Source organism: Streptomyces tibetensis, from assembly GCF_007655005.1.
Taxonomy (GTDB): domain Bacteria; phylum Actinomycetota; class Actinomycetes; order Streptomycetales; family Streptomycetaceae; genus Streptomyces; species Streptomyces tibetensis.
Genome location: NZ_SZVW01000013.1, coordinates 112,183 through 167,938, shown reverse-complemented (window position 1 = coordinate 167,938; position 55,756 = coordinate 112,183). Strand labels below are relative to the sequence as shown.

Below are 55,756 nucleotides of genomic sequence, written 5' to 3'. Positions count from 1 at the left end.
CCCCGCTGTGGCTCGTGCTCGTCCTGCTGCTGCCGCTCAGCGTCGGCGGGGCGCTCGCGGTGCCCGCCGTGACCGCGCTGCTGATGGACGTCGTCCCGCAGGAGCGGACGGGGACCGCCTCCGGGCTCCTCAACTCCCTTCGCCAGACCGGAGGTGCGCTCGCCGTCGCCCTCTTCGGAGGTCTGCTCTCCGGATCCGGCGGCGTCTTCTCCCTTCCGGGCATGCGCGTCGGCCTCCTCATGGTCGCCGCCCTCCTCCTCGCAACCGCCACTCTCGCCCGACTCCTCCTGCCCCGGGGGTGACGTGACGCCCCCACAGACGTCCAAAAGCGACTGCCCGCCATGGTCAGCCCCTGAAGCCACGGTGGAGCGCCGCGAGGGGGTCAGTGGCTGGCCGGTGCGCGGCCGGGCCACGCCGCCGGATGGACCAAGCCGCTGGTTCGGAGCGTAAGGGACATAACCTGCGCGATATGAAGAAATGTCATATCGCACCTCTGGCGTGCCTGGCGGCGCTGGTCGGGACGGGGCTCGGTGCCGCTCCGCCCACCGCCGCCCACACGGTCCATGTCGTACAACCGGGAGAATCGATCCAGAAGGCGGTGGACGCCGCTCGGCCGGGCGACACCGTGCTGCTCGCACGCGGCACCCACTACGGAAGCGTCAACGTGACCACGCCCGGGCTCACCCTGCACGGCATGGGCCGCGGCACGGTGCTCCGGCCGGCGGAGGGCACGAGCACCGCCCCGAGCACCGCATCGCCCCTCGCGAAGGCCGCCGACAGCTGTGCCGCGGCCGGCAACGGCATCTGTGTGGTGGGCACGAAGGACCACGGCGCCGACGACGTCACCATCTCCTCCCTGACGGTGACCGGCTTCGACAAGACCGGCGTCTACGCCCGTGAGGCCGACGGGCTGACCGTGCGGGACGTCACCGCCGTCAGCAACGGGGTGTGGGGCATCGCCAGCGAGTATTCGCTCCGTGGCGTGTTCCGCGGCAACACGGCCCGGAACAACGGCGACGCCGGTCTGCTCCTCGCCAACACGGTGAAGGAGGAGCAGGGGGCCGTGGACACCGAGGGCACCGTGGTGGAGCACAACCGGCTGGAGGGCAACCGGATCGGCGTCACCGTCCGCCGGCTGCGCAACCTGACCGTCGAGGGCAACCACCTCACCGGCAACTGCGCGGCGGTCTTCGTCGTCGGAGACGAGAACAAGCCCAAGGCCGGCTTCGTGACCGTGCGCGCCAACCGCATCGAGCGCAACAACAAGTTCTGCCCGAAGACCGCCCGGCTGGACGCCCTGCAGGGATCCGGCGTCGTGGTGACGGGCGCGGACGACAACCTGATCACTCACAACGTGATCAAGGACAACGTCGGCAACTCCTCCCTGTCGGGAGGCATCGTCCTGTTCAAGAGCTTGGTGGGCATGCCCAGCGAGCGGAACCGGATCAGCGACAACCTGCTGCAGGGCAACTCCCCCGCGGACCTGGTCAACACGGACACCGGTCAGGGCAACACGTTCCAGGACAACTCCTGCGGCTCGTCCCGGCCCACCGGCCTGTGCTGACCGCCGGCCCCGCTTCTCGTGAACCCGGGGCTCGCACGAACGCCCCGTGATCCTCGTGCTTCACATGACCCAAGAAGGAAGGAAGGCGGCACATGACGACCACTCAGCCTGCCCCTGCGCCGTCCATGCGACTGCGGGAACTCGCATTCGGGGCGGCATGTGCCGCCGCCCTGCGCGCGGCCGCCCGGCTGGGGGTCGCCGACGCGCTCGGTGACACCCCCATGGCCGTGGAGGACATCGCGACCGCGGTGAAGGCCGAACCCCGCCCGCTGCGACGGCTCCTGCGGGCCCTGTCCTGCTACGGCGTCTTCGCCGAGCAGCCGGACGGGACCTTCGCGCACACCGACGTCTCCCGGTTGCTGCGCGAGGACGACCCCGACAGCCTGCGCGCCATCTCGCTGTGGTGCACCGAGCCGTGGACCTGGGACGTCTGGCCGAAGCTGGACGAGGCGGTGCGCACCGGCCGCAATGTGGTGGAGGGCCTGTACGGCAAGGAGTTCTTCCCCTACCTCAACGAGGACGCCCCGGAGTCGGCCGACGTCTTCAACCGGGCCATGACGACCTCCAGCGTGCAGTCGGCGCGCGATGTCGCCGAGTTCCTCGACCTGTCGGAGAGCGCGTCCGTCGCCGACATCGGCGGGGGCCAGGGGCACGTGGTCGCGAGCCTGCTGGACAAGTACCCCACGATGCACGGGACGCTGCTCGACCTTCCCCGGGTGGTGGAGAACGCCCTGCCGAGACTGCGTGCGGGCGGTGACCTCGCGGACCGTGCGCGCGTGGTGCCCGGCGACGTCCGGACCGCCGTCCCCGTGCAGGCCGACGTCTACGTCATCAAGAACATCCTTGAGTGGGACGACGAGAGCACGGCCCGCACGCTGCGCAACGTCCGTGAGGCCGGTGGTCCCGGGACGCGGGTCGTGGTCATCGAGAACCTCGTCGACGACACGCCGTCCATGCGGTTCAGCACCGCGATGGACCTGCTGCTGCTCCTCAACGTGGGCGGGGCGAAGCACACCACCCGGAGCATGGTGGACCGGCTGACCGAGGCGGGCCTGGTCATCGACGACATCAACCCGGTCAACCCCTACCTGCACGCGTTCGACTGCCACGTTCCCGGCTGATCCGACGGCGTAGCGCGGTCCTCGTGCCGGTTCCCGGCCGATGCGACCGCGTCCCGCGGTCCTCGTACGCCGGGAATCGTCCGGCAGACCACCGGTCGCCGGGTCCGCGACGCTGCGGACCCGGCGACCGGTGGTCACGGGCGGTGGTCAGCCGGCCGTCTCGCGCTCCCAGAGGTAGAAGCGCTGGGCCATGGCGTCCTTGGGGGAACGCCATGTCTCGGGGTCGTACGCGCTGACGTACGCGGCCAGCCGCTCGCTGACGTCCCGGAATTCGGGATGCCCGGCGACCTTGGCGATGGCGGGGCCGGGATCGCGCTCGGCCTCGATGAGGTGCATGTACACATCGCCGAACTGGAAGAGGCTGCGCCGGGTCACCCCGACGAGCCGCGGCAGCTCGCCCCGGTCGGACTCCTCGAACACCTTGGCGATGTCGGGTGCCGATCCGGGGGCCATCCGGGCGACGATCAGAGCTTGGTGCATGGGGTGGGTCTCCGTCCGGCTCAGTCGTTCAGACGGTGCGCCGCACCGCGCTCCGCTGCGATCTTCTCGATGCGGTCGCGGATCAGGGCCATCTGCACCTTGGAGTTCCGGTTGATGTTGTCGGTCATCCACGCGTCGTCGACCGGCGCGTCCGGCTTCATCGCGAAGTCCTGTGTCCAGACCATGCGCGTGCCGGCCGGTACCTCCTCGTACCGCCAGTGGATGTCCATGTGGTCGAAGGGGCCCGTCTCGACCCGGCGGGCCTTGACCGTGAGCGTCTCGCGGTCCGGCTCGCGCTCCGAGACCCAGCTCCACACGGTGCCGTTCTCGTCCGGGTGCATGGTCAGCCGGAAGGTCGTCCGGTGGCCCTGGCGGGACAGGATCTCGACGGAGGCGTACTCGCTGAACAACTGCGGCCAGTTCTCCAGGTCGTTGGTCACCTCCCAGACCAGGTCCAGGGGCGCCGCGATGGTGATCTCGTTCTGTGTGTGTCCGGTCATCTCATGCTCCAGTCAGCAGTGCACTGTTGACGAGGTCGAGGAACTGCCGGGGCGACTTCGAGCGTTCGGCGTCGGTCGGCATCGGCGTGCCGTACCGGTTCTCCAGCTCGCCCACGATGCCCAGCAGCCCCAGCGAGTCGACGCCGAGCCCTGCGAAGGCCGTGTCGTCGCGGCGGAGCTCCTCCGGTGTGACGGTGACACCGGTGCATTTCTTCATGAGTTCGGCCAGCTCTTCCACCGTGATGCGGTCGGTCATGCCATTCCCTTCCTCTCCTGCTCCACGGCGCCTCAGTGCGAGACGTCGGTGGCGCCGTGCCGCAGCACGAGCGCCGAGTTCGACCCCATGAGTCCCCGGCTCAGAAGCAGTGCCGTGCGTACCTCGGCGGTACGGGCCCGGCCGGTCACGAGGTCGAGGTCGTGGCAGACGTCGAAGACATGGGGGGTGGGCGGGATCAGGCCGTGCTCCATCGAGAGCACCGCCGTCGCGGCGTCCATCAGCGGCGCCGCGCAGTAGGCCCGGCCGATCCCTGTCTTCGGCGCGGTGACGGGCACGCGGGTGCCGTGCGCCCCGAGAGCATCGGCGATGGCCAGGGCCTCGGCGCGGTCCGCCTCGGGTACGCCGAGGGCGTCGGCGAAGACGACGTCGATGTCCTCGGGAGCGCAGCCGGCCTCCGCCAGGGCTCCTCGGATGGCCTGGGCGAGGCCTTCCCGGGACTCCTCCCAGCGGGAGGCTCCGGTGAAGGTCGCCGCGTGTCCGGCCAGGTGGGCCCGCACGCGCGCGCCTCGTGCCCGGGCCGTGCCCTCGGCCTCCACCACGACCATGGCGCCGCCCTCCGCGGGCACGAACCCGCAGGCCGCTGATGTGAACGGACGGTAGGCACGGGTCGGGTCGTCGACGGTGCTCAGCTCTGGGTAGCCGAGCTGGCAGACCACCGAGTAGGGCGCGATCGGCGCCTCGGTCGCACCGGCCACGATCACCTCGGTGCCGCGCCGCACGGCCCGCGCCGCGTGGGCGAGGGCGTCCAGGCCGCCGGCCTCGTCGGCGGCGACGACCGAGCAGGGGCCCTTGAAGCCCCGGCGGATCGAGATCTGGCCGGTGCTGGCCGCGTAGAACCAGGCGATGGACTGGTAGGGGCCGACGAAGCGACTGCCCTTGCTCCACAACTGCTGCAGTTCGCGCTGTCCGAACTCACCGCCGCCCGAACCGGCGGCGGTGACCACGCCCACGGAGAACGGCGCCTCGTCGGTCTCGGGCCGGTGCAGCTGGGCGTCGTCCAGCGCGAGGTCGGCCGCGGCCATCGCGAAGTGGGTGAACCGGTCGGTCTGGACCAGGAAGCGTTCCTCGATCGCCGCCGACGGGTCGAAGTCGCGCACGAGGCCCGCCACCCGCAGCGGCAGGTGCTCACAGCCCTCCCGGGTGATCCGCTCCAGGGCGCTGATGCCCTCCGTGGTGGACTTCCAGAAGGTCTCGGTACTGGCTCCGTTGGGCGCGACCACACCGATTCCCGTGACCGCCGCGCGCCGTATGCGGGGTTCGCTCATCGTGTCTTCTCCCTCGGCCGGTTCATGACCACCGCGGACTGGAAGCCACCGAATCCGCTGCCCACCGAGAGCACACTGGCGAGCTTGCGCTCGCGGGCGACGCGCGGGACGTAGTCCAGGTCGCACTCGGGGTCGGGCGTCTCGTAGTTCGCGGTCGGCGGTACCACCTGGTGGGCCAGGGCCAGCACACAGGCGACGAGTTCGATCGCTCCGATGGCGCCCAGGGAGTGGCCCACCATCGACTTGATGGAACTCATGGGGGTGTCGTAGGCGTGCGGTCCCAGGACCCGTTTCACCGCGGCGGTCTCGTGGCGGTCGTTCTGCTTGGTGCCCGAGCCGTGCGCGTTGACGTAGTCGATCGCGGTGGGGTCGAGCCGTGCGCAGTCCAGGGCGTCCTCGATGGCCCGGGCCATCTCCAGGCCCTCGCTGGTCAGGCCGGTCATGTGATAGGCGTTGCCGAAGGTGGCGTACCCGCCGAGCTCGCAGTACACGTGGGCGCCGCGGGCCCTGGCGTGCTCGAGCTCCTCCAGGACGAGTACGGCACCGCCCTCACCCATGACGAACCCGTCGCGGTCGGCGTCGAAGGGGCGCGAGGCGTGGGCCGGGTCGTCGTTGTTCGGGGAGGTGGCCTTGATCGCGTCGAAGCACGCCATGGTGATCGGGGAGATCGGCGAGTCCGAGGCACCGGCTATGCACACGTCGGCCCGGCCCTCCTGCACGGTGTGGAAGGCGTACCCGACCGCGTCGAGCCCGGAGGTGCAGCCCGTGGAGACGGTCTGCACCGGGCCGCGCGCCCCGAAGCGCTCCGCCACCGTCGAGGCGAGCGTGCTGGGCGAGAACGCGCGGTGCAGTTCCGGGCCCGCCTTGCGGTGGTCCACGTCCCAGTGCTGTCCGCTGCTGCTGACCAGGACGTAGTCGTTCTCCAGCCGGGTGGTGCCGCCGACGGCGGTGCCCAGCGAGACACCGACGCGCCACGGGTCCTCGGCGCTCACGTCGAGGCCGGCGTCCCGTACCGCTTCGTCGCCCGCGACCATGGCGAACTGGATGTAGCGGTCGCAGCGTTCCACGTCCCGCACGTCCAGACCGTGGGCAGCCGGGTCGAAGTCGCACTCGGCGGCGATCCGGGAACGCAGACCGGACGGGTCGAAGAACGTGATGGCCCGCGTCGCCGTGCGCCCGGTCTCCAGGAGGTTCCAGAAGGCCGGTACGCCTATGCCGCCGGGGGCGACGATGCCTATGCCGGTGACCACCACTCGTCGCGTCATGACCGGACCTGACGTCGTGCGGCTGCCTCCGCCCCCACCACCGCGGACTCGGCGTCGGTTTCCTCGGTGTCGACGTGGCCCAGCGGCGGGCTCGGGGCCAGCGGGCCCAGGTGGAAGACCATCCGCGCCTGCACGTCGCCGACGTTGCGGAAGCGGTGGCGCACGTTGAGGGGGATCAGCAGCCCCTGCTCGGGCTGCAGCGGGTGCGGCTCGCCGTCGAGGTCCACCTCCAGCTGCCCGCACACCACGTACACGAACTCCTCGGAGTACGGGTGGTAGTGCTCGGCGATGCGGTCACCGGGCTCGATGAGGGCCACGCCCATGAAACCGCTGGTGGCGCCGACGGCGGCCGGAGTGAGCATGGCACGCAGGTCACCGCCTCGCCGGCGGTTGGGCTCCACGTCGCTCATGCTCACGATTCTGGGACGAGATGTGATCACGCGTTCCTCCGTTGATGTGCTGCACGACCGTGGGAGAGGCGGGCACCGCCTCTCCCACGGTGCGGTGAATCAGGCGTCGGGCGACCGGCGGTCGGTGACGAGGTCCATGCGCGCGATGTCGAGGAGACGCGCCATGCCGCCGTCCTTCGACGCGGTGGCGTCCGTGCCCGCGTCGTCCAGGAGCGTCGTCAGCTCGGCCACCTGCTCCGAGTCGGTGAGACCCAGGATCTGGACGGGGTCGGCGGCTTCAACTCCGTCGCGCACGTCGATGAGCCGTACGACGACGTCGTCGCGCTGGAAGATGGTGCTGCGCAGGATCGGGCTGCGCGGGTCGTCCGCCGCCGCCTCGTCCCTGCGGGAGAGGAGTTCGGCCAGCTTCATGCCGAGGTCCGGCCGGGCCGGGTAGTACAGGGCGTACCGCTCGGCCTGGGGGTCCTGCCGTCCCGCCATCACGTGGTGGACGGCCGGCAGCGCGGCCCTGGTGAAGAAGACCCGGGCGGACTCGGGGTCGTCGAGGTCCCGGTCCTGCTCCAGATGGGGGTTGATGGCCTCCTCGACGGCCCGGACCTCGGGCTGCCGGGCGACGTGGCGCAGCGCGGCCAGCAGGTCGCCCCGCACCTCGATGGCCCGCACCACGCGGTTGCCGTGCATGAACAGGGAGGTGCGGCACAGCCGGGTGGTGTCGTCGACCTGCGGCTCGGGCGAGGCGTAGTCGGAGAGGATCTTGGCGACGATCTCCTCGCTGCCCGGCTTGACGGTGAAGGTGAGCGCGTGCCGGATGACGCCGTCGCCGATCCTGGGCGCCGTCTGGAGCCTGCGCTCCGCCGGGTCGGCGCCCGCCGCCGGGCCGCCTGTCTCGCGGACTACGTGGAAGCGCAGTGACCGGGTGTCGCGCACGCAGCTGTGCAGCGGCTCGACCATTCGCACGTGCTCTTCGCTGTTGACCCAGGCGAGGAACGGCGGGGCGCTCTCCCACTCGCTGGTGATGAGCCATTGCGAGGGGTTCTCGATCGACTGGCACAGCTGGTCGCTGACGTGCCCGGGGACGGACGCGACCTGGTTGCACAGTTGTTCGTAGGCGTCGAGGAACTCCTGGTGGGCGCCGTCGTGGACGTCGACCAGGAGGACGACTCGGAGCCGGGAACCGTCGAACACGGACTGCGAGACATGGTGCGACGCCTGTTGCGCCCGCGAACCTGCAACCCGTTCGGATGTGGTGGTCATCCTGCGCACATCTCCTTCGCGGAGGGGAAAGTGAACGTTGGCCGCAGTGATGCGACGTCAGCGTTCCTCGATCCTGTGCCCGTCCCCGCACATCGCGCGACTCGGGTGAAGTACGTGAGTGACGGGGCGGATGACGCCCGGACCCGATGAGCTCAGGAGACCCCGGCCGTCGGCCGCTCCTCGGCCCGCCGGTCGCGGTCCCCCGGTCAGGTGATGTGCGCATCCGCGCCCCGGTGTCCTCCTGTCGTGTCACCGTCTTCGCCACCGGCGTCAAAGGCGCCGGTGGCGAAGACGGCCGATGCCGCCGCCGGGGGCAGGACTCGCGCAGAACGCCTCACGCGAGCGGAGCGCGTGACGCTCAGGCGACTGCCAGTCCGGTCCGCAGGACCTCGCGCAGCACCGCCTCGGCCTCCGCCTCCGGCCCCGGAGACCGCCACAGGACGAAGCCGTCGGGCCGGACGAGCACGGCGCCCCCCGGTCCCGTGCCGTGGCGCTCCGCCCAGTCGGTGGCGTCCTCGGGCGCCAGATCGGCCTGGGCTCCGGTGCCCACCCGGTACGACGTGAGCGGGAGGGACAGTTCGCCGGCGAGGCGCACAGCGGCCGCGTGCCACTCGTTCGGGTCCGCGGCGTCACTGAGCAGGACGAGGGACCGCTCGTACAGGTCGAGCGTCGAGATCCGTTCGTCCCCGCGGCGCACCCACAGGTGCGGCGCCCTGCTGCCGGGTCCGCCGGTCAGGTCGAGGCTCTCCGGCACCACCGGGGAGGCGGGGTCGGCGCCGACGACGGCGCCCTGCGGGTAGCGGTAGCCGAGGGCCACGTTGAGGATGCCCTGCCGTGGGCCACCACCGCCCGCTCCGGGCGGGGCGGCGAATCCCGGGTGGCTGTGTTCGGCCGACCGGGCCGCGGCCCGCGCGCTGGTTGCCTCGGCCACGGGACGGCGCTCGGCGTCGTAGGTGTCCAGCAGGTCCTCCCCGGCCCAGCCGTCGAGTACGGCGGCCAGCTTCCAGGCGAGGTTGTGGGCGTCCTGAATACCGGTGTTGGACCCGAAGGCCCCGGTGGGGGACATCTCATGAGCCGAGTCACCGGCGAGGAACACCCGCCCGGACCGATAGCTGCGGGCGACCCTCTGGGCGGCGTGCCAGGGCGCCTTGCCGGTGATCTCCACATCGAGGTCGGGGACGCCGACCGCCCGGCGGATGTGCTCGGCGCACCACTCGTCGGTGAAGTCCTCCAGGGGCTGCCCGTGCTCGGGGTGCCAGGGGGCGTGGAAGACCCAGTTCTCGCGGTTGTCCACCGGCAGCAGGGCGCCGTCGGCCTCCGGGTTCGTCAGGTAGCAGACGATGAAGCGGCGGTCGCCCACGACGTCGGCGAGCCGGCTGGAGCGGAAGGTGAGGCTGACGTTGTGGAACAGGTCGCCGGGTCCGCTCTGAGCGATGCCGAGCTGCTCGCGCACGGGACTGCGGGGGCCGTCCGCGGCGACGAGATAGTCCGCGCGGATGGTGGTGTGCTCACCTGTCTCTCGGCTCTTGACCACGGCGGTCACACCGGTGGGGTCGCTGTCGAACGACATCAGTTCGGTGGAGAAGCGCAGGTCGCCGCCGTGCCTGCGGGCGTGGTCGAGCAAGACCGGCTCGAGGTCGTTCTGGCTGCACAGGCACCAGGCGCTGGGGCTGAAGCGGGCCAGTCCGCCACCCGGGTCGATGTCCTTGAACAGCCACTCGCCCGCGTCGCCGACCAGGGTGGGCGCCTGCAGGATGCCGTGATTGACGGACAGGGTGGCGGCCGCCTCCTGGATCGCCTTCTCCACACCCGCCACCCGGAACAGTTCCATGGTGCGGACGTTGTTGCCCCGGCCTCGCGGGTGGATGGAGGTGCCCGCGTGGCGCTCCACCAGCAGGTGCGGTACGCCCAGCCGTCCCAGGAACAACGAGGTTGCCAGGCCGACCAGGGAGCCGCCCACGATGAGGACCGGGACGTCGATGGTGTGGGGGCCCGCCTGCCCGACTCGTTCTTTCATCACTCTCGCCTCCTGTGCGTCGGTGCCGCCGGCCCTGCCGGTTGCGGCGGCGAACCTCATGCATGCCCCGGGGAGGTGACGGCGGCTCAGGCTTCACCCGCGTGCTTCGCGGCACGGCCCTTCGGGAGAGCGGGGAGGATCGCACCGCGGCGGGACGTTCAGTCGCCGACCCGTCCGGCATCGACCCGCCGCCCGCGGGACTCGTCCACGACGATGGGCACGCCATCGGGAATCTGTCCCCTGAGCCGGTCGAGCAGCGGCTGCACGGGGGGAAGGTCACCGGGAAGGCGGACGTGGATGTGCATCGTCCGCGAGGCGGCGTCGACGCTGGTGACGGAGGCGCCCGGCTGGTTCGCGAGCCACTGCTGCGCCGCTGTCTTCGCGCGCCCTGTCCAGATCTCGAGCAGAAGCGTGAGCGCGGTGTTCGCGGCCAGGGGGATGAACACGGCGGCGAAAAGCAGTGCCATCGCCGCGTACGCCCGGCGCGCGGGGCCGCCGGCTGCCTTCCCGGCCGCTCCGTCGTAGCCGAGGCTCGCGAAGATCACCATTCCGCCGAACACCAGGGCGAAGAAGTTGGACACGAACAGCACCAGCGCGCCCAGCGCCAGCCAACCGTCCAGTCGTCCCAGGCACACGCCCGACACCACCAGGGGCGGGACGAGCGAGATGGCGATCGCGACCCCGGGCAGCACGGCGGCGACGTCCCGCCGGGCGAGTGCGACCGCGCCGGCGAGGCCCGTGGCCAGGGCGGCGACCAGGTCCAAAAGCCCTGGTGACGTCCGCGAGGAGATCTGGCTGTTGGAGAGCAGATCGTAGTCACCGGGAAGCACCTGAGAGAACACCATGCCGACCGCGACGACCAGGACGCACGCGCACAGGACCACGCCGAGACCGCCGGTGCCTCGGCGTCGCACCGAGCCGAGGGCGATGCCCATGATCGGTGTCGACAGGGGCGCGATGATCATCGCTCCGATCACGGTCGCCGTCGAGTCCGTCAGGACCCCGCAGGCGGCGATGACCGACGACAGCGTCAGCATGGTCCAGAACGCCGAACGTTTGGACCGGGTGTCCCCGGACGACAGGTCCAGGTCCTCGCCCAGCTCCTCCAGCGAGCGACGTTGGGAAACCGGCAGAACGAGGGCACGAACACCGCTGGTCATGCCCCCCAAGAAACCACAGCCGTCACGCGCACCCCCACCAAGACACGGTCGCCCCAGTGCCTGTCGTCTGGACCAGGTCGCAGACGCGGGGCCTGGCACACCCGGCTGCTCCGCGGGCATCCTGCTGTCGGACAAGATCGAACAGCTGAGGCGGCTCGGTGAGCTCAGGGATCAGGGCGTACTCACCGAGGCCGAGTTCGAGGAGCACAAGCGCAGGCTGCTGCAGGCGTGATCAGGGCCGGCCGCCGGGTTGTGGGAGCGGCCTGACGACTGACGCCGCGGACCGCCGGTGGACAGGGTGAGGGGAAGGGCCGCTCCGACCTCCCCAGGTGTCGCGGCCCTTCCCGTCCAGCGGCAAACGCTTACCCCGAGATGCGGAGCTCACTCCTCACCCCGTCGGCGCTCGTCCGACGGCCCCTGCCACCCCCGCACCTCGCCCGTCTCACCGTTCAGCGCCGGGGTCGGCCGCCCGGCCCCTCCAGGGCTCCCCGCAGTTCCCTGAGCGCCGGCAATGCCTCCTCGATGGCCCGTCGGCTGTCCGGCGTCAGAGCGGTCAGGGCGCGCCTCAGCTCCTCCGTGCTCACTCGGTCGTACCGGTCGAGCAGATCGAGAGCGTGCGGGGAGGCCACGAGGGTGACCGTGCGCAGGTCGGTCGCCGACGGCCTGCGCTCGACCAGACCCGTCGCGGTCATGGTGCGGACGAGGTTGCTGACCGTCGAGGAGGCCACTCGCAGACGGGATGCGACGTCACGTGGCGCGAGGGGTCCGGCCTCGGCCAGCACTCTGAGGAGTTCGATCTGCGCTTCGGGAAGATCCGGCAGGTCTTCCGCACGGCGGGTGCGCAGCAGCACGGCTCGCCTGAGGGGCCCGATGAGGCGGCCGAGATCAGTCGCGGTATCCATGGGGGTCATGATGCCCTGGATATTGTTTTGCCACAAAACAGTTTTGTGGCAAAATAGATTGCGCACTGCACTGACCGACGAGGAGGTCCCCCATGGACAGCCATGAAGCGCACGAGACCACCACCCGCAACCCCGTCCCCCCGCAGCAGCTCTCCGGCATCGTCGGCCACCGCTTCATCTACACCTATGCCAACGGCTGGCAGTACGAGATGTACGTGAAGAACCCGACCACCATCGACTACCGGATCCACTCCGGCATGGTGGGCGGCCGGTGGGTCAAGGACCAGCAGGTCGACCTGGTCCGACTGGACGACGACCACTACAAGGTGTCCTGGAACGAGCCCACCGGCACGTCGGTCTGCGTGAACGTCATGCCCGGCAAGCGCCGCCTGCACGGCGTGATCTTCTTCCCACGCTGGGTCGAGGAGCACGGCGAGCGCACCGTCCTCTACCAGAACGACCACCTCGACGAGATGCGCAGGTTCCGCGACGCGGGCCCGACGTACCCGATCCATGTCGTCCCGGAGTTCGCCGAGATCACCCTCTTCGAATTCGTCGGCCCGGACGACGACTCCGTCATCTCCACGGCACCGGGCGACCTCCCGCCGGGCTGGTCCGACCGCACCGGCTGACCGCCCGGCCCGGCCGCACGGTTCTTCCAAGATCGATTGTCAGTGGTGGGTGAGAAGGTAGGTACACCAAGCCGGAACGAGGGGGAGCTGTGATGTCCGAAAGCCAGAACTACATCAACCACGTTGCTCTAGTGCTGGATGCCAGCTCGTCGATGTCACACCTGAGTCGCAAGGTCGTGGAAGTCGCCGACCAGCAGATCGCCTATCTCGCCCGCCGCTCAAGGGAACTGGACCAGGAAACCCGCGTCACGGTGTACGTCTTCGCCGACAAGGTGGAGTGCGTCATCTACGACAAGGACGTGCTGCGCATGCCGTCGCTGAAGCAGCTGTACCGGACCGGTGGGATGACGGCCCTCCTGGCAGCCGCGCTGAAGTCGCAGAGCGAGCTGGCTCAGACGGCCCAACTGTACGGAGACCACAGTTTCCTGACGTTCGTCCTGACCGACGGACAGGAGAACGCGAGCCACCGCTGTCCGGACGCCCAAGGCAGGGATCCCCGTCAACTGGTCAAGGCCGTGGCGGAGATGATCCGGACCCAGCAGGACAACTGGACGCTGGCCGTGCTGGTGCCCGACCAGATGGGCAAGCGCGAGGCCATGCAGTGCGGCTTCCCCAAGGACAACATCGCCATATGGGACGCCACCAGCACGCAGGGCCTCGAGGAGGCCGGGCAGGTCATCCGGCAGGCCACCGAGAACTTCATGATGGGCCGCACCCAGGGCATCCGGGGATCGCGTGCGGTGTTCTCCACGGGCGCGGAAGCGGTCAACGAAGACACCATCAAGGCAGCCGGTCTCACCCCGGCCGATCCGTCGAAGTACCAGCTGATCCCGGTTGCCCGCGACGCGGCGATCCGGGAGTGGGTCGTCGAGTGCGGGCACACCTACACCACCGGTGGCGCGTACTACGAGCTGAGCAAGTCGGAGAAGATCCAGGCACGAAAGCAGATCGCGGTGCTGGAAAAGAAGACGGACCGCGTGTACACGGGCCCCCAGGCCCGCGCCCTGCTCGGGCTGCCCAACACGGAAGTGCGCATCAAGCCCGACCACAACGACCACTTCACCATCTTCGTGCAGAGCACGAGCGTCAACCGGAAGCTCGTGGCCAACACACGGCTGCTGCTCATGCTCTGACATCCCGTGAAGCCGGCGGGGCGCCGGAGGTCGCGCGAGGGAGAAGGATGTCTCTCCGACCCCGACGCCCCGTCGAACGGCTCCTGACCGCCCTGACAGGGCCGTCCGAGGCCCGATCGAGCGGAGTTCGGCATGCCCGTTCCGTCAGTGAGGGAGTCCCGGCGACAGACCTAGTTCGCGTTCGCCGAGCGGGGTGAAGAAGCGCTCGACGTCGGCATCGGTGACCTCGGCCAGGGTCTTCGGCGACCAGCGCGGCCTGCGGTCCTTGTCGACGACCTGGGCACGGATCCCCTCGACCAGGTCGGGCGTCTCCAGGGCGGCGCAGGACACGCGGTACTCCTGGTTCAGGACCAGCTCCAGCGGCCCGAGCGCCCGGGCGCGGCGCAGAGAGGCGAGGGTGACCTTGAGGGCGGTCGGCGACTTGGCGAGCAGGGTCTCCGCGGCCTCCTTGGCGGCGGAGTCACCGTGCGCGAGCAGCCGGCGCACGATCTCCTCGACGGTGTCGGCACCGTAGCCGGCGTCGATCCAGCCGCGCTGGGCGGCCAGGCCGCCCTGAGGGGGTGTGCGCGCACAAGCGGCCAGGGCCTCCTCTGCGGGCAGTTCGGCCAAGGCGTCGAGGAAGTCCCGCAGCGCGGCCGTCGGCACGAAGTGGTCGGCGAGTCCGCACAGCATCGCGTCGGCGGCGCCGACCTGAGCCCCCGTCAGGGCCAGATGAGTGCCCAGCTCGCCGGGGGCGGCGGCGAGCAGGTGGGTGCCTCCCACGTCCGGCACGAAACCGATGCCCGTCTCCGGCATGGCGACCCGGGACCGCTCGGTGACGACACGGACGCTGCCGTGCGCCGAGACACCGACACCGCCGCCCATCACGATGCCGTCCATCACGGCGACGTACGGCTTGGGGTAGCGGGCGATGCGGGCGTTGAGGCGGTACTCGTCGCGCCAGAACGCGGCCGAGGCGCTGCCGTCGCCGTCGCGGGCGTCGTCGTGGATGGCGCGGATGTCACCGCCGGCACACAGGCCGCGCTCCCCCGCGCCGGTGATGACGACGGTCTGCACGGCGGGGTCCCGCTCCCACGCGACGAGCGCCTCGTCGATGCGGCGGACCATGGTGTGCGTGAGGGCGTTGAGGGCCCGAGGCCGGTTGAGCGTGATGTGGGCGGCGCGCCCGCTGGTGTGGAAGAGGACGGCTTCCCGTTCCGCGGTTCCGCTCATCGGAACGCCTCCCCCGGGCCGTGGGCCGCGTTGACGCGCATGTCCTGTCGGTTCCTTTCCCGTTCAGGTGGAGGGCACTTCATCCGCCGTGGCCGGTGACGAACCACCTGGCCACTGCGGACCCTACGGTGCCCGATGACCTACCCGGACGCGTCGGCGGGGTGGACGGGGAGGGGCCGTACCGATTCCCCGGCCGGACCCGAACGATGCTTCTCACGCCGGTGATCTCCCGGAGGACCGGGCGCCGTTCACCGGGCGGCACGTGTGCGCTACATTTTGCCTCTCTTTGACCGCGATCACTCATGATCTCTACGCTTCGGAGTTGGCACCCCCATGAGCGACATCGTCAACGGACTCGGCCGGGCCACTGCATACGGCGGTCTGGGACTGGTTCTGTTGCTCCTCGGCATCGTCCTGGTCGACGTGCTCACGCCGGGCAAGCTCGGCCGGCAGATCTGGGAAGAGCGCAATCGCAACGCCGCCACCGTCCTCAGCTCCGCGCTGCTCGGTATCGGCGGCATCGTGTTCACGTCGATCTGGACGACGTACGAGGACTTCGGCAAGGGACTGGTCTCGACCGCGGCGTTCGGGGTGCTGGGGCTGGTCATGATGGCGGTGGCGTTCCTGGTGGTGGACCTGGTCACTCCGGGACGCCTGGGCGCGACGCTGGTCGAGGCAGAGCCGCACCCCGCGGTGTGGGTGACGGCATCCTGCAATCTCGCAGTCTCCGCGCTCATTTCGGCGTCCATCGCCTGAACCACCCGCGGGGACAACCCCCTCGGCGGCTCGGTACGAAGTGACCCTCGCCGCACAATGAACGCACAGCCCCTGTCCTTCCCCTTGCAGGGCCGGGTCGGCGGTCCTGGCCGTGGGCGGGTCGATGTCACCACCGGCAGCGACACCAGAGGTGAGGACGGCTGGTCCGTCCAGCGTGGGGCCCTGTACCTGCCCAACATCGATGACCACCAAAAGTGGTGTCCTGTGACCGGGTGTCGTACATCGACGACTGGTACACCCACAGCCTCGGCATGGGTGAGGTGTACTGCGGCACCGACACCCCGCGCGACGCGACCTCCGCGTGGTGGCAGCGCCCGGTGGCGCACCGTAACGAGGAGCAGGGACGAGGGGACGGCGACCGGCAGCACATTCACCCGCGTCGGGTGAGGCAGCCCGTTGCCTGCCGTGGGCACGCTGTCGAGGACACCGGAACGGGTGGAGCGGCGGCCTGGAAGTCAGGGCGTTGCCTCGCTCCTTCCGCTCCCTGAGCATCGCAAACGAGGCGCACGATGACCGCGACAGACACTCAACCGTCACACAGGGCGAAGGACGAATGGGCCACCGGCCTGACCGCCTTCGCGGCTGTGATGCTCTTCCTGGTCGGCCTGCTCGACATCTTCCGGGGCATCATGGCCATCGCCGAGGACGACATCTTCGTGACGACCCGCAACTACGTGTTCGAGTTCGACCTGACCGGCTGGGGCTGGGTCCACCTCGCCCTGGGCGCACTCGCCGTGATCGTCAGTCTGGGGCTGCTCAAGACGGCGATGTGGGCCCGCGTCCTGGGCGTGGCCATCGCCGGACTCGTCATCATCGCCAACTTCCTCTCCCTGCCGCAGTACCCGGTGTGGTCGGTCGTGATGATCGCTCTCTCGGGCTTCATCATCTGGGCCCTGTGCGTCGTGCCGCGCGACAACCTCCTGGAGCCGTCGGAGGACGCTTCCTGGCGCGAGCGCGACGACTCGTACCGCCCCACGGCCGCTCCGCGCCCGCCCCGCTGACGAGTGAGACCCCGCTGATCTGCTACCGAAAGCGCAGGTCAGCGGGGCATCGGCGCGGCCTGCCGTGCGGCTGGAGGGGAACGCTGGGATGCTGAGGGTGAAGCGCTGCCCATGACGTGGCCCTGACCGACAGGGGTGATGAGCGCCGTGGCGGAAATCCATGAGAACGTCCCAGGATCGGCGGTTCACCTCGTTCCGGCACTGTCGCACACCGATCCCGTGGGGGATCCGTTTCTGCGCACCCGGTTCGCCCTCCCCGCCAGGCCCCACACGTTCCTGCGTCGCCAGCGGCTCGTCGACCACCTCGACCAGGCCCTGAGAACGCCACTGACTCTGCTCGACGGGCCCGCCGGAGCGGGCAAGACCCTGCTGGCCGCGGACTGGGCCTCGGGACTGGGCCCGGGCCCCCCGGCCGCCTGGCTCACCTGCGATGTGGGCGACTGCCGTCCCGGGGTGTTCTGGGCCTATGTACTGCAGGCCCTGCGGGCCTGCGGCGCACCGGCGTCCGAAGCGATCGGGGCGCCCGCGGACGCCGCCGGTGTGGACCACAGGCTTCTGTCGGCTCTGGCCGGCGAGTTGCACGACCGGGAGCGGCCGGTCGTCCTCGTGCTCGACGAGTACGACCGCGTGACCGACGCGACGGTCGCCGAGCAGTTGGAGTTCGTCCTGCACCACGCCGGCCCAGGACTGCACCTCGTGCTCGTCACCCGCACCGAACCCCTGCTGCCGCTGCACCGCTACCGGGCGGCCGGTGATCTGACGGAGATCCGCTCCGCCGAACTGGCCTTCACACCGGAGGAGGCCGCCGCGCTGCTGGAGCTGCACGGCCTGAGCCTCCCGGTCCAGGCGGCGCGCAACCTGGTCGACCGTACGCGGGGCTGGGCCGCCGGCCTGAGCCTGTCCGCGCTGGCCGCCCGGGAGAGTTCCGACCCCGAGCTCTATCTGAAGGAGTTCGAGGCGGACCGCAGCACGGTGGCGGACTTCCTGCTGGTCGAGGTCCTCAAGCGGCAGACGCGGGAGACACAGGACCTGCTGCTGCGCGTCAGCGTCCTGGAGCGCTTCTGTCCCGACCTGGCCAACGCGCTGACCGACCGCGTCGACGCCGAGCCCATCCTCGCCGGGCTGCACCAGGAGAACGCGTTCGTCGAGCGTCTCGGACACTCGTGGTACCAGCTCCACCCCTTGTTCGGGGAGATACTGCGCGCACATCTACGCGTCCGCCTGCCCGGGCAGGAGCCGGAACTGCACCGACGGGCCGCACGGTGGCTGCACCGTCACGGCTTCCTGCCGGAGACCCTCGCCCACAGCGCCGCCGCGGGCGACTGGGACCTCACCGCCGGTGCCCTCGTGGACGACCTCGCGATCGGGCTGCTCTTCACCGGTCCGAGCTCCGAGAACCTGGCTCGGTTGTTCTCCCACATGGGTCCCGAGGCGAGGAGCCCGGCCACCCATCTCGTGCGTGCCGCCCACGACCTGGCCCGGCACGACCTGGATCACGGCCTGGCCCGCCTGCGCCACGCCGAGGAGCAACTCGCCCACGAGGGGAACGACGCTCACGACGCGGCCGCCCGGCTGAGCTGCGCACTGCTGGAAGCCCTGGCCGCCCGCCTGACCGGATGTCCCCCAGAGGTCGAGAAGGCCGCCGAATCGGCTGCGGAGCTCAGGCAGGAGGTTCCGGTTCACCTGCTGGACAAGCATCCCGAACTGACCGCCCTCCTGATGACCCATGTCGGTTCCACGCTCCTGTGGGCCGGGCGCTACGAGGACGCGCGTGCCGTCCTGACCAGCGTGGCCGGCGCTCCCGGCGGGGCCTCCACCGCGCTGCCCCGGGAGGAGGCGATGGGGCACCTGGCCCTGCTCGACTACATGAACGGCTGGCCCGGCCGGGCCGAGCGCAAGGCACTGGCCGCGGTGTCCGAGGCGGACCGGCCGGGCGCGCCAAGTCCGTCCGGGTCCGGCATCGGAAGGCTGGTCCTGGCCGCCGTCGCGGTGGACCGCAATGAACTGGGACGGGCACAGGCCCTCATCGACGAGGCGGCCGAGCTTCCCTCCGGGACGCCTGATCCGGTGCTGGCGGCGGGGCGCGCCCTTGCCGCGGCGCGCCTGTTGATGGCCCGGGGGAAGGTACGCGACGCGGTCGAGGCGGCGGACCCGGCCGTCCCCGCCGCCGTGGACTCGCCGTGGGCGCGAAGCCATGAAGCGCTCGTCACCTCGGCCGCCCACCTGGCCGAGGGGCGGCCGGACGAGGCCGCCGAGGTGCTGCGGGCCGTCTCCGGTGACCAGCCCGTGTGCGCGGTGGAGGCCGCAGCGATCCAGCTCGCCGCCCGGCGTCCCGGAGCGGCCTTCGACCTGCTCGACAGCGTCCACGCCGAGGGACGCACCGGCCCGGCGGTGACGGTGAGGGCAGCGCTGGTGAGGGCCGGGGCCGCCGCCGCTGCCGGAGACGGAGCCGCGGCCCGCAAGCTCGTGGCACAGGCGCTGCTCGACGCCCGCCGTGAGCGGCTGCGACGTCCGTTCCTGGACGCCGGAGCGTGGATCCGGCCTCTCATCGCCACGGCTCCGCTGCACGAACTGGCGGCAGGCTGGCTGACACCTGCCGCACCTGCGCAGGGCGAGCGGACCGTGCCGCAGCCGCCGCCCGCACCGCTCGTGGCGGTGGAGCTGAGCGCGCGCGAGCACGACGTCCTGGACCGGGTGGCCCGGATGATGTCGACGGAGGAGATCGCCGCCGATCTCTGCCTGTCGGTGAACACGGTGAAGACCCACCTGAAAAGCGTCTACCGGAAACTGGCGGTGAACCGGCGGGGCGAAGCGGTACGCCGTGCACGCGACCTCCGGATTCTGTGAGCCCGCGCCGGATCACTCGCGCCGTGTCACCTCCACTGCAGGGCCCGTACTTCCCCCTTCGTGGGTGAGGCGCGCGGCGCGCACGTGGGGTGCGATGAGGAACAGCCGGCGACACGTACGCCGGCGCATGCCGGGCACTGCGCCGGCGTACCGGTCCGACTCGGCGAGGTGGACTTCGTGAAGCGGTGGCGGGCTCTGATCGTCCTGGGGGCGGCCCAGTTCCTGATGGTCCTGGACACCTCCGTGATGAACGTGTCCATCAGTCAGCTGGTCGAGGACTTCGACACGGAGGTCACCGCCATCCAGGCCGTCATCACTCTGTACGCGCTGGTCATGGCCGCTTTCATGCTCATCGGCGGCAGGCTCGGGGACATCGTGGGACGCCGGCGCATGTTCGTCCTCGGGATGGTCGTCTACGGCGTCGGGTCGGGCCTGACGGCGCTGGCACCCGCGCTGTGGGTCCTCATGCTGGGCTGGTCCGTCATCGAGGGGCTCGGCGCCGCCATGGTGCTGCCGGCCATGGCGGCCCTCGTCGCGGAGTCGTACCGCGGACGCGACCGGGCCATCGCCTACGCGGTCATCGGCGGGCTCGCCGGTGCGGGGATCGCGGTCGGCCCGCTGCTGGGCGGATGGGTGACGACGTATCTGACCTGGCGGCTGGTCTTCGCGGGTGAGGTCGTGGTCGTCGTGGCGGTGTTGCTGTGCCGCCGGATGATCGCGACGCCCACCGCGAGCGGGCCGCGCCCCCGTCTGGACGTGGTCGGCGCGGTCCTCTCCGCGGCCGGACTCGGACTGGGCGTCCTCGGCGTGCTGCAGAGCAGTACCTGGGGATGGGTACAGCCCCGGAACCCGCCCTTCACCGTGCTCGGCTTCGCCCCGACGCTGTTCGTCGTCGGCGCCGGGGCCGCCGTCCTGGCCGCCTTCCGCCGGTGGGAGCGGCGGCGGGAGCACGAGAGTGCCGATCCGCTCGTGCACCTGTCCCTGCTGAGCAGACCCGTGCTGCGGTCGGGCCTGATGACGCTGCTGAGCCAGAACCTCATCCTGCTGGGGCTGTTCTTCACCATTCCGCTGTATTTGCAGGTGGTCCAGGGGTTCGACGCCTTCGAGACAGGTCTGCGGCTGCTCCCGGTGTCCGCCACCATGCTGGTGACCTCTCTGTGCGCGTCCTCGCTGGGGCGCGCGGTGGGGCCGCGCCGGGTGGTCCGGCTGGCCCTGACGATCCTGGTGGCGGCCATCGTGTGGCTGCTGGCCACGATCGATCCGGTCATCGACGACGGGCAGTTCGCCGGCGCCATGGCTCTGCTGGGCGTGGGGGTCGGGCTGCTCGCCTCGCAGCTGGGCAACGTCGTGCAGTCCGGGGTGGGCGAGGAGGAACGCAGCGAGGCGGGAGGGCTGCAGTTCACGGCACAGAATCTGGGCTCCGCGCTGGGCACCGCGCTCATCGGGTCCCTTCTCATCGGCGCGCTGGCCCACGCCTTCACCACGCACGTGGAGGAGAACCCGAGGCTGTCCGAAGAGACCCGCGAGCAGGTCGGTGTCGCCCTCGAGGCCGGGATCGCGTTCATCCCCACGGATCAGGTGCGTTCGGCAGCCGAGCGTGCCGGGCTGCCGCCGTCCGAGGCCGACGCCGTCGCCGAGTCCTACGCCTCCGCGCAGTTGCAGGGTCTGAAGGCGGCGATCCTGGCCACCGGCGGCGTCGCCCTGGCCAGTTTCCTCGTCACACCGCACCTGCCGGCCGGCCGCGGGAGCCGTCCGCGCGAGCAGGACGCCGGCGCCACGGCCGGGGCGACGGGATCGACACACTGAGTCGGTGGGGAGCCGTTCATGTCCAGGACCACAACCACCCCGGCCGGCCGCCGCAAGCGCCGTGCCGAGCGCCGTGCCGGCGCGGACTACACCGGCGGCGTCTACGGTTCCATGCTGGCGTCCTCCGTGGTGATCGGCGCCGGATCCCTGGGCCAGTTCCCCCGGACCGAGCTGGTGTTGCTGCTGCTCCTGACCGGCGTGGTGTTCTGGATCGCGCATGTGCATGCCCAGCTGTTCGGGGCGCGCCTGGCGCAGCAGGCTCCGGACCGCCGTCTCGTCCTGCACGTGTGCCGTGACGAGTGGCCCATCGTCAAGGCCGCGGTCCCGCCGGCCGTCGCGGTGGCGGTCAGTCCCCTCCTGGGGCTGGACGTCCGAGGTGCCCTCTGGCTGGCTCTGTGCGTCGCCGTGGTCGGCCAGATCGGCTGGTCCGTGGCCGCGGCACGCCGCGCCGGTGCCTCGCCACGGCTCATGGCCGTCACCGCGTCGGTCAACCTGTTCCTCGGCCTGCTCATCATCGCTTTCAAGATCGTGCTGAAGCACTGATCCCGGCTCCGTCGCCCGGCGGGTCACCTGCTTCGGGTGAGGTCCGAGCCCGGACGCAGGCGCACGATGGCGGAAAGGGCGCCCCGTCCGCCTGTCCAGGGCATCCGTGGGAGGACAAGCTCGTGCGCTATGAGATCCGCGTCGAAGGGCACCTGTCGGAAACGCTGGCGAAGGCCTTTCCGGAGCTGGGTCATGTGGTGATGGCCGGCCAGACCGTCCTGTTCGGTCACGTCGTGGACGAAGCGCACCTCTACGGGCTGCTGGCGCGCTGCCAGTCACTGGGACTGCGTGTCGTCGAGATGCGGCCGGTGCCGGAATGACGTGACGGGCCCGCACACCCCCTCCCCCCTGGTGTACCGCGCGATGTCGACTCGGTTGCGGCACAAGCTGACTGACCTTTCGTCAGCTTGATGATGGGCGACTGGTTCGAGGAGCCGGCGCCGGTCACCGCGCTCATGGGTTCCGGACGGGCGTCCCGCCTGCCGCCGCAGCACCGGCAGATCACCCTTGGCGGGTGAACCCGGCACCCGGCGGCAGGCGGGATTCTGGAGCCGGCAGAGCGGCGCACCGGCCCTGCCACACCCCTCGGGCACCGCACCGGAGCGGTCCCGGGACGACCGATCGATCAGGCGAGGAGGAGCCATGATGTCGCATGGTCCGACACCGTTCCCCGGGCAGGAACACCGGCCCGGCGGGGCGATCCTCGCTCCGGCGTCCGGCCCCGCATACGGGCTGGAACGGCTGGGCCGTTCATGGACATGGTTGTTGGGCTCGGCCGTCGTGACCTTGGTGCCGGGCGTACTGGTCCTGGTCTGGCCGGAGGCGACCCTGCACGTCCTGGCCGTCCTCGTCGGACTGTACCTGCTGGTGAGCGGGGCGTTCCGGTTGGTGGCCGTCTTCGGCCGGGAGGAGCACGGCGAACGGCTGCCGGGACTGCTCCTTGCCGTGGTGTACGTCCTTGCCGGGGTGCTGTGCCTGCGCGATCCGCTGCAGACGATCACCGTGCTCTCGCTGGTCACCGGCGTCGTCTGGCTGGTGTCCGGGATCCTCACGCTCTACACGGCCGTCGTCGCCGAGGACCTGCCGCACCGCGGCGTCGTTCTGGCTGCCGCGATGCTGGGCATCGTCGCGGGGATCGTGGTACTCGCCCTGCCCACGGAGTCGGCCCGCGCGCTGACCCGGCTGCTCGGCCTGTGGCTCGTGCTGCTCGGCCTGGCCGAGACGGCGGTCGCTCTGGCGTGGCGGGCCGCACTCCACAAGACGCACAGGGCGGGGCCGCACGCCCCACCCGAGGCTGCCTGAGACAGCCCGCCAGGCCGACGGAAGCGCCACGGCCGGTGCGACGCCCCACCTCCGGCATCCCGAGCGGCAAAGACCACAGCGCCCGGGGCGGCGCACACGCGGAAAGGCATACCCATGAACTCGGCACCCCGGGATCCGCCGCACCCCGGCGAAGCCGGGAGCACGCAACACATCATGACCGCCGAGGAACGAGCGGAGTACGAGCGGCTGCGCCGGCACGCGGCGGTTCGTCACCGGCGGGCGCGGCGGGCCGGATCCTCGGCCCTTCTCCTGCTGGCCCTGCTCCTCGCGGGCCGCCACGATCCCGGACACGGACCGGACGATCACCCTCTTCGAGACCGAGCAACTGGGCAAGGCACAGGACGCGATGCGGCTGCTCGACGTCCTCGGCACCTGGCTGCCCGTCCTCACCGTCGTGGTGGCCGCGCTCGCCGTCCGGACCGCTCCCGCACACCGGGTCATGCTGATGATCACCGCCACGGGCGTCGGCGTGATGATGGTGGGGCTGCTCGTCGCGCTGGCCGTGGTCCGGCGCGTCTGTCTGGACTCGGTCCCGCCGGCGGTGCTGCCCGGCGACGCGGCCGCGACCGTCTACGACACGTTCGTCCGTTTCCTGCGCGACAGCACCCTCACCCTGCTGGTCGTGTCGGTGATCACCGCACTGGTCGCATACCTGTACGGTCCGGGGCGCCTGGCCCGTGGTGTACGGACGGCGGCCGACCGGGGTACGACGGCCACCGGCAGGGCCCTGGACAACGCGGGCGCGCGCACCGGTGCCGTGGGACGCCGGCTGGCCGGCCACCGGCAGTGGATCACCGGTGTGGTCATGGGGGCCGCGGCTCTGACGCTGGTGCTCTGGAACCACCCCACCGTCGGAGCAGTGGCGCTCGTCGTCGGTATCGCCCTGGCCGTCCTGCTCGTCCTGGCGATCCTTGCGGCCGCCGCCGGAGCGGCGGGGCAGACGGCGGAGCAGGCCGAGCAGCGGACGGTTCCGTGAGTCATGACCGTGAAACCCGGCCTCTCCGGCAGGCCCCGCGGGCGCACGGCAGCGGGGCTTGCGGCGAGCCTGCGGTCCGGAGCCACGGCCCGGCTGCTGTCCCGCCTGGCGGGGCTCAACATCGTGGAGGGCTCGGTACGGCTGGCCGCGCAGGCGTTCCTCACCGCGCTCCCGCTGCTGATGACCGTCGCGGCGTTCGCTCCGGACGCGATGCAGGACCTGCTGGCCGACTCCCTCCGGGCGGTTCTGGGCATGCGCGGTGACACACTCGACGAGCTGCGCCAGGCCTTCTCCGCGACGGGCACGACACGTAACACGGCCGGAGCGGTGAGCGCGGTGGTGACCCTCGTGTCGGCCACGGCGTTCTGCCGGGCTCTGCAGGCGGTGTGCGAGCGCTGCTGGCGCCTGCCGCGCGCACCGGTACGAGCGGCCTTCTGGCGCTGGCTGCTCTGGCTGCTGGTCTGGCTCGCCTATCTCCTGTTCCAGGCACCGCTGCGCAAGGGGTTCGGCGCGGGCAGGGTGACCGGGCTGGTTCTGTCCCTGCTGTCCGTGACGCTGCTCTGGTGGTCGCAGCATCTGCTGCTGGGCGGCCGGATCGGCTGGCGGAGCCTGCTGCCGGGGGCGGTGCTGGCCGGCGCCGGTACGGTCCTGCTGAGTCTGGCCGCGCGTGTGCTGGTCCCCACCGCGATGGAGCGCAGCCTGGACGAGTTCGGTCCTCTCGGTCCCGTGTTCACGTTCCTGTCCTGGCTCATCGCCGTCTTCCTGGTGGCCGTGTCGGGCCTGGCGCTGGGCGAGTACGTCGCCTCCACCGCGTGGTACCGGACTGCCGCACGCTCACCCACGCCGGGTGAGGCCGATCGTGCCTTTCCGGACCCAAGCTGAAGGCAGCACCGCCGGTGGCCCGGCGAGCGTCGGGACGGAGGAGAGAAATGAGCGCACAGATGTATCTGGCCTACGACTATCCCCTGTTGAGCGTCTTCTGGAGCATCCTCCTGTTCTTCCTGTGGATCATGTGGTTCATCCTGCTCTTCCGTGTGGTGGTCGACATCTTCCGTGACGACGACCTGAGCGGCTGGGCCAAGGCCGGCTGGCTGGTGTTCACCGTCCTGCTGCCGTTCCTCGGCGTGTTCGTCTACGTCATCGCCCGCGGCAAGAACATGGGGCGCCGTGAGATGGCGCAGGCGCGAGCACAGCAGGAGGCCTTCGACGCCCGCATCAGGCAGGCCGCGGGCAGTGAGGGCCGGTCCAGCAGCGTCGACGAGCTCGCCAGACTGTCCGAGATCCGCGACAGCGGGGCCATCACGGACGACGAGTACCGCAGGGCGAAGGAACTCGTCCTGACGGGACATGCCCCAGCCGGGCAGTCGGGATTCACCCCGCCCGCGTCCGGTCGTTGATGCCGGTGCTGCTCGGCCTTCCGGGGTGGTCGCGATGAACGCGCGCCGCGCGCACGGCACTGCGGCAGCACACCATGACGTCGTACGGTGGAACACCTTGACCGAGGAGGACTGCCGATGCGCCGCGTGACCTTTTCGATGAACGTCTCACTCGACGGCTACATCGTCGGGCCGGACGGCGGCTTCGACTGGTCGGTGCCCGACGAGGAGGTCCTCCGCTTCTGGAACGACGAGATCCGTGAGGTCGGCGTCCACCTGATGGGGCGACGGCTGTACGAGACGATGCTGTACTGGGAGACCGTCGACCAGGACGCCTCCCTCGACGAATCGCAGCTCGAGTGGGCCGCGTTGTGGAAGCCGCTGCCGAAAGTGGTGTTCTCCACGACGCTGTCGGCGGTGCAGGGCAACGCCCGCCTGCTGTCCGGGGGTGTGGCGGAGGAGATCGACCGGTTGCGGGCCGAGCCGGCGGAGGGTGACATCGCGATCGGCGGCGCGACTCTCGCCCACGAGGCGGCGGCGTCGGATCTGATCGACGAGTACCGCACCATGGTCTACCCGGTGCTGGTCGGCGGCGGCATCCCGTTCTTCCCGCAGCACGAACGCAGGGTAGATCTCGAACTCGTCGAGTCCCGCCCCATCGGTTCGAACGTCGTCTACCACCGGCACCGTGTGGTGCGCCAGGACTGACGATCGCCGGCCGAACAGGCACCTCTCCCCCGTCGGCTGCCGCTCGGTTCACCCGAACAGCCGCCTTTACGCTGTGCCGCCGCCGCGGATGCGATGTCCTGGTCGGAGAGTCGTCCGACCCATGGGGGAAGCATGTACGAGATGTGCCCCGGCCTCGACGAGCCCGGCACGACCTTCGTCTGGCACGTGAAGGCCAAGAACGGAACGGTGGCCCTCTGCGGCCTGCCACTCACGAGCGCGGCGAAGCCGGTGGAGACGGATCGCCACTGCCCGTCGTGCATGACCTCGTTCGGCCGGCTCGTCGACCAGCGCGGCTAGGTTCTGTCTCCGTCAGCCCACCCGGTACCGCTCTGCGCGCTCGGTGTTCAAGGTCAGGCCCAGGCCGGGTTCGGCGGCTCCGCCCGGGCCGATGCTGCCTCCTCGGGGGTCGAGGACACCGTCGAACAGGATGCGCTCGATGCGGACGTGGTCGTGGAACCACTCCAGGTGGCGCAGATTGGGCACCGCAGCGGCGGCATGGGCGTGGGCATGGGGAGCACAGTGACCGGAGATCTCCAGGCCGCGGCCCTGGGCGAGAGCCGCGGCGCGCAGCCAGACCGTGATGCCGCCGCACCGGGTGACGTCCGCCTGCAGGCAGTCCACGGCGCCGGCGGCGAGCATGTGCTCGAAATACGGCAGGGTGTAGCCGTACTCGCCGGCGGCCACGTCGATCGTGACATGATCGCGGATGCGGGCGAGAGTGCCGAGGTGGTCGGAGGAGACGGGCTCCTCGAACCATGTCACGCCCTGGTCGGCCAACACGTCGGCGACCCGGACTGCCTGTTTGGCGTCGTAGGCTCCGTTGGCGTCCACGTACAGGGCGGTGCCGTCACCGACGCTCGCGCGTGCCTCGGCGACCCGTCGCAGGTCGTGTTCCTCTCGCCGCCCCCACGACTCACCGATCTTGATCTTGACGCGCGGAATGCCCTCCTCTTCGGTCCAGCCGCGCAGTTGGCCGTCCTGTCCTGCGGCGTCGTAGGTCGTGAACCCGCCGCTTCCGTAGACCGGCACGTCCGGCCGGGCGGCGCCCAGCAGGTCGACGAGGGGCAGGTCCAGCAGGCGGGCCTTGCAGTCCCACAGCGCGATGTCCACGGCGGCGATCGCCTGGGCGGCGACGCCGGGCAGCCCCGCGTTGCGCACGGCACGGTGCATGGCCTCGTTCAGGCGCGGCACGTCGAAGACGGGGCAGCCGACGACGATGCCGCCGAGCAGGTCGTCGACGACCCGTGCCGCGGCCGCCGGCGCGTAGGTGTAGCCCATTCCCGTGGCCCGACCGCTCCGTACGGTCGCGAGGACGAGGGTGGTGCTGTCCCAGCTCAGAGTGCCGTCCGCTTCGGGGGCTTCCGTGGGCACCGTGTAGACGGCGGTGTCCAGGCGCTCCACCACCGCCGCGTCCGTCACCGGTCCTCACCCGCTCCGGGGCGGTCCTCGCGGTGCCGGCTGCCGGGCAGCATCTCCTGCACCTTGGCCTTGAAGCCCTGACGGACCATCGCGGTGCGGTCGCTGTCGCCCTTGAGCACGGACGCCGCCGCGGCCTCGATCTGGTCGAGGGACGCGTGCGGCGGGATGGGCGGCACGGCCGGGTCGGTGCGGAAGTCCAGCACGAAGGGCCGGTCTGCTGCCAGCGCCGCCTCCCACGCGCTCTGTACGTCCTGCGGCTTCTCCACCCGCATCCCGTTCAGCCCGACCGAGCGGGCGAAGTCGGCGTAGGCGACGTCGGGCAGGGACTGTGAGGGGAGGAACTGGGGGGCGCCGGACATGGCGCGCATCTCCCACGTGACCTGGTTGAGGTCCTGGTTGTTGAGTACGGCCACCACCAGGCGCGGGTCTTCCCACTGCTGCCAGTACTTGGCGATCGTGATCAGCTCGGCCAGTCCGTTCATCTGCATCGCCCCGTCGCCCACGAGCGCGATGGCGGGGCGATCACCGTGCGCGAACTTCGCCCCGATCACGTAGGGGACGCCGGGGCCCATGGTGGCGAGGGTGCCGGAGAGCGAGCCGCGCATGTCCCCGCGCAACCGCAGGTGGCGTGCGTACCAGTTGGCGGCGGAGCCCGAGTCGGCGGCCAGGATGACGTTCTCGGGCAGCAGGTCGTTCAGCGTATGGGCCACGTACTCGGGGTTGATCGGGTCGGCGTCCACCGCGGCGCGCCGTTCCATGACCTCCCACCAACGGGCGGTGTTCTTCTCGATCTTCTTGCGCCAGCCGTCGTGCTCGGTCGGCCGCAGGTGCGGCAGCAACCGCTGCAGGGTCGCGCGGGCGTCACCGACGAGGTTGACCTCGAACGGGTAGCGCAGGCCGACCATGTGCGGGTCGATGTCGATCTGGACGGCCCGCGCCTGGCCGAACTCGGGCATGAACTGCGTATAGGGGAAGCTGGATCCGATGACCAGCAGGGTGTCGCAGTCCTGCATCAGCTCGTACGACGGGCGCGTGCCCAGGAGGCCGATCGCGCCGGTGACGTAGGGGAGGTCGTCGTCGAGCGCGTCCTTGCCGAGGAGCGCCTTGGCTACGCCGGCGCCCAGCCGGTCGGCGACCTCCATGACCTCCTGGCGGGCCCCGCGAGCGCCCTGGCCGATGAGCAGGGCGACCTTCTCACCGGCGTTCAGCACCTCGGCGGCCCGCTCGATGTCGGCTTCCGCGGGCACGGGGGCGTAGTGGGACATGCCGAGGCTGGAGGGCACCATCTTGAAGGCGTGCCCCGGGGCGGAGTAGTCGAGTTCCTGCACGTCGGCCGGGATGATGACGGCCGTCACCGAGCGGCGCGCCATGGCGGTGCGCATGGCCCGGTCGAGCACGTTGGGCAGCTGTTCCGGAACGGTGACCATCTCGCAGAAGTCGGAGGCGACGTCCTTGTAGAGGCTCAGCAGGTCGACCTCCTGCTGGTAGGAGCCACCCATCGCACTGCGGTTGGTCTGCCCCACGATCGCGACGACGGGCACGTGGTCGAGCTTGGCGTCGTACAGGCCGTTGAGGAGGTGGATGGCGCCGGGCCCGGAGGTGGCGGCGCACACTCCCACCCGGCCGGAGAACTTCGCGTAGCCGACGGCCTCGAAGGCGGCCATCTCCTCGTGCCGGGCCTGGATGAACTCGGGCTTGTTGTCGGCTCGCCCCCAGGCGGCGAGCAGTCCGTTGATGCCGTCTCCGGGATAGGCGAAGACGTGCTCCACCTCCCACTCACGCAGGCGCTGCAGGAGGTGGTCGGAGACCTTCATCGACATGATGCTGACCTTTCCGGTGGGAGGCGTGTGTCAGGTGGTTGTCGGGTGTGGGCCAAGTCCGGTGGCTGCCGGGGGTGGGCTAGGCCCGGCGCAGGCGTCGCGCCGCGCCGCGGGCTGCCACGGCGGCAGCCGCGGTGGTCAGGGCCGCGGCGCCCGCGGTGATCGTCCAGCGGCCCGTGCGGGACGGGGCGGGCGGCCTTTTCGCCAGGCGTTCGGGATGCTCACTTGGCAGGTTTCCGTCCAGGCCCAGGGCCAGCACCTCGGCAAAGTGCAGCGCCCGGCGGCCGGTGTCGCTCTGTTCGATCTGGGTGCGGCAGCTGAAGCCGTCCGCGAGGAGCACACTGCCGGGGGCGGCCGCGCGCACGGCCGGCAGGACGCCCTGTTCCGCGACGGCCAGGGAGAGCTCGTGGTGGCCGCGCTCGAAGCCGAAGTTGCCGGCGAGGCCGCAACAGCCCTCGTCGAGGACCTCGGCGTCGAGGTGAGCGCGGCGCATCAGTTCCCGGTCGGCGTCGTCCTTCAGAACCGCGTGCTGGTGGCAGTGGGTCTGCACGAGCGCCTTCCGGGCCAGGGCGGGGGGTTGCCAGCCGTCGGGCGCGTGTCGCACGAGGTGCTCGGCGAACGTGCGGAACCGGCCGGCCAGGCGCTGCACGTCCTGGTTGTCCGGCATCAACTCCGGCGCGTCCGCGCGGAACACGGCGGTACAGGACGGCTCGAGCTCGATGACCGGCGTTCCGGCCTCGATGTACGGCCGCAGCACGTCGAGTGTGCGGCGCAACACCTTCTTCGCGATGTCCAGTTGACCGGTGGAGATCCAGGTGAGGCCGCAGCACACGGCGTCCGTGGGCACGGCGACACGGAACCCCGCGTCCTCCAGGACCCGCACGGCCGACGTCGCGATCGACGGGTGGAAGTAGGTGCTGAACGTGTCGGGCCACAGGACGACGGTCCGCTCGTCGGCGGGATCCGGCTGGTCCGCCGTGCGTGCCCGCCACCACTGCACGAACGACTGCGGGGACCGGTGCCCGGCGGGCGACGTCCACACCCGCCAGCCACTTGCCGGCGCGGGCCAGACCGGGGGCGTGCAGCGCGCTGTTGACCAGCGACGGTCCGAGACGTGACAGCCGGGCCCACACCGGCATCCAGCCCATCGAGTAGTGCGCCGCGGGACGCGGGCGGCCGTCGTAGTGGTGGGCCAGGAACTCGGCCGCAGATGTCGTCGTAGCCGAGCACCAGCAGTGACTGGCAGGGCGGCACCGGCACCAGGTCGAGTTCGGCGCGCAGTACGTTCACCAGGGTGCCCTCGCTGCCGACCAGGGCCTTGGCCAGGTCGAAGCCGTGCTCCGGCAGCAGGGAGTCGAGGTTGTAGCCCGAGACCCGGCGCGGGATCCTGGGGTACCCCGTGCGGATGTCTGCCAGGTACTCGGCGACGATGCGCTCCAGGCCGCGGTGGATCTCGGCCCGGCGCCCGCCCTCGGCGATGATCCGCGCCCGTTCGGCCTCGGACGTGGGTCCCACCCACATGCGGGTGCCGTCGTACGTGAGGACCTCCAGGCGGCGCACGTTGTCCACGGTCTTGCCGTACGCCTGCGCCGACGCTCCGCACGAGTTGTTGCCGATCATGCCGCCCAGCGCGCAGTGGCTGTGCGTGGACGGCTTGGGCCCGAACTGCAACCCTTGCTCGGACAGTTGCCGGTTGAGTTCGTCCAGGACGATCCCGGGCTCCACCACGCAGGTGCGCGCCTCGGGGTCCACCGAGACCAGCGCGTGGCAGTACTTGGTCCAGTCGATGATCACGGCGGTGTTGGTGGCCTGCCCCGCCAGACTGGTCCCGCCGCCCCGGGACAGCACCGGGGCCTTGAGCCGCGCGCAGACCTCCACGGCCCGCGCTCCGGCGTCCACGCTGCGGGGAACGACCACGCCGAGCGGCACCTGGCGGTAGTTGGAACCGTCCGTGGCGTAGGCGCCCCTGCTGCCCGCGTCGAAGCGGACCTCGCCGTCGACCGCGTCGCGCAGCGCGGCCTCCAGCTCCGCCACGTCGACCGCCACCCCGACCGCCTCGTGCGACCCGCCGGTCGCGCCGCGGGTGCCCTGTCGCGATGTACGAGTCATCGGGATAACCGTTCCTTTTGCGTGCCCCGCGTACGAGCGGGATCCTGTGCTGGAGGTCTCCCCGGCTGGGGGCTCCTCCGCCGCAGTGCCGGACCCTGGAGCACCTCCTGCCTCCGCGTACCCACCCTTGCACTCTGCAATGATGGTTTTCGCAGAACATTTCGGCCGGATCCAGGCCAGTCCCACCGCCTTACCATTGCTGTTTGCAATGGTTCGCCCTGGAGGGCGACGACAAGATCGCCGGTCGGAGAGGTGGAACGGCATCATGGCGCGCTCCCACGCGGATCCGGATCAGGAGGCCGAGGAGGTCACCCTCGCCGTCATGGCGGCGTCCAGACTGCTCGTCGCCATCTCCGCACGGGCCCTGTCGTCCACCGACAGCGCACTGACCCTTCCCCAGTTGCGCGCCCTCGTGGTGCTGGAGACCTGCGGGCCCGTCAAGCTTGCCGCCCTGGCCGCGACCCTGGGCGTCAACCCCTCGACCGCGCTGAGGATGGTCGGCCGGCTGGAGGACAGCGGCCTCATCGACCGCAGGACCAACCCCGCGAACCGGCGAGAGGTGATCCTGCGCCTCACCCCCGCGGGACGTGACCTGGTGGAGCGCGTTCTCGCTCACCGGCGCACCGAGATCCGCGCACTCGTGGAGCGGCTGCCCGCCGAGGCGCGTGCCGGGCTCGTTGCCGCGCTGGATGCGCTCACCCGGGCGGCGGACGAGATGGCCGTGGACCCCGTCGACGAGGTGCACCTCCGCGCCGCCAGTCGGACAGCCCACCACCTGAGAACACCGCCCCAGGCCTCAAGTCCGCTTTCAGGAACACTTTCTGACTGCTGGTTCGAACCTTCGGTGTGCGGTGCACCTGGAGCGTGCCTCTTGGGGCCGGACAGCGGGCCGGTGCGCGCGGGTGGAGCCCCGCCTGGCTGCTCCGCCACCAGGCCCGAGCCCAGGCCGGCCCTGACCGCCGACAGACCACGCGTCGGCCATGAAGATCACGAAGGGTGGTGCAGTTCTCCCCCGGCCGACTGCCGTCCTCTCACAGTTCGACGCTCTCGCCGGGGCGGAGCCGCCGGATCTCGGCACCGGCCCGCTCAGCCTCCATGGCGAGGACGTCGTCCAGGACCTTCAGGCCCCACTCGTTGACGAGCCCGTCGTGAATCGCATAAGCACGGCGCGGTGTCATCCGGCGCAGGTAGCCGATCATGTCAGGCACCGTCAGCCACGGCGCCTGACCAGGCAGCAAGAGCGTCGGCACGTCGACCACCGTCAGTGCGTCACCCGGGTGGAAGACCTCTTTGTCGATCAGGAACCCGACATTGTCAACCGGAGGCACATCTGGATGGCTGAAGTGATGCCTGTCGCCCCACACCGACACCTCGAAGCCCGCGACCGCGAACTGGTCGCCGTCGCGGACTACATGCACACGCTCGCCAAGCCCGCTCAGGTGCCGGGCAACCCCGGCGCAGGTGTAGATGTCCGACACAATTCCGCGCAGGCGATCCGGATCGAAGTGGTCAAAGTGCTCATGCGTGATGAGCACAGCCGCGGCCCCCGCCAACGCATCGGGCTCGGGGGTCATCACACCCGGGTCGATGACAATCGCCTGGCCGTTCCTCTCCAACCGTACGCAAGCGTGGCCGAACTTGGTGATCCTCATGGCCGGCACCCTGCCAACGAACTGGCGCAGTGACACCAGCGTTCGCGATCAGCCGAAACAGACGACCAGGGAAGATCACGAGCGTGATCACGCTTGGGATCAGGGCGCAAGATCGTACAAGCCCGGCGTGCCGGTCTGCGCCAGTCTCCAGGGGACACCGCCCGAGGCGCCCCTCAGCGACTCCCCTTGAGACCTTGTCAGCCACCGAACAGCCGGAGTTGCTGCACAAGATTTCGTTCCTTGCGTTCTCGGACGCTGATGCCGGCAGCCACGTTCCCATCTCCAGGCTCTCCCTGGTCGTCCTCGAAGGGCGCCCGGCCTGCGTCCGGCGACTGCGCGACCAGGCCGAGGCTGCAGGACTGCTGTTTTCGGGCAATGCGATGTGCTGGACCCGCTGACCAAGAAGTAGGAAGTAGGCATGCGGATAAGCGATGCAACCCGTATGTAGAAGGCTAGTGATGGCAGTCGACGCAGCACCATCGGGGAAAGCGCAGGGCACCCGCACCACAAACCCTCATAGAGTCACGACCGTCTCACTGGACTTGAAATCTTTCGGCAGCCCCTGGACTTCGGGCCCAGTTGCGACGGGCCTTGATTCTGATGCGGGCGTCGAACGGCGCTCCGGAGAGTACTCCCGTCGGAGTAACGTCGTACCGCCTGCCTCCCGAGGGATGACGACCGCAGTATGACGAAACAGAACGGAATCGGGCCTAGCGTTGGGGCTATGCCGGAAATTGATAGTCCACTGCGGAGGTTCGGGGTGGCCACCAGGGCGCTGGCGACGGCGTTCCCTGTCGCCGCATGCGGGGTCACACGCCGACAACAGTGCGGGGCCCGCCGCGGCCGGCCCGCACAGCGCGCACGCGGACGGTCGCCAGCTCCACCACAGCCGCTGCGCACCGGCGAGCGGTTCCTCGACCTGAGCGCTGCCGCGGTGCGCGAGCAGGACGCGAAGACCCCCTGAGGCATCTCGCAGACGGATGCCGTACGGATACCTCACCACACAAACGCCTGAAGAGAGGGACTGACATGAAGCCCATGGGACGCCGCGGCTTTCTCACCGCCAGCACGGCACTTGGCATTGGTGCCGGCTTGTCCACGCACGCCATTCTCTCGGAAGCGAGCGAGAACGAGACTTCGGACAAGACTTCGGACATTTCACGGCGGGACCAGGACCTGCCCTTCATCGGCACGGAGGAGACCTTTTCGACTCCCACGTTGTTGAAGCTGAACTCCATCAATCAGGATCACATAGCGTTCCTTGAGGAAATTGGTCTTTCGGATCTAGGCCAACGCCGCATCGGCGATATGGATGCGGGGGGACTCAACGTTCAAATCCTCTCTGCCCATACACCCTCCGTACAAAATGTCCCTGGGCAGAGGGGCATCGACCTTGCCTATCGCCTTAACCGGCAACTTGTAGACGGGCCAATAGCCAAACATCCGGACCGCTTCAAGGCTTTCGCCACCTTGCCCTTGCAGAGCCCGGAGGCGGCGGCGGACGAACTTGAACGCTCGGTTCGGGAAGATGGCTTCCTGGGCGCACTGACCAACGGACACATCGCGAAGAAGTATCTCGATCATCCCGATTTCGAGCCTGTGCTGGCACGTGCCGTTGCTCTCGATGTGCCGATCTACCTGCATCCCGGCTATCCAGCTGACGAGGTCTTCAAGATCTACTACAGCACCACACGGTCTAAATACACGGAAGAGTACCAAGACTACATTTTCAGTGGGTCTGGATATGGCTGGCACCAGGAGGTGCTGACCCAATGCATTCGGATGATCGCGTACGGGGTTTTCGACAGATTCCCCAAACTGAAAATCATCATCGGCCACATGGGTGAAGGTCTTCCCTTCTACTACGAGCGGATCGTCAATGACATGGGCGAGCCGACCAAAGACTCGCTCGAGAAGCCCATCGGGCAATACTTCCAGGACAACTTCTGGGTCACAACCAGCGCATTCCCCCAGACCGAACTGCTCGATCTCCTGCTGAAGTACATAAGCGTGGATCGAGTGATGTTCGCAACCGACTACCCGTTCGCGGACATAAAGGAGCAGACCGACTGGTTCCGCGGAGTCGATTTGCCACGCGAAGACAAGGAAAAGATTGCGTTCCGAAATGCAGAGAAACTGTTCAGAATGAAAGTGCCCGTGAAGTGATACGCCAGCGTCGGCCGGAGTGAAAGAATGCTTTGCTGTAAGGCGAGAGTACGGCAGAAGTATGCGATGCGCGGCTGCCCCATAACGCGGTCTCATCCAGGCTCTTCTAAGAGGATGTCTCACGTGCTCGTGTGGTGAGCTGCGGCATCATTGCTGCTTGTGGGTGTCGATCTGTCGCAGCGGCTGGTTCCTGACGGTCTGTGGGAGCCGCACCGTTGCTGCCGTCGTTCAACTCCCGTCCGCAGGGCGGCAGGACCGCTCCGTGTGACGAGCGGGCCGTGTTCACGGCGGTCGTGTATGTGCTGACCAGCGGATGCGCCTGGCGGCATCTGCCGGAGACGTTCGGCGTCTCGCCCGCGACCGCGCATCGCCGGTTCACCGCGTGGACCCGGGCGGGACTGTGGCGTCGGCTCCACCGGGCGGTCCTGGACGAACTCGGTGCGCGGGGCGAGCTGGACTGGGCCTCGGCGATCGTCGATGCCGCCCTCCGGGCCAAAAAGGGGGGCACGCTGACCGGGCCGAACCCGGTCGATCGCGGCAAGAAGGGCAGCAAGCTGCATGTGCTGTCCGAGGCCCAGGGCATCCCGCTGGCCGTCGCGGTGTCCGGTGCGAACACCCACGACAGCCTGGGTCTGAAGCCGCTGATCCGCGGTATACCCGCCGTCCGCTCCCGCCGCGGGCCGCGACGGCGTCGGCCCGTCAAACTCCGCGCGGACAAGGCGTATTTCTCCCCCGAACACCTCACCTGGCTGCGCGAGCGAGGGCTCGTCCCGCGCATCGCGCGTCCCGGGATCGAATCGAGCGAGCGGCTCGGCCGGCACCGCTGGAAGATCGAGCGGTCGATCGCCTGGCTGTTCGGCTTCCGCCGGCTCACCGTCCGGTACGAGCGAAAGGGACCTCGCTTCCTCGCCTTCCTCGGCCTCGCAGCCGCCCTCACCTGCTACAAGAAGCTCGCGAAACTCGCCACCTGAGACATCCTCCAAGCATGCACACCCCCGTAGAAGCGATCACAATGACGATGGGCCCGGTCAGCTACGAGGCGTCCAGTCCGATCGTGTCCATACGGTCGCGTTTCACCAGTGGACAGGAGTGTCATGCGAATCGTCGTCATCAACCACGTCACCCTGGACGGCATCATGCAAGGACCCGGCCGCGCCGATGAGGACACCCGTGACGGGTTCACTCACGGCGGCTGGGCCGCTGAACGGGGCGCGGACGACGTCATCACGGCGGCATGGGGCCGACGGCTGGCCGCCGGCAGCGGTTACCTCCTGGGCCGCCGCACCTATTCGGACGTTCTGGCCCATTGGAACACCCAGGACAGCCCGTTCCGCGACGCCCTCAACAACGCCCCCAAGTACGTCGCATCCAACACTCTGTCCGAGCCCCTGCCATGGCCCAACTCCACACTGCTCAGCGGCGACATCCCCGAAGCGGTCACCGAACTCAAAAAGATCCCGGGCAACGACCTGCACATCATGGGCAGCGGCGCGTTGATTCGCTCTCTGGCGCCGTTCGGCCTCATCGACGAATACCTGCTCTGCATTCATCCACTCGTACTGGCCGCCGGACGCCGCCTGTTCGCCGACGGCTTCTGCCCAACCACTTTCCATGTCGCCGAAGCGACCCCAACGGCCACCGGGGTCATCATCGCCAGCTATCGACCCCGCTCTTCGACCTCGACCGAAGCCATCCTCTGAGGGTGAGGCTCTACATCTGGAGTGCTGGGCGGTGCCTCTTCGATCAGTCGCTCGTTGTTCTGGTCCTGCTCAGCAGGTGAACTGACCGACGACGAGCGGGCAGTGTTCGAGCCGCTGTTGCCCACGAGCAACCAACGATGCGGCTGGTGGCGGCATCACCGGGCATGCGCGATCATGGCCCTATGGAAGCTCGTTTCGTCGGCATCGCCGAGCTGGCCGAAGCCCCGTCCGTGGCCGTCGTCGTCGACGTCATGCGCGCTTTCACGGTTGCCGCGTGGGCCTTCGGCCAGGGGGCGGAGCGGATCGTTCTCGCCGAATCGCTGGACGAAGCCCTGGCACTCAAGGCCCGGCACCCGGACTGGGTCGCGCTCAAGGACGGTCCGCCCGCTCCGGGGTTCGACGCCGTCAACTCGCCCGGCCTGCTGCGGTCTCTCGACCTCGGCGGACGCACCGTCGTGCAGAAGACGATGGCCGGGACGGTCGGCGCCCTTGCGGTCAAGGAGGCGTCACTGGTGCTGTGCGCCGGGTTCGTCGTGGCGGAGGCGACGGCTCGGCTCCTGCGTACACGCGCCGGTGACAGTGACTGCTACGGAGTCACATTCGTGGTCACGGGCGAGGGTGGGCGGGCCGATGAGGATCTGGCGTGCGCTCAGTACATCGCCCGGAGGGCCCTCGAAGCGGGGACGGACGCAGCCGAGTACCTCCGCCGCGCCGGGTGTTCGCGCGCAGCCGCCGAGCTGGCGCAGGGTGTGCGTCGGGGAGTCCATCCTGATGACGTCGCGCTCTGTCTCGAGCTCGACCGGTTCCCCTTCGCCATGGTGGCTGCCCTGGAAGACTCGCTCATGGTTTTGCGCCCGTGTGCCGTGCCTCCGCCGGCCGACGAGCTTTCGATCTGACCGCTCCCCCGACCGGCCGACCAGGTCGATCGACGTTCCCGACGCCGGTCCGCGAGGCGTTGCCCGGCGAGCCGGCCGGCCCGGGCTCCAGGACGCTTCCTCACCCGGTCAGTGCCCGGCGGCTGCCTTCACCAGGGCGACCGCCACGCCGATCGCGGCGTCCAGCAGCCCCGCCACCAACGCGGTCACCACGCCGCCGCCCATGCGCAGCCCGCCCAGACAGCCCCACAGGAAGAGGGATACGACGCCCACTCCGGCCGCTGCCGACAACGCGGCGTGCAGGCTGAGGACGTCCAGCGCGGCCAGAGCGATCAGTACGGCAGGGCCCACGGCACAGGACAGGAGCGGGCTGCTGACGTACAGCATGCGGCGCAGCTCATGGCCCGTGGCGAGGCGGCGGTGGACGGTCCGGTGCGCCTGCTGGTCGGCGACGAACGCGGCGAGCCACAGGCCCAGCGCGGTCGTCAGGACGGTGGCGACGGCACCGAGGGAACCCACCTCACCGAGGGACAGGCCGACCACCACGGCGATCATCGTGATGGTCGCGTAGATCCGCTCCTTCAGCCGGTCGGCCAGTACACCTGCCTCCACGTCAGGCGGCGCATCGGCTCCCCGGTCGTCCACCACCTGATGCCCCTCACCCGCGGTCCTCGCGGCAGCCGCGACACGCGTACGCCGGTCACCCCATCAGCATGCCTCCCGAGCGCGCGGACCCGTCGCTTCCACGCCGGACCCGAAGGGGGCGTTGCCGCGAACCGGTGGCGTGCCGGGCTGTGTTCGTGCAGGCTGACCTGCATGGTCTCGGTGGTGCAGAACGTGGCGATCGACTGTGCGGACGCCTATGAACTGGCGCGCTTCTGGAGTGAGGTGACCGGTTGTCCGGTGCATGAGCAGAGCGGACCGGGCGATCGGGAGACTCAGGTGATGCTTCCGGAGGGCCCGCTGCTGTACTTCAATCAGGTGCCGGAGCCCAAGACGGTCAAGAACCGGATCCACCTCTGTCTGCGTCCCACGACCTCGCGCGAGGCGGAGATCGAGCGGCTGTTGCAGCTGGGAGCCACTCTCGTCACTGATCGCCGGGAGCCGGGCGGCGCAGGCTGGGCGGTGCTCGCCGACCCCGAAGGCAATGAATTCTGCGTTCTGCGCAGCGAGTCCGACCGCGTCGCGATGTCTGCCGGGTGAGGCCGGCCCGGCTGGACAGTCTGCGGGACGTGATCAACTCTATCGCCAGCCGAAGCCAGTACTACCCCGACCGCTCCCGGTGGATCCGCACTGCGCCACGCGTCCGGCTCCCCTGCTGTACCGCACTCCGGCAAGGGAGCCGTCGGCGCTGCCACCGCCGCTGATCGACGGCGAGCCGTCCTGCGAGGCGGCGGGCCTTCTCAGAACGGGTACAGCCCGCGTCAGTCCACGATCACCCCGGTCCGCGCCACCTGGGACCGTCCGGCGACTGCGCCGCCGAAGTTCCCCTCGACCTCCGCCTTCTCCGCCGCGTTCGGGTACGGGTTCGTGCACGACGTGCCCGCGGTGGAGCCGGACATCAGGCTCGAGCACGGTCCGGGCTTGCGATCCGGCAGGCCCAGGATGTGCCCGAGTTCGTGCGCGGAGATGCGGATCGTGTCGTAACCCTGGTCGACGGCCTGGCGCCCGATGTACACGGTGCCGTTGCCCAGGGTGGTGGGCAGGGCGCGCGGCCAGCCGTTGTCCGCGAGGACCCGTATGTTCGCGCGTTGCCCGGCCGCGACGGGCCGCAGCTCGACGGCGTCGACACTCTCGTTCCAGATCGTCGCGCCCCGGTTGACGGCACTCTTGAACTCCGCGGAGCCACTCGCGTCGTAGGTCACGACACGGGCGGCCAGAGGCCGGTCGGCCGTTGAGGGGGTAGCGGCCACGGCCTGACCACCCGTCAGGGACACGGACACCAGACAGGCGGCGGCGAGACCGCCGGTCAGCATACGGACGTGCATGATCGACCTCCTTGTGGGGGAAGGGCAGTCGTGCTCATGACATTCCCTAGCCCATTGCCCAGCCCGGTCATCCCTGAATCCTCAGGCGACGGCCGCCACCGAGACACCGATGGCGATGAACAACCAGCCGGTGGTCAGCTCCCAGCGCCGGCGGACCTTCGGCCGGGCGAGCAGCGCTCGCAGTCGCGCGGCGACCACGACCAGGGCGAACCAGTAGACGACGCCGATGAGGATGTCCAACACGCCCAGGAAGAAGATCTGCTGCGCCATCGATCCGTCACCGTCGACGAACTGCGGAAGGACGCTGAGGAAGAACAGGGCGGCTTTCGGGTTGAGCACGTTGGTGAGCAACCCCTCAGTGAAAGCGCTCCGAAGACGCCCTTGGGCGGGCCCTCCCTCCTCCTGGGCGTCGGATGTGGCCTCGGTCGCGTGGCGCCTTTCCCGGGCGGTCCGGCGGGCGGTGAGCACGGCCCGCACACCGAGATACACGAGGTAGGCCGCCCCCATGAGTCTGATCCCGTCGTACACGGCGGGTGTGCGGGTGGCGATCACCGAGAGACCGGCCGCGGCGGCCAGCATGTGCGCACACAGCCCGGTCTGGGCCCCCAGTGCCGCGGCTCTGCCCTTCGAAGGGTCCTCGGCAGCCGATCTCACCACCACGAGGAAATCCGGACCCGGCACCACATAGGCCACCAGAACAACGCCGAGGAAGCCGAGCAGGTCGACCGTCATCCGCCCTCCACTTCTGCGCGCACCCCGAAACCATCGGCGGCCGGGGCCCGTTGACACACCTCGTGCACCGGTGCCGAGTACCCCAGTGCGGGCCACCCGGACAGCCCGGCCGCCGGAGCCGGGGGGAAACCGGAGCCAGGAGCGCGTGTGCTCACCGGCGTTGACCTCGTACGCACCTCACCAGCACAATCTGCGGGCCTGCGTCATCCGCCGGCGAACAGGGGGAATCATGTGTGACACGTGTCCTGACCGCGAGACGCTCCATGCCATCGCGCGGAACCCGGCGGCACCGGTCGACGTACTGACCAGGCTGCTCTCGAAGCAGGCCATCGCGGCCTGGGACACGCTGGCCTGGCGCGCGCTGCCGGACGAGGTGGTCGACGCGATCGTCGTACATCCCGATCACAGGCTGCGCTCGGCGTTCGCCGCGAACCCCTCGGTGACGCCGGACCAGCGCGCCCGGCTCATCGACGATCCCGACGCACGGGTGCGCGAAGCACTGGCCTATGGCCCCGACTGGTTCCGCGTACCCGTGGAGCCGCTTCCGGTCGCCGCCCAGAAGCGTCTGCTCGCCGACGAGGACGCTCGGGTCCGCCGCAGCGCGGCCGGCTCCCGGCACACCGCTGCGGATCTGGTCGCCCGTCTCGCCGACCACCAGGACGCGAACCTACGGAGGGCGGCGTGCCGCGAGTGGGCCGCGCTCTCCGGAGACACCCGCGACCGCCTCCTCCATGACCCCGTGGAGGACGTCCGCCAGGCAGCCATGCGGGAGGCCTGCCGCGACGACGCGCGCTACACCGACCTCCTGCTCGACGCGGACCTCGGCCCCTTCTCCCGGCGGGAGGTGATCCACTACGGGGCCATGAGCACGGCGACCGCCGAACGGCTCGCGGCCGACGGCGAAGAGGCGGACCGGCGCGAACTGGCGGCCAACCCCCACCTGCCCGTCCATATCGTCCGCAGGCTGGCCGCCGACGACGCGCACAGCGTCCGGCTGGCCGTGTCGGTCCGGCCCGAGCTGACGGAGACCGAACGCGGCGCCGTCGACATCACCATCAGCGCGTCCGACCGGTTGCATCCCGTCGAATGGGTGCGCCTCTGCGCCGATCCCGACGTGCTGCGCCGATGCGCCCGGTCCGCCAACATTTTGCTGCGCCGCAGCGCCGCCTGCAGCCCGCACCTGCCCGCCGACGCCGTCGAACTGCTCTCGCGGGACGACGACTACGCCGTGAGGCTCCTGCTGTGCGAGAACCAGTCGACCGTGGACGGCGAGGTCGTGCTGCAGACCTACCTGGACTGCGAGGTCATCACCAAGGGCGGCCTGCTCGGACACGCCAACTTCCCGCGCACGGACGCCGGGCGGCGCTTCGGCGACGACCCGGACCCGGAGAAGAGGTGGCTGGTGGGACTCGACCCGCACGCTCCCGCCGACGTGGTGGTCCGGCTGCTCGCCGATCCCGACGCACGGGTGCGTGGCATGGCCGCCGCGCACCCCGCCCTGCCCGTCGACCTCATCCTGAAGAACTGCGACGACCCGGAGCTCTCCACCCGGGCCCTGAGCAACCCCGGCCTCCCGGCAGCGGTCATGCACCAGCACCTCGACGTCTTGGGCATCCCGCGCTGACGCCGGCCCCGGAGGGACGGAGCCGGTCGATCAGTTTCTGATGGTGCGTCAGCATGCTCGGGCGCGCCCCTTTCATGGAACCCATTTCACCATCAACATTTGATTGAGATACGACCAGCCTGACGCCCATGTCTCCTACACTTGCGGCCACTTGAGCTTCAGGTGCGGGGCCCTTGGGGTGAGCGTAGCGTTATCCGAGAAGAGGTAGAACGACCCATCAATAATCGTTTGGCAACGGAAGAAATTGCCCCCGCCGAGCGAAATGAATACACGGGAGGCGACAATGTCGGATCGCATTCTCTTCTACGGCGCATCCCAGGGGCGCGGTGTGGTCGCCGCCATCGACGGCGGCAATCACATCGGAGACGTCACGGTCATACCCGCGGGCAGCTTCGCCAAGGACTGGACGGCCTTCACCGGTCTGAGCGGCGACCGCATCCTGTTCTACAGCGCGGCCAGGCGCGGCGGAGTCGTCTGCTCCGTCGACGACGACAACCACATCGCGGACGTCACCCTGATACCCAACGGCAGCATGGCTCCGGACTGGACCGAGGTCACCGCGCTGAGCGGCGACCGCATCCTCTTCTACAGCAAGTCGAAAGGGCGCGGAGTCGTCTGCTCCATCGACGACGCCAACCACATCGCGGACGTCACCGTCATCCCCCCGGGCAGCTTCGCCAAGGACTGGACGGAGATCGCGGGCCTGAGCGGAGACCGCATCCTGTTCTACAGCGCGACCCGGGGCGGCGGAGTCGTCTGCGCGATCGACGACGGGAACAACATCGCGGACGTCACCCCGATACCGAACGGCAGCATGGCCACGGACTGGACGCAGATCACCGCCGTGAGCGGCGACCGCATCCTCTTCTACGGCAAGACCCAAGGACGCGGAGTCGTCTGCTCCATCGACGACGCCAACCACATCGCGGACGTCACCGTCATCCCCCCGGGCAGCTTCGCCAAGGACTGGACAGAGGTGAGCGCTCTGCGTCCGCAGGAAAGCCATCTGCGAGTCGGTCGCGCCGCGGAGGAGCACCACGCCTGACTCCGGCTGGGGAAACGGCGTCCAGCGAGCAGCCGTTCCGGCCCCTGCGGATTCCCGCGCCGCCATGTTGCGGTGCCGGATGACGCGGTGGACCGTGCCGTGGGCGACGGCTGCCGCGGCGTGGACCGAGAACGACGCCTCGGGGCGGAGCCCATGGCACGGCTGCGGATCTGATCGGGGCTCAGGGGTGGGTCGGTGAGCTTCCCCTGGTACCGGCCCAGACGCGGAGGGTGCTGCCTAGGGCGGGGCCGGATGGGCATCGGCACGCGCTGTGTGGGTGCGTCCTCGGGGGTCGGTGAGGCGGACCTCGGGGTGGGTGTGGGCGGCTTGCAGGAGCCTGGCGGCACCGCGGACGGCCGCGGTGTGCGGGGCCGGGACGATGCGCAGCGGTGCCTTCAGCCGGGCCGTGAGGGCGTAGGTGATCTCGGGTCGCAGGGCTCCCCCGCCTGCCAGGAGGACGCCGCGCCGGAGAGCACCGGCGGTGCGGGAGGTGCGGTCGTGGCGGCGGATCGCGGTCAGCATCGCGACCACCGCTTCGACGATCTGCTCGGGCGTGGTCGTCTCACCGAGGTCGCTGGTGCCCACGGCCGTCCGGTGTGCGTCGGTGACGGCGCCGTCGCACAGCAGCACCGCCTCGGTGAGGTGGGCTCCGATGTCCACCACCACCAGCGGCCGCGACATGTCGGCGTCGGCGGCCAGGGCGATACTGCGGGCGCTGGGGACGGTCAGGACGCTGCGGGGCCGCAGCACCTCGACGGCGTCGCGGGCCCGGGTGCGGTGGGCGACGCCGTCCAGGACGGATGTGGTGACGATGACCGTGGGGCGGGTGAACCGGGGCAGCCGGTGGCCGAGCAGTCGCTGCAGCATCCGGGCACATCCCGGGGCGTCGACGATGGTGCCGCGCTGGACGGGATGGATCGCACCGGTGCCGGGGAAGGTGACCGTGGGTACGTCGACGACCGTGCCCTTGCCGGCGATCCAGACGCGGGTGCGGGCGCTGCCCATGTCCAGCGCGATGCCGCAGCAGCGCCTGCACAGGGGCCACGGCCGGTGACGGGCGGCGTCACCGGGCAGGTCGGGTGGGGCGGTCATGGCTGTGCCTCCTTGACCTGCTGGCAGCGGGCGCAGTAGCGGGCCTGCGGCACGATCATGAGCCGTTCCCGTTCGACCGGGCGCCGGCACAGGTGGCAAAGGCCGTAGGAGCCCTCGTGCATGCGGGTGAGGGCTGCTTCGACGTCGGTGAGGACCATGCGTGCGGAGGCGGCGAGTTTGACGCGGACCTCGATCTGCGCGGCGGCCCGTTGCCGGAGCCGGTCCTCGGTCCGGGAGGCGACCGGTCCGGCGAGCAGGCGCAGTTGCTCCTGGCGGAACAGGCGCTGCTCCTGGAGGTTCTCGCGCAGCGCGGCGAGGTCCTCGGCCGACAGGTGCGTCGTGCTCTCGTCGATGGTCTGGTGGTTCACCACGTCACCCCTTTGCGGCAGGGCGTAGGAGGTCGGTACGGGCGGGGTCAAACGATGCGGCGCTGGCAAGCGACGCAGTGGCGGGTGTAGGGGAGGATCTCGAGTCGTTCGGCGGGGATCGGCTTCGCGCAGCCCACGCAGATTCCGTAGGTGCCGTCGTCGACGCGGGTGAAGGCTCGCTCGATCTCTCCGAGGACCCGCTCCATCGCGGTCTTCTGTGCGGACAGCAGGTGATCGTCCGGACCCCGCTCGCTCTCGTCGAGGGCTCGCAGCTGGGCCAGTCGGGAGGTGCGGGCGTGTTCCAGGCGTTGGCGGGCCTCGTGCGGGTGGGGTTCGGCCCGGGTGATATCGAGCGACATGGTCGGTCCCTTCTCGGCGGCGGGTGCGCGGGTCGGTCATGCGCGGCGGGCGGCCCGGCGGCGTTGCCGGGCCGCCCGTCCGCTGTCGGGTGGTCGTGTGCTCTCCACCTTGGCCCGGCCCGCGGCGGATACCCATCGGGCGCGGAACCCATTTGCGGCGGGACGAGGGACCCATGGGCCCGCGCCCTGGGTGCGGCGTGCCCGGGGAAATGGGGGTCAGGTCCCATGGCCGGGACGTGCGCGCAGGGGGCAGCCTGATCGACAGGCAGGCTCAGCGCCCGGCCGCGAAGGCGGTGGGCCCCGCGATGCCCGACTGTGGAGGTGAGACCCGGGTTTCAAGAAGGGGAGGCGCAGGGACGGTGTCCTTGTTCTGGCGGATTTTCGCGCTCAACGCCGTGGTGCTCGGTACGGCCACGGCCTTGCTGCTGTGGGCTCCGGTGACCGTCTCCGTGCCGGTGCTGCTGACCGAGGCGGTCATCCTGGTCGGCGGTCTGGCCGTGATGCTCGTCGCGAACGCAGCGCTGCTGCGGTTCGGCCTGGCTCCCTTGGACCGTCTCACCAAGCTGATGACGACCGTGGACCTGCTGCGGCCCGGCCAGCGCCTGCCCGCTTCCGGCGGTGGCGGGGTCGCTGAGCTGATCCGTACGTTCAACGCCATGCTGGAGCGGCTGGAGCAGGAGAGGGTCACCAGCAGCACCCGGGCCCTGCTGGCCCAGGAGGGGGAACGCCGCCGCATCGCTCAGGAACTGCACGACGAGGTCGGCCAGAGCATGACCGCGATCCTGCTGGGCCTCAAGCGCTCGGCGGACGACGCCCCGGAGCCGCTGCGCGAGGAGCTGCAGGAATTGCAGGAGATCACCCGGGAGAGCCTGGACGAGGTCCGCCGGCTGGTGCGCCGGCTGCGGCCGGGCGTGCTGGACGATCTGGGCCTGGTGAGCGCGCTGACCTCGCTCAGCGAGGACTTCGCCACCCACACCGGGCTGCTGGTCACCCGCCGCTTCGACACCGACCTGCCCGCACTGGAGCCGGAGTCGGAGCTGGTCCTCTACCGCGTCGCCCAGGAGTCGCTGACCAACGTCGCCCGCCATGCGGACGCCCGGCGGGTCACCGTCGCCCTGCGCCGCGCCGACGGCGGCGTGGTGCTGACGGTCACCGACGACGGCAGCGGCATCGAGGCCCCCCGCGAAGGCGCCGGCATCCGCGGCATGCGCGAACGCGCCCTGCTCGTCGGCGGCACCCTGGAGATCACCCCGGCACCCCGGGCCGGCACCCGCGTCCAGCTCACCGCGCCCGTCGCAAGGAAGCAGCCCTGACCATGCCCGACACGACCACGCCCGCCCCGACGGAACCCGGCGCGATTCGCATCCTGCTCGCCGACGACCACGCGCTGGTCCGCCGCGGTGTGCGGCTGATCCTCGACCAGCAGCCGGACCTCAAGGTGGTCGCCGAGGCCGGTGACGGGGCCGAAGCCATCGAGCTTGCCCGTACCCACGACGTCGACCTGGCCGTGCTCGACATCGCCATGCCACGCCTGACCGGCCTGCAAGCGGCCCGCGAACTGGCCGCCCTTGAACCGGGCCCGCGGATTTTGATGCTCACCATGCACGACAACGAGCAGTACTTCTTCCAGGCACTGAAGGCTGGCGCGAGCGGATACGTGCTGAAGTCCGTCGCCGACCGGGACCTGGTCGCCGCCTGCCGGGCCGCGATGCGGGACGAGCCGTTCCTGTACCCCGGCGCGGTCACCGCCCTGATCCGCAACTACCTGGACCGGGCCCGCCACGGCCAGGAAACACCCGACCAGATCCTCACCCCCCGGGAGGAGGAGGTCCTCAAGCTGGTCGCCGAGGGCCACTCGTCCAAGGAGATCGCGGACCTGTTGTTCATCAGCATCAAGACCGTCCAGCGGCATCGCGCCAACCTGCTGCAGAAACTCGGCCTGCGTGACCGTCTCGACCTCACCCGCTACGCCATCCGCGCCGGACTGATCGAGGCCTGACCCGGATCCGGGCCCGGGCCGCACATCGAGGAGGGGGGAAGGGTGCACCACATCGCGCGCACAGCCCCCGTCGTCGGCACCACCCGGCCCCGCTCCCCCGTCACCGCCGTACTCGCGGTCGTCGTGGCGGTGCTGGCTGTCCTCGGGCTCGTCACCCCGCCACCCGGCGCACCGGGCACGGGCCCATCCGCCCACGTCACGTCGGCCGACCACCTCCGGCACGGCGGAACACGCACGGCGGCGGACCACCTCCGGCACGGCGGAACCCGCACGGAGGCGGACCACCTCCGATACGACGGAACACGCACGGAGGCGAACCACGCCCGATACGACGGGGCGTGCGCCGACGACGGATGTGATGCCGCTCGCGTCGTCCGTGCGGCCGGCCGTCACGAGCAGCCGCACGGCGAGCACCCGGCCCCCCGCGGACCCTCCGGCACCTGCGACCGGAGCGCGCACGCCATCCCCTTCCGGCTTCCGAACCCGCATGGGCCTCCGACCCGGCGCGTGCCCGCCTCTCAGCCGCACGTGGCCCAGGACCAGGGGCGGGCGCCCCCGGTGTTCTCCGGCACCTGACGCCCCTTCCCCCGCCCCTTCACCCCCGACCACCCCGCAGCGGCCCGCGACGGCCGCCGCCGTGGTGTGCCCTGCCGGAGGCTCCCGTTGAACCGTGCCCTGCGCGTGAGAGCGCTGCTCGCCCTCGCCGTGCTCGCCCTGTCCCTGTACATCGCCGCCACCGTGCCCGTCCGGCTCGGACTGGACCTGCGCGGCGGTACCCAGATCGTGCTCGAGACCCGTTCCACCCCCACGGCCGACGCCGACCGCGCGGCCACCGACCGCACCCTCGAGGTGCTGCGCGGGCGCATCGACGCGCTCGGCGTAGCCGAACCCACTCTGGTGCGCTCCGGCGACGACCGGATCATCGTCGAACTGCCCGGTGTGCAGGATCCGAAGGAGGCCGCCGACGTCCTGGGCCGCACCGCACAGCTCACCTTCCACCCCGTTCTCGGCACCGCGGACGGAGTCGACGACACCTCCCGGCCGCTGCCGAAGCGCCCCCGGGAGCGCGTCCTGCCCGACGAGTCCGGCACCGCGCTGCGCCTCGGGCCCACCTCGCTGACCGGCGAGGACGTCAAGGAGGCCGCCGCCCGGTTCGACCAGCAGGGCGGCGCCGGATGGCACGTCACCGTCGGTTTCGAGGGCACCGGCCGCGCCGGCTGGGCCGACCTGACAGGTGAGGCCGCCTGCCAGGCGCCGGGCGACCCGGCACGGCGGGTCGCCATCGTCCTCGACGACAAGGTCATCTCCTCCCCCCGGGTCGACCCGTCCGTCGCCTGCGGAACCGGCATGCGCGACGGCGCCACCCGGATCACGGGCTCCTTCAGCGCCGAGGAGGCACGCGAACTCTCGCTGCTCATCAACGGCGGGGCCCTGCCCGTGCCCGTCGAGACCGTCGAGCAACGCACCGTCGGCCCCACCCTGGGCGCGCAGGCCATCGCCGCCAGCGCCTGGGCGGCGGCCATCGGCACCGCGCTGACCTCGCTGTTCATCGTCGCCGTCTACCGGCTCATGGGCAGCCTGGCCGCCCTCGCCCTGCCCTGCTACGGCCTGATCTCCTATGCCGCCCTGGCCGCCCTCGGCGCCACCCTGACCCTGCCTGGCCTGGCGGGTTTCGTCCTGGCCATCGGCATGGCCGTGGACGCCAACGTGCTGGTCTTCGAGAGGGCGCGCGAGGAGTACGCGGTGCGCCGCCGGCCCAGTGTCCGTTCGGCCCTCACGGCCGGCTTCCGCAACGCCCTCAGTGCGATCGCCGACTCCAACATCACCACGCTCATCGCGGCGGCTCTGCTGTTCCTCCTCGCCTCCGGGCCCGTTCGCGGCTTCGGTGTCACCCTCGGCATCGGTGTGCTCGCCTCCATGTTCAGCGCCCTGGTCGTCAGCCGGGTGCTGGCCGAGTTCGCCGCGAGCCGTCCGGGTGTACGCCGCCGCCCCGGTCTCACCGGCGTCGCCGGCATCGGCGCGGTCCGCGACCGCCTCACCCGCCGCAACCCGTTCCTGATGCGCCGCACGCGCCGCTGGCTCGCCACCTCCGCCGCTGTGCTCGTGCTGGCCGGCTCGGGCATCGCCGTGCGCGGCGTCGATCTCGGGGTGGAGTTCACCGGGGGTCGCCTCATCGAGTACAGCACCAGCAGTCCCGTCGATCCCGGCCGGCTGCGTGCCGCCCTGGCCGACGCCGGTTTTCCTCGCGCGGTCGTGCAGTCCGCGGGCGACACGGGTCTGACGGTGCGTACCGATCCACTGACCGACGCCGAGGAGGCGGAGGTCACCGGCACACTGCGCGACCTCGACCGCCGGGCGGACAAGGTCCGCGACGAACTGATCGGTCCCAGCCTCGGCGAGGAGCTGCGCCGAGGTGCGCTGATCGCACTCGCCGTGGCCCTGGGGGCGCAGTTCGTCTACCTGGCGGCACGCTTCCGGTGGGTGCTGGGCATGGCCGCGGTCGTCGCGCTCGTCCACGACGTGGTGATCCTGCTCGGGGTCTTCGCCTGGCTCGGCAAGCCCGTCGACGGGGTGTTCCTGGCAGCCCTGCTGACCGTCATCGGCTACTCGGTGAACGACTCCGTCGTCCTGTTCGACCGGGTGAGGGAACTGGTCCGGCGCAGCCCCGGGGCGCCGTTTTCCGGCCTTGTGAACGAGGCGATCCTGCAGACGCTGCCCCGCACGGTGAACACCGGCATGGGTGCGGCGTTCATGCTCACCGCGCTCGCCGTGCTGGGCGGTTCCTCGCTCACGGACTTCGCCCTGGCGCTGCTCGTCGGCCTTGTCGTGGGGACGTACTCCTCGGTGTTCACCGCCGCTCCCCTGGCGATCCGGCTGCACCACCGTTTCCGGCGCGGGGAGCCGTCCCGCCGGCGACCGGTCACGGCGTGAGCCGGTCCAGGGCGGCCAGGACCGGGGCCACGCCGTCCTCTTCGGCCAGGCCACGGGCCAACTCCCGGGCATGACCGCGGTGATGTGGATCGCTCGTGGCGCGGCGCAGGGCGGAGGCCAGTGAACCGGCCGTGAGGTGCCGCAGGGGGACGGCGCACGGTGCCGTCCCCAGGGCGACCAGGCGCGCCGCCCAGAAGCCGCCGTCGAACTGCACCGGTACCGGAACCGTGGGGACGCCCGCGCGCAGGACGGCGGCTGTGGTGCCGGCCCCGGCGTGGTGGACCACGGCGGCGGTACGGGGAAACAGCAGCGCGTGCGGTACGTCGCCCACGGTGATCACGTCTTCGTCGTCGCCGCGAGCGGCGAGGCCCGCCCAGCCCTGCTGGATGATGCCTCGCAGTCCCGCCGTCCGCAGGGCACGCACGATCCCGGCGCTGAGGTGCTCGGCATCCGGCACCGTCGCACTGCCCAGACCGACGAACACCGGCGGGGGCCCCGCGGCCAGGAACTCCTCCACTTCGCCGGGCAGTGCGCGCGTGTCGTGCGGCCACCAGTACCCCGCGACCTCCAGTCCGGGGCGCCAGTCCTTCGGGCGGGCCACCACCCGTTCGCTGAAGCCGTGCAGCACGGGCCAGTGGGCCCGCTCGTGGGCGCGGCGGCCGGCGGAGGGGCCGCGCAGAGTCATGCCGTGCCGGGTGCGCAGCCGGTGCACGGCGTGGGTGAAGACCCGGTCGACGGCGGAGATCACGGCCTGTCCGCTCAGGTGGTTGCCCACGGTGCCGAACGATCGCCCGCCGAGCATGGGCGCGCCGAACTCGCGCGTCGGATGCTGGGGTTGGAGGAACAGGCCGGCACTGGGCAAACCCAGTCCCTCGGCGATGGCGCGGCCCAGCGGTGCGACGGCTCCCGCGGCCAGGACGACGTCCGCGCCGCGGGCCGCCTGGACCAGGGAGTCGGTCAGCTCCTCTGCCACGGACCGGGCCATCGACACCACCCGCAGCAGCTTGCCGAGACCGGTGGTGCTGGTGTGCAGATCGCGGCCGCGGTCGGAGTGCGACACGGCGTGCGGGTCGACCGGGGTCGGGTGGAAGCGCACCCCCGATCCGGCGGCCAGGGGCTCGAACAGGCCGTGGGTGGCGAGCGTGACCTCGCGCCCGCCGCGTGCCAGCCCCGCGCCCAACCCGGTGTAGGGCGCGACGTCGCCGCGCGATCCCGCCGTCATGATCACCACGCGCATGGGTCCCAGTGTGGACCGGCCGGGCGGATGCCACGCGGTGCATGGCCGCACGTGGACGAAAATCGCCGTTGCGGATGCTTCTCGGGCCGGTTCTCACCGCGGGCCGACCTGGAGCAAGCGACGGGCTGGATGGTGGCCCGCGTCCGGGGCCGGCACGGTCGGCTGTGGTTTCATCCGGTGGACGGTGACGGCTCGGTGTCCGGGCCGGGTTCCGGGCCCGTCGTGATCCGGGCCGGGTCGTCGGTGCTCCGTGGGGCCGGGGCCGGCTGCCGGTGGAAGCGCATGGTCATGCGGTCCGGTTTGACCGTGACCACCGCCTGGGGGCGTGGTGCCCGGGAGGTCAGCCGGAAGGACGGCCAGGTCCGCAGGACGGTCGCCAGGATGATCTGGAGTTCGGCCCAGGCGAAGTTCTCGCCGATGCACTTGCGCCGACCGTCACCGAAGGCGAGGAACGAGCCGCGGGTGGCCGCCGTGTCGCCGGTGGTCCAGCGGTCCGGGTCGAAGGCGCCGGGGTCGCTGAACACCGCGGGGTCGTGCTGGTGCAGGTAGGGGCTCCAGACCACGTCGGCGCCCTCGGGAACGAGGTGCCCGCCGAGGTCGAGGTCGCGGGTGGCGGTCCGGGTCACCAGCCACGCGGGGCCGTACTTGCGGATGGCCTCCTGCAACACCCGGCGGGCGTACGGGAGATGCTCCAGGTCCTCGTAGGCCAGGGGGCGGTCCGCGCACACGGTGGCGAGTTCCTCGCGCAGCCGCTGTTCGATCCCCGGATGGCGGGTGATCTCGTAGAGGGTCCAGGCCAGCGTGGTGCCGGTGGTCTCGATCGCGCCGGTCAGCAGGGTGATGGCCTCGTCCTGGAGCTGCTGACGGGTCAGCGGGTCCTCGGCGGTCAGCAGGGTGTCGAAGAGGCCCGTCCGCTGCTCACCGGCGGCAGCCGCGTGCGGGCATCCGGCGTCGGCTGCGGCTGCGGCGCCGGACGGAGGTCCGGCCGCCCGGCGCGTCCGGTGGTCGATGGCCTGGTCTATGAGGGCCCGCAGGCGGGCGACGCGCTGCGCGTGCGCCCTGTTGGCGGGGAGCGGCAGCCGGGTCACCCAGGGCGGGAGAATGGTCTGCCGAATCGTTCCTTCCATGATGTCCGGCATGAGCGCGGTGAACTCGCCGGCCAGGTGCTCGGGCAGATCCGCGCCGAACAGGGCGACGAGGAAGGCCCCGAGCGTGACCTCGTTCATGTCCTCGTACACATCGCGCGGCTGCCCCTCGGGCCATGCGCCGACCGCCGAGGCGACCTGCTCGATCATGGCGTCGCCGCGGTCGGCGATGTGCGCCTTGTTGAACATGGGCTGCATCAGACGCCGGTTGCGCAGATGGGCGTCGCCGTCCGCGATGGTGGCCAGGCCGTCCCCGAAGAACACCCTCAGGGCGTCGATGATCTTGCCGCCCTTGGCGTAATGCGCTGCGTCGGTCACCAGGACCTTGCGGGTCAGAGCGGGGTCGGTGACGACGTAGGCGGGAGTGGGGCCGATGCGTATGCGTACCACCGGGCCGTGGTCGCGCAGCGAGGTGATGAAGGGCAGTGGGTTGCGGGCGAGCTGGAGGCCGTGACCGAGGAGGGGCAGCCCTCCTGGGGCGGTGGGGGTGGGCGACGTCGCGGGAGCGTTCATGGCCGGTTTCACTCCTTGTGGGGGGCGTCGGCAAACGCTCGATGCATGCCCAGCGCACCCCCGATGGATTCCGGCCACCCGTGCTCCGTGCGTCACACCCGCCCGGCCCGGCCCGGTCACGAGTGGTGGGACGGTTCGCGGCGCAACGACCGGGCCGCTTCCTCCGCCACACGGCGACGGAGGAAGCGGCTCCCGATGAGGTGCCGGCTCAGGACGACTGGGCGCTCTGGTACAGGTTCTGCGCGTCCGTGCCGAAGTACGGGCCGTACATGGCGTTCGGCAGGAAGTTGTACTTGAAGCTGTTCACCGAGGACTGCAGGCCGGTCCCGGTGGCCTCGCTGAACTGGGTGAACCAGGGGCCGCCGCTGGAGCCGCCGGTCATGTTGCAGGTCAGGCCGTGGTCGTTGGACAGCAGGAAGTCGCGGGTGGTGGTGCCGCTGCAGTAGATGAACTTCTCGCCGTCGTACGGTGCCGCGGCCGGGAAGCCGAAGGAGTACATGGCCTTGCTGTAGCCGGTGTTGAACGCCAGCCCCTGGCCGCCGACGACGTCGGTCAGCTTCTTCCCGTCCAGCGGGGCGACCACGGCCGCGCCGATGTCGTAGTTGATGTCCTCACTGGCCGTCCACTGCGGGGTGGACAGGGTCTTGGAGGCGGTCCAGGTGCCGTACGGGCGCTGCCCGTCGTGGTAGCCGGGTACGAACACCCAGTTGGTGTGCCAGGCACCCTCCAGCTTGACGCAGTGCCCGGCGGTGATCACGGTGCTCTTGTTGGCGCTGGTGACGGCGTTGCCGGAGCAGGACGCGGTGCGGCCCTGGTAGCTGAAGAACACCCGTCCCGCGGTCTTGGTCACCGCTCCCCCTCCGGACCAGGGGCCGCCGCCGTGCGGGAAGGCCAGCGGACCCGCGGCGGAGGCGGGCGCGCTGGGAGCCACGACCGTCGCCTTGCCCTTGCGCAGGGCCGGGGCCTTCACGTCGGAGCGGTCGACGGTCAGCAGGTCGAGCGGGGTGGCCTCGCGCATCCGCTGCGGGGTCCAGAAGGCCAGGGCGCGTTCCTGCGCCGAGGAGGTCGTCACGCCGGGGTCCGGTGCGGCGCTCGCGGGTGTGGCGGTGACACCGGTCGCCAGGAGGGCGGCGACGCCGGCGAGCGCGCCGAGGACGGAGCGGCGTACGCGGGTGCTGCCGCCGGACGGGTACGGGCTGCGGGGTCGGCCTATCACGCGGTCTCCTTCTGCTGTGGGGGCCGGGCGGCGGGAAGCCCGCCCACCCGGTCAGGCAGGGGTGTCACTGCGGACGGTCAGGGGGCAGCGTGCCACCGGGAGGCCGATATGGACAGGTGCATGTCATGACGTTGGCCGAAACTTCACGCGGCACAGCCGGACGCGGGCACAGAAGAACCCGGCCTCACCGTGGAGGCCGGGTTCTGGGAGTGCCGCTGATGTCAGAAGGGTGCGGACGGTGTCAGAGGATGGGGCCGGCGCCGCCGGTGCCGCCCGGCTCGACGCGGCCGCGCCACGCGCCGGATTCGACTCCGCGCTCCTCGATGTACTGCTTGAAGCGCTTCATGTCGCCCTTCACCCGGCGGTCGATCGTGCCCATCATGTCCGCCGCCTTCTCCACAGCACTGCTGGGCTCGACATCCATCACGAGCTCCACCCTGGTGTGGGTGTCGTCGAGACGCTCGAAGCGGACGGAGCCCCTCTGGTGAGTGTCTCCGCTCGTCGTGCGCCACGTGACCCGCTCGTCGGCCAGCTGGTCGACGATCTCGGTGTCGAATTCTCGCCGTACCCCGCCGATCTTGGTGGTCCAGTGGTTGTGGCGGTCGTCCAGCTGCCTGACCTCCTCGACGCCCTCCATGAAGTTCGGGAACTCCTCGAACTGCGTCCACTGGTTGTAGGCGGTGTGCACGGGGACGTCGACTTCGACGGTTTCCTTGATGGTGCTCATCTGACTGCCTCCGTATTCACTGATCGACTGCAGGAGGCCCATCGGCCCACTCAGGTCCGGGCCCGCGGAGGTCGGGTACCCGGGAAGCCCCGGTTGCCACATCGGATGTGATCAGACGGTGGCCCTCGCCGTTTCGGAGCGGAAGCCGTGGCCGATCTCCGGGGCCAGTGCGTGGTAGTGGCGGAAGTTGTAGATGAGCGGGCTCCAGGCGGAGGGGTCGATGTGCTGGGTGCCGGGGACGACGATGTGCTCGGCGGCGTGGACGCGCAGGACCTCGCACTCGACGGTGACGAAGAGGCCCGCTCCGCCCGGGGTCAGCGAGCGGGCCCGGGCCTCCAGTTGCAGGGCGCACTCGGCGACCCGCGGGGGCCTCACCAGGTCGGAGGCGGCCGGGCTGAGCCCGGCCGCGGCGAACTTGTCCCGCTCGTGCCGGTAGACCGGCCGCTTGGCCTCCGGCACGGGGTCCGCC

General features: G+C 70.4%; 54 protein-coding genes and 4 pseudogenes (2 of these 58 running past the window's edge). 32 read left to right on the top strand and 26 right to left on the bottom strand.

All coding sequences use genetic code 11. The features are described 5' to 3' along the window. The 3 genes from FDO69_RS22925 to FDO69_RS22915 form a co-directional block, all read left to right on the top strand. Positions 1 to 302, top strand: partial view of an MFS transporter gene (locus FDO69_RS22925; protein WP_104781727.1) — the 3' end only. Its footprint begins 1,177 nt before the window's first position; 302 of the gene's 1,479 nt are visible here — the last part of the coding sequence; the start codon falls outside the window, past its left edge; its stop codon occupies positions 300 to 302. Between the two features lie 167 nt (positions 303 to 469). Continuing rightward, positions 470 to 1,564 (top strand): right-handed parallel beta-helix repeat-containing protein, encoded by a 1,095-nt coding sequence (locus tag FDO69_RS22920; RefSeq protein ID WP_104781726.1) that lies wholly within the window; start codon positions 470 to 472, stop codon positions 1,562 to 1,564. Positions 1,565 to 1,656: 92 nt separating this feature from the next. Then, positions 1,657 to 2,685, top strand: coding sequence for a methyltransferase (locus FDO69_RS22915; protein ID WP_104781725.1), 1,029 nt, complete (start codon positions 1,657 to 1,659; stop codon positions 2,683 to 2,685). Positions 2,686 to 2,832: 147 nt separating this feature from the next. On the opposite strand, the gene FDO69_RS22910 is transcribed toward FDO69_RS22915, so the two are convergent. The 9 genes from FDO69_RS22910 to FDO69_RS22870 form a co-directional block, all read right to left on the bottom strand. After that, positions 2,833 to 3,165: a TcmI family type II polyketide cyclase gene (locus tag FDO69_RS22910; protein WP_104781724.1), complete on the bottom strand. Its 333-nt coding sequence runs from the start codon at positions 3,163 to 3,165 to the stop codon at positions 2,833 to 2,835. A 20-nt stretch (positions 3,166 to 3,185) separates the two neighbouring features. Continuing rightward, positions 3,186 to 3,665: an SRPBCC family protein gene (locus tag FDO69_RS22905; RefSeq protein WP_104781723.1), complete on the bottom strand. Its 480-nt coding sequence runs from the start codon at positions 3,663 to 3,665 to the stop codon at positions 3,186 to 3,188. A gap of 1 nt (position 3,666) precedes the next feature. Next, positions 3,667 to 3,921 carry an acyl carrier protein gene (locus FDO69_RS22900; protein WP_104781722.1) on the bottom strand — a complete coding sequence of 85 codons (255 nt, stop codon included), beginning with the start codon at positions 3,919 to 3,921 and terminating at the stop codon, positions 3,667 to 3,669. 32 nt (positions 3,922 to 3,953) lie between these two features. Further along, positions 3,954 to 5,207, bottom strand: coding sequence for a ketosynthase chain-length factor (locus FDO69_RS22895; RefSeq protein WP_104781721.1), 1,254 nt, complete (start codon positions 5,205 to 5,207; stop codon positions 3,954 to 3,956). Continuing rightward, positions 5,204 to 6,472, bottom strand: coding sequence for a beta-ketoacyl-[acyl-carrier-protein] synthase family protein (locus FDO69_RS22890; protein ID WP_104781720.1), 1,269 nt, complete (start codon positions 6,470 to 6,472; stop codon positions 5,204 to 5,206). The genes FDO69_RS22895 and FDO69_RS22890 overlap by 4 nt, the downstream gene beginning before the upstream one ends. After that, a complete protein-coding gene (locus FDO69_RS22885; protein WP_170320929.1) occupies positions 6,469 to 6,912 on the bottom strand; it encodes a cupin domain-containing protein in 444 nt (147 codons plus the stop codon). The genes FDO69_RS22890 and FDO69_RS22885 overlap by 4 nt, the downstream gene beginning before the upstream one ends. 69 nt (positions 6,913 to 6,981) lie before the next feature. After that, complete coding sequence (locus FDO69_RS22880) at positions 6,982 to 8,136, bottom strand: SchA/CurD-like domain-containing protein (protein WP_104781718.1); 1,155 nt, start codon at positions 8,134 to 8,136, stop codon at positions 6,982 to 6,984. 358 nt (positions 8,137 to 8,494) lie between these two features. After that, on the bottom strand, positions 8,495 to 10,153 hold the full coding sequence (locus FDO69_RS22875) for an FAD-dependent oxidoreductase (protein ID WP_104781717.1): 1,659 nt from the start codon (positions 10,151 to 10,153) through the stop codon (positions 8,495 to 8,497). A 158-nt stretch (positions 10,154 to 10,311) separates the two neighbouring features. Beyond that, positions 10,312 to 11,313, bottom strand: a complete 1,002-nt coding sequence (locus FDO69_RS22870) for a DUF389 domain-containing protein (RefSeq protein WP_104781716.1) — start codon at positions 11,311 to 11,313, stop codon at positions 10,312 to 10,314. Between FDO69_RS22870 and FDO69_RS42900 the strand changes: the two genes are divergently transcribed. Continuing rightward, a complete protein-coding gene (locus tag FDO69_RS42900; protein WP_104781715.1) occupies positions 11,312 to 11,545 on the top strand; it encodes an SHOCT domain-containing protein in 234 nt (77 codons plus the stop codon). The genes FDO69_RS22870 and FDO69_RS42900 overlap by 2 nt on opposite strands. A gap of 217 nt (positions 11,546 to 11,762) precedes the next feature. Here FDO69_RS42900 and FDO69_RS22860 read toward each other — a convergent pair whose 3' ends face one another. Further along, complete coding sequence (locus FDO69_RS22860; protein ID WP_104781714.1) at positions 11,763 to 12,215, bottom strand: MarR family winged helix-turn-helix transcriptional regulator; 453 nt, start codon at positions 12,213 to 12,215, stop codon at positions 11,763 to 11,765. 92 nt (positions 12,216 to 12,307) lie between these two features. Here FDO69_RS22860 and FDO69_RS22855 point away from each other — a divergent pair, with 92 nt between their 5' ends. Both FDO69_RS22855 and FDO69_RS22850 read left to right on the top strand, forming a co-directional pair. Further along, entirely contained in the window at positions 12,308 to 12,847 is a 540-nt protein-coding gene (locus tag FDO69_RS22855) for a phenolic acid decarboxylase (RefSeq protein WP_104781713.1), read from the top strand. A 92-nt stretch (positions 12,848 to 12,939) separates the two neighbouring features. Continuing rightward, positions 12,940 to 13,980: a vWA domain-containing protein gene (locus FDO69_RS22850; protein ID WP_104781712.1), complete on the top strand. Its 1,041-nt coding sequence runs from the start codon at positions 12,940 to 12,942 to the stop codon at positions 13,978 to 13,980. A gap of 144 nt (positions 13,981 to 14,124) precedes the next feature. Here FDO69_RS22850 and FDO69_RS22845 read toward each other — a convergent pair whose 3' ends face one another. Next, a complete protein-coding gene (locus FDO69_RS22845; RefSeq protein WP_104781711.1) occupies positions 14,125 to 15,192 on the bottom strand; it encodes an enoyl-CoA hydratase/isomerase family protein in 1,068 nt (355 codons plus the stop codon). A gap of 333 nt (positions 15,193 to 15,525) precedes the next feature. Here FDO69_RS22845 and FDO69_RS22840 point away from each other — a divergent pair, with 333 nt between their 5' ends. The 13 genes and pseudogenes from FDO69_RS22840 to FDO69_RS22780 all read left to right on the top strand — a co-directional run bounded on the left by FDO69_RS22840 (position 15,526) and on the right by FDO69_RS22780 (position 26,867). Beyond that, the gene (locus FDO69_RS22840; RefSeq protein WP_104781710.1) at positions 15,526 to 15,948 is read left to right on the top strand and encodes a DUF350 domain-containing protein; all 423 of its coding nucleotides are present in this window, start codon (positions 15,526 to 15,528) and stop codon (positions 15,946 to 15,948) included. Positions 15,949 to 16,220: 272 nt separating this feature from the next. Beyond that, a complete protein-coding gene (locus tag FDO69_RS22835; RefSeq protein ID WP_234388038.1) occupies positions 16,221 to 16,457 on the top strand; it encodes a hypothetical protein in 237 nt (78 codons plus the stop codon). A gap of 21 nt (positions 16,458 to 16,478) precedes the next feature. Beyond that, positions 16,479 to 16,970 carry a DUF7144 family membrane protein gene (locus tag FDO69_RS22830; RefSeq protein WP_104781708.1) on the top strand — a complete coding sequence of 164 codons (492 nt, stop codon included), beginning with the start codon at positions 16,479 to 16,481 and terminating at the stop codon, positions 16,968 to 16,970. 138 nt (positions 16,971 to 17,108) lie between these two features. Then, entirely contained in the window at positions 17,109 to 19,817 is a 2,709-nt protein-coding gene (locus FDO69_RS22825) for a helix-turn-helix transcriptional regulator (RefSeq protein WP_104781707.1), read from the top strand. Positions 19,818 to 19,994: 177 nt separating this feature from the next. Then, positions 19,995 to 21,623 carry an MFS transporter gene (locus FDO69_RS22820; RefSeq protein ID WP_104781838.1) on the top strand — a complete coding sequence of 543 codons (1,629 nt, stop codon included), beginning with the start codon at positions 19,995 to 19,997 and terminating at the stop codon, positions 21,621 to 21,623. An 18-nt stretch (positions 21,624 to 21,641) separates the two neighbouring features. Continuing rightward, entirely contained in the window at positions 21,642 to 22,166 is a 525-nt protein-coding gene (locus FDO69_RS22815; RefSeq protein WP_104781706.1) for a hypothetical protein, read from the top strand. Positions 22,167 to 22,288: 122 nt separating this feature from the next. Then, positions 22,289 to 22,486, top strand: a complete 198-nt coding sequence (locus FDO69_RS22810; protein WP_053669428.1) for a hypothetical protein — start codon at positions 22,289 to 22,291, stop codon at positions 22,484 to 22,486. A 325-nt stretch (positions 22,487 to 22,811) separates the two neighbouring features. Continuing rightward, entirely contained in the window at positions 22,812 to 23,468 is a 657-nt protein-coding gene (locus tag FDO69_RS22805) for an HdeD family acid-resistance protein (RefSeq protein ID WP_104781837.1), read from the top strand. A gap of 289 nt (positions 23,469 to 23,757) precedes the next feature. Continuing rightward, positions 23,758 to 24,465: pseudogene (locus FDO69_RS22800) on the top strand (hypothetical protein); the annotation flags it as partial. A 3-nt stretch (positions 24,466 to 24,468) separates the two neighbouring features. Beyond that, the gene (locus FDO69_RS22795) at positions 24,469 to 25,347 is read left to right on the top strand and encodes a YhjD/YihY/BrkB family envelope integrity protein (RefSeq protein WP_104781705.1); all 879 of its coding nucleotides are present in this window, start codon (positions 24,469 to 24,471) and stop codon (positions 25,345 to 25,347) included. A 47-nt stretch (positions 25,348 to 25,394) separates the two neighbouring features. Then, on the top strand, positions 25,395 to 25,862 hold the full coding sequence (locus FDO69_RS22790; RefSeq protein ID WP_104781704.1) for an SHOCT domain-containing protein: 468 nt from the start codon (positions 25,395 to 25,397) through the stop codon (positions 25,860 to 25,862). 117 nt (positions 25,863 to 25,979) lie between these two features. After that, positions 25,980 to 26,549 carry a dihydrofolate reductase family protein gene (locus FDO69_RS22785; protein ID WP_104781703.1) on the top strand — a complete coding sequence of 190 codons (570 nt, stop codon included), beginning with the start codon at positions 25,980 to 25,982 and terminating at the stop codon, positions 26,547 to 26,549. Positions 26,550 to 26,681: 132 nt separating this feature from the next. Continuing rightward, complete coding sequence (locus FDO69_RS22780) at positions 26,682 to 26,867, top strand: hypothetical protein (RefSeq protein ID WP_104781702.1); 186 nt, start codon at positions 26,682 to 26,684, stop codon at positions 26,865 to 26,867. A 12-nt stretch (positions 26,868 to 26,879) separates the two neighbouring features. Here the strand turns inward: FDO69_RS22780 and FDO69_RS22775 are convergent, their stop codons facing one another. The 3 genes and pseudogenes from FDO69_RS22775 to FDO69_RS22765 form a co-directional block, all read right to left on the bottom strand. Further along, entirely contained in the window at positions 26,880 to 27,989 is a 1,110-nt protein-coding gene (locus tag FDO69_RS22775) for an enolase C-terminal domain-like protein (protein WP_234388037.1), read from the bottom strand. Beyond that, positions 27,986 to 29,809, bottom strand: a complete 1,824-nt coding sequence (locus FDO69_RS22770) for a thiamine pyrophosphate-requiring protein (protein ID WP_104781701.1) — start codon at positions 29,807 to 29,809, stop codon at positions 27,986 to 27,988. Before FDO69_RS22770 ends, FDO69_RS22775 begins: the two co-directional genes overlap by 4 nt. A gap of 79 nt (positions 29,810 to 29,888) precedes the next feature. Beyond that, positions 29,889 to 31,855 (bottom strand): annotated as a pseudogene (locus tag FDO69_RS22765) (FAD-binding and (Fe-S)-binding domain-containing protein). A 328-nt stretch (positions 31,856 to 32,183) separates the two neighbouring features. On the opposite strand from FDO69_RS22765, the pseudogene FDO69_RS22760 reads away from it, so the two are divergent. Continuing rightward, positions 32,184 to 32,657, top strand: a pseudogene (locus FDO69_RS22760) (MarR family winged helix-turn-helix transcriptional regulator); the annotation flags it as partial. 292 nt (positions 32,658 to 32,949) lie between these two features. Here the strand turns inward: FDO69_RS22760 and FDO69_RS22755 are convergent. After that, entirely contained in the window at positions 32,950 to 33,570 is a 621-nt protein-coding gene (locus tag FDO69_RS22755) for an MBL fold metallo-hydrolase (RefSeq protein ID WP_104781835.1), read from the bottom strand. Between the two features lie 194 nt (positions 33,571 to 33,764). Between FDO69_RS22755 and FDO69_RS22750 the strand changes: the two genes are divergently transcribed. From FDO69_RS22750 to FDO69_RS22730, 5 genes and pseudogenes are all read left to right on the top strand, one after another. Further along, positions 33,765 to 33,968: a DUF2000 domain-containing protein gene (locus FDO69_RS22750; RefSeq protein WP_138430147.1), complete on the top strand. Its 204-nt coding sequence runs from the start codon at positions 33,765 to 33,767 to the stop codon at positions 33,966 to 33,968. 631 nt (positions 33,969 to 34,599) lie between these two features. Further along, positions 34,600 to 35,736 carry an amidohydrolase family protein gene (locus FDO69_RS22745; RefSeq protein ID WP_104781700.1) on the top strand — a complete coding sequence of 379 codons (1,137 nt, stop codon included), beginning with the start codon at positions 34,600 to 34,602 and terminating at the stop codon, positions 35,734 to 35,736. Positions 35,737 to 35,895: 159 nt separating this feature from the next. Continuing rightward, positions 35,896 to 36,707, top strand: a pseudogene (locus FDO69_RS22740) (IS5 family transposase). Positions 36,708 to 36,830: 123 nt separating this feature from the next. Next, complete coding sequence (locus tag FDO69_RS22735) at positions 36,831 to 37,436, top strand: dihydrofolate reductase family protein (protein WP_104781699.1); 606 nt, start codon at positions 36,831 to 36,833, stop codon at positions 37,434 to 37,436. A 182-nt stretch (positions 37,437 to 37,618) separates the two neighbouring features. After that, entirely contained in the window at positions 37,619 to 38,332 is a 714-nt protein-coding gene (locus FDO69_RS22730; protein ID WP_104781698.1) for a 2-phosphosulfolactate phosphatase, read from the top strand. A gap of 108 nt (positions 38,333 to 38,440) precedes the next feature. Here FDO69_RS22730 and FDO69_RS22725 read toward each other — a convergent pair whose 3' ends face one another. After that, complete coding sequence (locus tag FDO69_RS22725) at positions 38,441 to 38,959, bottom strand: hypothetical protein (protein WP_104781697.1); 519 nt, start codon at positions 38,957 to 38,959, stop codon at positions 38,441 to 38,443. Between the two features lie 168 nt (positions 38,960 to 39,127). Between FDO69_RS22725 and FDO69_RS41300 the strand changes: the two genes are divergently transcribed. After that, a complete protein-coding gene (locus FDO69_RS41300) occupies positions 39,128 to 39,514 on the top strand; it encodes a VOC family protein (protein ID WP_159030640.1) in 387 nt (128 codons plus the stop codon). Positions 39,515 to 39,735: 221 nt separating this feature from the next. Here FDO69_RS41300 and FDO69_RS22715 read toward each other — a convergent pair whose 3' ends face one another. Together FDO69_RS22715 and FDO69_RS22710 are read right to left on the bottom strand one after the other, a co-directional pair. Then, on the bottom strand, positions 39,736 to 40,299 hold the full coding sequence (locus FDO69_RS22715; protein WP_104781695.1) for a snapalysin family zinc-dependent metalloprotease: 564 nt from the start codon (positions 40,297 to 40,299) through the stop codon (positions 39,736 to 39,738). Between the two features lie 81 nt (positions 40,300 to 40,380). Continuing rightward, on the bottom strand, positions 40,381 to 41,031 hold the full coding sequence (locus FDO69_RS22710) for a LysE family translocator (protein ID WP_104781694.1): 651 nt from the start codon (positions 41,029 to 41,031) through the stop codon (positions 40,381 to 40,383). 229 nt (positions 41,032 to 41,260) lie between these two features. On the opposite strand from FDO69_RS22710, the gene FDO69_RS22705 reads away from it, so the two are divergent. Both FDO69_RS22705 and FDO69_RS22700 read left to right on the top strand, forming a co-directional pair. Then, positions 41,261 to 42,655: a BamA/TamA family outer membrane protein gene (locus tag FDO69_RS22705; RefSeq protein ID WP_234388036.1), complete on the top strand. Its 1,395-nt coding sequence runs from the start codon at positions 41,261 to 41,263 to the stop codon at positions 42,653 to 42,655. 283 nt (positions 42,656 to 42,938) lie between these two features. After that, positions 42,939 to 43,700 carry a hypothetical protein gene (locus FDO69_RS22700; protein WP_104781693.1) on the top strand — a complete coding sequence of 254 codons (762 nt, stop codon included), beginning with the start codon at positions 42,939 to 42,941 and terminating at the stop codon, positions 43,698 to 43,700. 237 nt (positions 43,701 to 43,937) lie between these two features. On the opposite strand, the gene FDO69_RS22695 is transcribed toward FDO69_RS22700, so the two are convergent. The 3 genes from FDO69_RS22695 to FDO69_RS22685 are packed head-to-tail and all read right to left on the bottom strand — an operon-like array spanning position 43,938 to position 45,519. Continuing rightward, a complete protein-coding gene (locus tag FDO69_RS22695) occupies positions 43,938 to 44,792 on the bottom strand; it encodes an acetate and sugar kinases/Hsc70/actin family protein (RefSeq protein ID WP_107502215.1) in 855 nt (284 codons plus the stop codon). Continuing rightward, positions 44,789 to 45,163: a TraR/DksA family transcriptional regulator gene (locus FDO69_RS22690; RefSeq protein WP_104781692.1), complete on the bottom strand. Its 375-nt coding sequence runs from the start codon at positions 45,161 to 45,163 to the stop codon at positions 44,789 to 44,791. The genes FDO69_RS22695 and FDO69_RS22690 overlap by 4 nt, the downstream gene beginning before the upstream one ends. A 44-nt stretch (positions 45,164 to 45,207) precedes the next feature. Then, positions 45,208 to 45,519 carry a TraR/DksA C4-type zinc finger protein gene (locus FDO69_RS22685; protein ID WP_104781691.1) on the bottom strand — a complete coding sequence of 104 codons (312 nt, stop codon included), beginning with the start codon at positions 45,517 to 45,519 and terminating at the stop codon, positions 45,208 to 45,210. A gap of 359 nt (positions 45,520 to 45,878) precedes the next feature. Here FDO69_RS22685 and FDO69_RS22680 point away from each other — a divergent pair, with 359 nt between their 5' ends. The 4 genes from FDO69_RS22680 (at position 45,879) to secD (ending at position 50,449) form a co-directional block, all read left to right on the top strand. After that, complete coding sequence (locus FDO69_RS22680; RefSeq protein ID WP_104781690.1) at positions 45,879 to 46,832, top strand: sensor histidine kinase; 954 nt, start codon at positions 45,879 to 45,881, stop codon at positions 46,830 to 46,832. 2 nt (positions 46,833 to 46,834) lie between these two features. Beyond that, complete coding sequence (locus tag FDO69_RS22675) at positions 46,835 to 47,518, top strand: response regulator (RefSeq protein WP_104781689.1); 684 nt, start codon at positions 46,835 to 46,837, stop codon at positions 47,516 to 47,518. A gap of 42 nt (positions 47,519 to 47,560) precedes the next feature. After that, a complete protein-coding gene (locus FDO69_RS22670) occupies positions 47,561 to 48,094 on the top strand; it encodes a hypothetical protein (protein WP_104781688.1) in 534 nt (177 codons plus the stop codon). Positions 48,095 to 48,181: 87 nt separating this feature from the next. Continuing rightward, a complete protein-coding gene (gene secD, locus FDO69_RS22665; RefSeq protein ID WP_104781687.1) occupies positions 48,182 to 50,449 on the top strand; it encodes a protein translocase subunit SecD in 2,268 nt (755 codons plus the stop codon). On the opposite strand, the gene FDO69_RS22660 is transcribed toward secD, so the two are convergent. The 5 genes from FDO69_RS22660 to FDO69_RS22640 all read right to left on the bottom strand — a co-directional run. Beyond that, the gene (locus FDO69_RS22660; protein ID WP_104781686.1) at positions 50,439 to 51,686 is read right to left on the bottom strand and encodes a glycosyltransferase; all 1,248 of its coding nucleotides are present in this window, start codon (positions 51,684 to 51,686) and stop codon (positions 50,439 to 50,441) included. The two genes, secD and FDO69_RS22660, sit on opposite strands and share 11 nt — an antisense overlap. Before the next feature lie 170 nt (positions 51,687 to 51,856). Then, entirely contained in the window at positions 51,857 to 53,344 is a 1,488-nt protein-coding gene (locus FDO69_RS22655) for a cytochrome P450 (protein WP_104781685.1), read from the bottom strand. Between the two features lie 208 nt (positions 53,345 to 53,552). Then, positions 53,553 to 54,560, bottom strand: coding sequence for a trypsin-like serine peptidase (locus FDO69_RS22650; protein ID WP_104781684.1), 1,008 nt, complete (start codon positions 54,558 to 54,560; stop codon positions 53,553 to 53,555). A 241-nt stretch (positions 54,561 to 54,801) separates the two neighbouring features. Beyond that, on the bottom strand, positions 54,802 to 55,287 hold the full coding sequence (locus FDO69_RS22645; RefSeq protein WP_104781833.1) for an SRPBCC family protein: 486 nt from the start codon (positions 55,285 to 55,287) through the stop codon (positions 54,802 to 54,804). 111 nt (positions 55,288 to 55,398) lie between these two features. After that, positions 55,399 to 55,756, bottom strand: the 3' portion of a protein-coding gene (locus FDO69_RS22640; RefSeq protein ID WP_104781683.1) for a flavin reductase family protein. The gene runs 263 nt beyond the window's last position; the window shows 358 of its 621 coding nt (coding positions 264-621); its start codon lies beyond the right edge, outside the window; the stop codon is at positions 55,399 to 55,401.

Bases quoted from the DNA above. Each gene is read 5' to 3' on its own strand.
- FDO69_RS22920 (WP_104781726.1), top strand. From the start codon at position 470: ATGAAGAAATGTCATATCGCACCTCTGGCGTGCCTGGCGGCGCTGGTC.
- FDO69_RS22915 (WP_104781725.1), top strand. From the start codon at position 1,657: ATGACGACCACTCAGCCTGCCCCTGCGCCGTCCATGCGACTGCGGGAA.
- FDO69_RS22910 (WP_104781724.1), bottom strand. From the start codon at position 3,165: ATGCACCAAGCTCTGATCGTCGCCCGGATGGCCCCCGGATCGGCACCC.
- FDO69_RS22905 (WP_104781723.1), bottom strand. From the start codon at position 3,665: ATGACCGGACACACACAGAACGAGATCACCATCGCGGCGCCCCTGGAC.
- FDO69_RS22900 (WP_104781722.1), bottom strand. From the start codon at position 3,921: ATGACCGACCGCATCACGGTGGAAGAGCTGGCCGAACTCATGAAGAAA.
- FDO69_RS22895 (WP_104781721.1), bottom strand. From the start codon at position 5,207: ATGAGCGAACCCCGCATACGGCGCGCGGCGGTCACGGGAATCGGTGTG.
- FDO69_RS22890 (WP_104781720.1), bottom strand. From the start codon at position 6,472: ATGACGCGACGAGTGGTGGTCACCGGCATAGGCATCGTCGCCCCCGGC.
- FDO69_RS22880 (WP_104781718.1), bottom strand. From the start codon at position 8,136: ATGACCACCACATCCGAACGGGTTGCAGGTTCGCGGGCGCAACAGGCG.
- FDO69_RS22875 (WP_104781717.1), bottom strand. From the start codon at position 10,153: ATGAAAGAACGAGTCGGGCAGGCGGGCCCCCACACCATCGACGTCCCG.
- FDO69_RS42900 (WP_104781715.1), top strand. From the start codon at position 11,312: ATGCCCCCCAAGAAACCACAGCCGTCACGCGCACCCCCACCAAGACAC.
- FDO69_RS22870 (WP_104781716.1), bottom strand. From the start codon at position 11,313: ATGACCAGCGGTGTTCGTGCCCTCGTTCTGCCGGTTTCCCAACGTCGC.
- FDO69_RS22860 (WP_104781714.1), bottom strand. From the start codon at position 12,215: ATGGATACCGCGACTGATCTCGGCCGCCTCATCGGGCCCCTCAGGCGA.
- FDO69_RS22855 (WP_104781713.1), top strand. From the start codon at position 12,308: ATGGACAGCCATGAAGCGCACGAGACCACCACCCGCAACCCCGTCCCC.
- FDO69_RS22850 (WP_104781712.1), top strand. From the start codon at position 12,940: ATGTCCGAAAGCCAGAACTACATCAACCACGTTGCTCTAGTGCTGGAT.
- FDO69_RS22845 (WP_104781711.1), bottom strand. From the start codon at position 15,192: ATGAGCGGAACCGCGGAACGGGAAGCCGTCCTCTTCCACACCAGCGGG.
- FDO69_RS22840 (WP_104781710.1), top strand. From the start codon at position 15,526: ATGAGCGACATCGTCAACGGACTCGGCCGGGCCACTGCATACGGCGGT.
- FDO69_RS22835 (WP_234388038.1), top strand. From the start codon at position 16,221: ATGGGTGAGGTGTACTGCGGCACCGACACCCCGCGCGACGCGACCTCC.
- FDO69_RS22830 (WP_104781708.1), top strand. From the start codon at position 16,479: ATGACCGCGACAGACACTCAACCGTCACACAGGGCGAAGGACGAATGG.
- FDO69_RS22825 (WP_104781707.1), top strand. From the start codon at position 17,109: ATGAGCGCCGTGGCGGAAATCCATGAGAACGTCCCAGGATCGGCGGTT.
- FDO69_RS22815 (WP_104781706.1), top strand. From the start codon at position 21,642: ATGTCCAGGACCACAACCACCCCGGCCGGCCGCCGCAAGCGCCGTGCC.
- FDO69_RS22805 (WP_104781837.1), top strand. From the start codon at position 22,812: ATGTCGCATGGTCCGACACCGTTCCCCGGGCAGGAACACCGGCCCGGC.
- FDO69_RS22795 (WP_104781705.1), top strand. From the start codon at position 24,469: ATGACCGTGAAACCCGGCCTCTCCGGCAGGCCCCGCGGGCGCACGGCA.
- FDO69_RS22790 (WP_104781704.1), top strand. From the start codon at position 25,395: ATGAGCGCACAGATGTATCTGGCCTACGACTATCCCCTGTTGAGCGTC.
- FDO69_RS22785 (WP_104781703.1), top strand. From the start codon at position 25,980: ATGCGCCGCGTGACCTTTTCGATGAACGTCTCACTCGACGGCTACATC.
- FDO69_RS22780 (WP_104781702.1), top strand. From the start codon at position 26,682: ATGTACGAGATGTGCCCCGGCCTCGACGAGCCCGGCACGACCTTCGTC.
- FDO69_RS22770 (WP_104781701.1), bottom strand. From the start codon at position 29,809: ATGTCGATGAAGGTCTCCGACCACCTCCTGCAGCGCCTGCGTGAGTGG.
- FDO69_RS22755 (WP_104781835.1), bottom strand. From the start codon at position 33,570: ATGAGGATCACCAAGTTCGGCCACGCTTGCGTACGGTTGGAGAGGAAC.
- FDO69_RS22745 (WP_104781700.1), top strand. From the start codon at position 34,600: ATGAAGCCCATGGGACGCCGCGGCTTTCTCACCGCCAGCACGGCACTT.
- FDO69_RS22735 (WP_104781699.1), top strand. From the start codon at position 36,831: ATGCGAATCGTCGTCATCAACCACGTCACCCTGGACGGCATCATGCAA.
- FDO69_RS22730 (WP_104781698.1), top strand. From the start codon at position 37,619: ATGGAAGCTCGTTTCGTCGGCATCGCCGAGCTGGCCGAAGCCCCGTCC.
- FDO69_RS41300 (WP_159030640.1), top strand. From the start codon at position 39,128: ATGGTCTCGGTGGTGCAGAACGTGGCGATCGACTGTGCGGACGCCTAT.
- FDO69_RS22715 (WP_104781695.1), bottom strand. From the start codon at position 40,299: ATGCACGTCCGTATGCTGACCGGCGGTCTCGCCGCCGCCTGTCTGGTG.
- FDO69_RS22710 (WP_104781694.1), bottom strand. From the start codon at position 41,031: ATGACGGTCGACCTGCTCGGCTTCCTCGGCGTTGTTCTGGTGGCCTAT.
- FDO69_RS22705 (WP_234388036.1), top strand. From the start codon at position 41,261: ATGTGTGACACGTGTCCTGACCGCGAGACGCTCCATGCCATCGCGCGG.
- FDO69_RS22700 (WP_104781693.1), top strand. From the start codon at position 42,939: ATGTCGGATCGCATTCTCTTCTACGGCGCATCCCAGGGGCGCGGTGTG.
- FDO69_RS22695 (WP_107502215.1), bottom strand. From the start codon at position 44,792: ATGACCGCCCCACCCGACCTGCCCGGTGACGCCGCCCGTCACCGGCCG.
- FDO69_RS22685 (WP_104781691.1), bottom strand. From the start codon at position 45,519: ATGTCGCTCGATATCACCCGGGCCGAACCCCACCCGCACGAGGCCCGC.
- FDO69_RS22675 (WP_104781689.1), top strand. From the start codon at position 46,835: ATGCCCGACACGACCACGCCCGCCCCGACGGAACCCGGCGCGATTCGC.
- FDO69_RS22660 (WP_104781686.1), bottom strand. From the start codon at position 51,686: ATGCGCGTGGTGATCATGACGGCGGGATCGCGCGGCGACGTCGCGCCC.
- FDO69_RS22655 (WP_104781685.1), bottom strand. From the start codon at position 53,344: ATGAACGCTCCCGCGACGTCGCCCACCCCCACCGCCCCAGGAGGGCTG.
- FDO69_RS22645 (WP_104781833.1), bottom strand. From the start codon at position 55,287: ATGAGCACCATCAAGGAAACCGTCGAAGTCGACGTCCCCGTGCACACC.